61 protein-coding genes (2 of these 61 cut by a window edge) are annotated in these 56,413 nt (G+C 64.6%); 25 read left to right on the forward strand and 36 right to left on the reverse strand.

The features are described from left to right. From OIE68_RS42095 to OIE68_RS42135, 9 genes are all read right to left on the reverse strand, one after another. Window positions 1-11, reverse strand: partial view of a VgrG-related protein gene (locus OIE68_RS42095; protein WP_327096448.1) — the 5' end (the start) only. The gene continues 1,822 nt to the left of window position 1, outside the view; the window shows 11 of its 1,833 coding nt (coding positions 1-11); it begins with the start codon at window positions 9-11; its stop codon lies beyond the left edge, outside the window. 2 nt (window positions 12-13) lie between these two features. After that, complete coding sequence (locus OIE68_RS42100; protein ID WP_327096449.1) at window positions 14-763, reverse strand: LysM peptidoglycan-binding domain-containing protein; 750 nt, start codon at window positions 761-763, stop codon at window positions 14-16. Window position 764: 1 nt separating this feature from the next. After that, window positions 765-1,202, reverse strand: a complete 438-nt coding sequence (locus OIE68_RS42105) for a phage tail protein (RefSeq protein WP_327096450.1) — start codon at window positions 1,200-1,202, stop codon at window positions 765-767. Window positions 1,203-1,220: 18 nt separating this feature from the next. Next, window positions 1,221-1,901: a hypothetical protein gene (locus OIE68_RS42110; protein ID WP_327096451.1), complete on the reverse strand. Its 681-nt coding sequence runs from the start codon at window positions 1,899-1,901 to the stop codon at window positions 1,221-1,223. A 1,779-nt stretch (window positions 1,902-3,680) separates the two neighbouring features. Then, complete coding sequence (locus OIE68_RS42115; protein WP_327096452.1) at window positions 3,681-3,887, reverse strand: DUF6760 family protein; 207 nt, start codon at window positions 3,885-3,887, stop codon at window positions 3,681-3,683. Further along, entirely contained in the window at window positions 3,836-4,282 is a 447-nt protein-coding gene (locus OIE68_RS42120) for a hypothetical protein (RefSeq protein WP_040699503.1), read from the reverse strand. Before OIE68_RS42120 ends, OIE68_RS42115 begins: the two co-directional genes overlap by 52 nt. Continuing rightward, complete coding sequence (locus OIE68_RS42125; RefSeq protein ID WP_327096453.1) at window positions 4,282-4,725, reverse strand: phage tail protein; 444 nt, start codon at window positions 4,723-4,725, stop codon at window positions 4,282-4,284. Before OIE68_RS42125 ends, OIE68_RS42120 begins: the two co-directional genes overlap by 1 nt. A 23-nt stretch (window positions 4,726-4,748) precedes the next feature. Then, window positions 4,749-6,290, reverse strand: a complete 1,542-nt coding sequence (locus OIE68_RS42130; RefSeq protein WP_327096454.1) for a phage tail sheath family protein — start codon at window positions 6,288-6,290, stop codon at window positions 4,749-4,751. 244 nt (window positions 6,291-6,534) lie between these two features. Then, window positions 6,535-7,461: an MBL fold metallo-hydrolase gene (locus OIE68_RS42135; RefSeq protein WP_327096455.1), complete on the reverse strand. Its 927-nt coding sequence runs from the start codon at window positions 7,459-7,461 to the stop codon at window positions 6,535-6,537. A gap of 310 nt (window positions 7,462-7,771) precedes the next feature. Between OIE68_RS42135 and OIE68_RS42140 the strand changes: the two genes are divergently transcribed. Together OIE68_RS42140 and OIE68_RS42145 are read left to right on the forward strand one after the other, a co-directional pair. Beyond that, window positions 7,772-8,233 (forward strand): DUF6228 family protein, encoded by a 462-nt coding sequence (locus tag OIE68_RS42140; RefSeq protein ID WP_327096456.1) that lies wholly within the window; start codon window positions 7,772-7,774, stop codon window positions 8,231-8,233. Window positions 8,234-8,526: 293 nt separating this feature from the next. Further along, entirely contained in the window at window positions 8,527-8,835 is a 309-nt protein-coding gene (locus tag OIE68_RS42145; protein ID WP_327096457.1) for a putative quinol monooxygenase, read from the forward strand. Here OIE68_RS42145 and OIE68_RS42150 read toward each other — a convergent pair. From OIE68_RS42150 to OIE68_RS42190, 9 genes are all read right to left on the reverse strand, one after another. Further along, window positions 8,832-9,320 (reverse strand): hypothetical protein, encoded by a 489-nt coding sequence (locus OIE68_RS42150; protein WP_327096458.1) that lies wholly within the window; start codon window positions 9,318-9,320, stop codon window positions 8,832-8,834. The two genes, OIE68_RS42145 and OIE68_RS42150, sit on opposite strands and share 4 nt — an antisense overlap. A gap of 183 nt (window positions 9,321-9,503) precedes the next feature. Then, on the reverse strand, window positions 9,504-9,800 hold the full coding sequence (locus OIE68_RS42155) for a hypothetical protein (protein WP_327096459.1): 297 nt from the start codon (window positions 9,798-9,800) through the stop codon (window positions 9,504-9,506). 15 nt (window positions 9,801-9,815) lie between these two features. Then, the gene (locus OIE68_RS42160; RefSeq protein WP_327096460.1) at window positions 9,816-11,195 is read right to left on the reverse strand and encodes a hypothetical protein; all 1,380 of its coding nucleotides are present in this window, start codon (window positions 11,193-11,195) and stop codon (window positions 9,816-9,818) included. Between the two features lie 5 nt (window positions 11,196-11,200). Further along, the gene (locus OIE68_RS42165) at window positions 11,201-11,500 is read right to left on the reverse strand and encodes a WXG100 family type VII secretion target (RefSeq protein ID WP_327096461.1); all 300 of its coding nucleotides are present in this window, start codon (window positions 11,498-11,500) and stop codon (window positions 11,201-11,203) included. Beyond that, a complete protein-coding gene (locus OIE68_RS42170; protein WP_327096462.1) occupies window positions 11,497-11,835 on the reverse strand; it encodes an ESX-1 secretion-associated protein in 339 nt (112 codons plus the stop codon). The genes OIE68_RS42165 and OIE68_RS42170 overlap by 4 nt, the downstream gene beginning before the upstream one ends. 306 nt (window positions 11,836-12,141) lie before the next feature. Continuing rightward, on the reverse strand, window positions 12,142-12,714 hold the full coding sequence (locus OIE68_RS42175) for a hypothetical protein (protein WP_327096463.1): 573 nt from the start codon (window positions 12,712-12,714) through the stop codon (window positions 12,142-12,144). A gap of 4 nt (window positions 12,715-12,718) precedes the next feature. Next, window positions 12,719-13,246, reverse strand: coding sequence for a DUF3558 domain-containing protein (locus OIE68_RS42180; protein ID WP_327096464.1), 528 nt, complete (start codon window positions 13,244-13,246; stop codon window positions 12,719-12,721). 373 nt (window positions 13,247-13,619) lie between these two features. Next, on the reverse strand, window positions 13,620-13,826 hold the full coding sequence (locus OIE68_RS42185; RefSeq protein WP_327096465.1) for a DUF397 domain-containing protein: 207 nt from the start codon (window positions 13,824-13,826) through the stop codon (window positions 13,620-13,622). Further along, the gene (locus OIE68_RS42190) at window positions 13,823-14,713 is read right to left on the reverse strand and encodes a helix-turn-helix transcriptional regulator (RefSeq protein WP_327096466.1); all 891 of its coding nucleotides are present in this window, start codon (window positions 14,711-14,713) and stop codon (window positions 13,823-13,825) included. The genes OIE68_RS42185 and OIE68_RS42190 overlap by 4 nt, the downstream gene beginning before the upstream one ends. Before the next feature lie 288 nt (window positions 14,714-15,001). Between OIE68_RS42190 and OIE68_RS42195 the strand changes: the two genes are divergently transcribed. The 4 genes from OIE68_RS42195 to OIE68_RS42210 all read left to right on the forward strand — a co-directional run bounded on the left by OIE68_RS42195 (window position 15,002) and on the right by OIE68_RS42210 (window position 16,633). Next, a complete protein-coding gene (locus tag OIE68_RS42195; protein WP_327096467.1) occupies window positions 15,002-15,145 on the forward strand; it encodes a hypothetical protein in 144 nt (47 codons plus the stop codon). Window positions 15,146-15,882: 737 nt separating this feature from the next. Continuing rightward, entirely contained in the window at window positions 15,883-16,197 is a 315-nt protein-coding gene (locus tag OIE68_RS42200; RefSeq protein WP_327096468.1) for a hypothetical protein, read from the forward strand. Continuing rightward, complete coding sequence (locus tag OIE68_RS42205; protein WP_327096469.1) at window positions 16,194-16,508, forward strand: hypothetical protein; 315 nt, start codon at window positions 16,194-16,196, stop codon at window positions 16,506-16,508. Before OIE68_RS42200 ends, OIE68_RS42205 begins: the two co-directional genes overlap by 4 nt. After that, the gene (locus OIE68_RS42210; RefSeq protein ID WP_327096470.1) at window positions 16,502-16,633 is read left to right on the forward strand and encodes a hypothetical protein; all 132 of its coding nucleotides are present in this window, start codon (window positions 16,502-16,504) and stop codon (window positions 16,631-16,633) included. Before OIE68_RS42205 ends, OIE68_RS42210 begins: the two co-directional genes overlap by 7 nt. 83 nt (window positions 16,634-16,716) lie before the next feature. Here the strand turns inward: OIE68_RS42210 and OIE68_RS42215 are convergent, their stop codons facing one another. From OIE68_RS42215 to OIE68_RS42235, 5 genes are all read right to left on the reverse strand, one after another. Next, window positions 16,717-17,271 (reverse strand): TerD family protein, encoded by a 555-nt coding sequence (locus OIE68_RS42215; protein WP_327096471.1) that lies wholly within the window; start codon window positions 17,269-17,271, stop codon window positions 16,717-16,719. A 23-nt stretch (window positions 17,272-17,294) separates the two neighbouring features. Continuing rightward, the gene (locus tag OIE68_RS42220; RefSeq protein WP_327096472.1) at window positions 17,295-18,044 is read right to left on the reverse strand and encodes a TerD family protein; all 750 of its coding nucleotides are present in this window, start codon (window positions 18,042-18,044) and stop codon (window positions 17,295-17,297) included. A 162-nt stretch (window positions 18,045-18,206) separates the two neighbouring features. Beyond that, entirely contained in the window at window positions 18,207-18,719 is a 513-nt protein-coding gene (locus OIE68_RS42225; protein ID WP_327096473.1) for a hypothetical protein, read from the reverse strand. Window positions 18,720-18,776: 57 nt separating this feature from the next. Continuing rightward, entirely contained in the window at window positions 18,777-19,967 is a 1,191-nt protein-coding gene (locus OIE68_RS42230) for a DUF6973 domain-containing protein (protein ID WP_327096474.1), read from the reverse strand. Continuing rightward, entirely contained in the window at window positions 19,964-20,269 is a 306-nt protein-coding gene (locus OIE68_RS42235) for a hypothetical protein (protein WP_327096475.1), read from the reverse strand. Before OIE68_RS42235 ends, OIE68_RS42230 begins: the two co-directional genes overlap by 4 nt. Window positions 20,270-20,341: 72 nt before the next feature. Here OIE68_RS42235 and OIE68_RS42240 point away from each other — a divergent pair, with 72 nt between their 5' ends. Next, complete coding sequence (locus tag OIE68_RS42240) at window positions 20,342-20,770, forward strand: YbaB/EbfC family nucleoid-associated protein (RefSeq protein ID WP_327096476.1); 429 nt, start codon at window positions 20,342-20,344, stop codon at window positions 20,768-20,770. 50 nt (window positions 20,771-20,820) lie between these two features. Here the strand turns inward: OIE68_RS42240 and OIE68_RS42245 are convergent, their stop codons facing one another. The 7 genes from OIE68_RS42245 to OIE68_RS42275 form a co-directional block, all read right to left on the reverse strand. After that, on the reverse strand, window positions 20,821-24,483 hold the full coding sequence (locus OIE68_RS42245) for a hypothetical protein (RefSeq protein ID WP_327096477.1): 3,663 nt from the start codon (window positions 24,481-24,483) through the stop codon (window positions 20,821-20,823). Window positions 24,484-24,509: 26 nt separating this feature from the next. Next, window positions 24,510-25,229, reverse strand: a complete 720-nt coding sequence (locus tag OIE68_RS42250; protein WP_327096478.1) for a DUF4157 domain-containing protein — start codon at window positions 25,227-25,229, stop codon at window positions 24,510-24,512. Between the two features lie 6 nt (window positions 25,230-25,235). Beyond that, window positions 25,236-27,320 (reverse strand): PASTA domain-containing protein, encoded by a 2,085-nt coding sequence (locus OIE68_RS42255; protein ID WP_327096479.1) that lies wholly within the window; start codon window positions 27,318-27,320, stop codon window positions 25,236-25,238. Window positions 27,321-27,432: 112 nt separating this feature from the next. Then, window positions 27,433-29,475, reverse strand: coding sequence for an ATP-binding protein (locus OIE68_RS42260; protein WP_327096480.1), 2,043 nt, complete (start codon window positions 29,473-29,475; stop codon window positions 27,433-27,435). Further along, the gene (locus tag OIE68_RS42265) at window positions 29,472-30,086 is read right to left on the reverse strand and encodes a DUF4255 domain-containing protein (RefSeq protein WP_327096481.1); all 615 of its coding nucleotides are present in this window, start codon (window positions 30,084-30,086) and stop codon (window positions 29,472-29,474) included. The genes OIE68_RS42260 and OIE68_RS42265 overlap by 4 nt, the downstream gene beginning before the upstream one ends. A 13-nt stretch (window positions 30,087-30,099) precedes the next feature. Continuing rightward, entirely contained in the window at window positions 30,100-30,714 is a 615-nt protein-coding gene (locus OIE68_RS42270; RefSeq protein ID WP_327096483.1) for a helix-turn-helix transcriptional regulator, read from the reverse strand. 84 nt (window positions 30,715-30,798) lie between these two features. After that, window positions 30,799-31,575 carry a hypothetical protein gene (locus tag OIE68_RS42275; RefSeq protein WP_327096484.1) on the reverse strand — a complete coding sequence of 259 codons (777 nt, stop codon included), beginning with the start codon at window positions 31,573-31,575 and terminating at the stop codon, window positions 30,799-30,801. Here OIE68_RS42275 and OIE68_RS42280 point away from each other — a divergent pair. From OIE68_RS42280 to OIE68_RS42320, 9 genes are all read left to right on the forward strand, one after another. After that, entirely contained in the window at window positions 31,559-33,037 is a 1,479-nt protein-coding gene (locus tag OIE68_RS42280; RefSeq protein WP_327096485.1) for a peptidoglycan DD-metalloendopeptidase family protein, read from the forward strand. The genes OIE68_RS42275 and OIE68_RS42280 overlap by 17 nt on opposite strands. Next, a complete protein-coding gene (locus OIE68_RS42285; RefSeq protein WP_327096486.1) occupies window positions 33,034-33,543 on the forward strand; it encodes a hypothetical protein in 510 nt (169 codons plus the stop codon). The genes OIE68_RS42280 and OIE68_RS42285 overlap by 4 nt, the downstream gene beginning before the upstream one ends. A gap of 10 nt (window positions 33,544-33,553) precedes the next feature. After that, window positions 33,554-34,048 (forward strand): hypothetical protein, encoded by a 495-nt coding sequence (locus OIE68_RS42290; RefSeq protein WP_327096487.1) that lies wholly within the window; start codon window positions 33,554-33,556, stop codon window positions 34,046-34,048. A 158-nt stretch (window positions 34,049-34,206) separates the two neighbouring features. Further along, the gene (locus OIE68_RS42295; protein WP_327096488.1) at window positions 34,207-34,359 is read left to right on the forward strand and encodes a hypothetical protein; all 153 of its coding nucleotides are present in this window, start codon (window positions 34,207-34,209) and stop codon (window positions 34,357-34,359) included. Window positions 34,360-34,423: 64 nt separating this feature from the next. Continuing rightward, on the forward strand, window positions 34,424-36,817 hold the full coding sequence (locus OIE68_RS42300; protein ID WP_327096489.1) for an FxsB family cyclophane-forming radical SAM/SPASM peptide maturase: 2,394 nt from the start codon (window positions 34,424-34,426) through the stop codon (window positions 36,815-36,817). After that, entirely contained in the window at window positions 36,804-37,958 is a 1,155-nt protein-coding gene (locus OIE68_RS42305; RefSeq protein WP_327096490.1) for an aKG-HExxH-type peptide beta-hydroxylase, read from the forward strand. The genes OIE68_RS42300 and OIE68_RS42305 overlap by 14 nt, the downstream gene beginning before the upstream one ends. A 145-nt stretch (window positions 37,959-38,103) precedes the next feature. Further along, the gene (locus OIE68_RS42310; RefSeq protein WP_327096491.1) at window positions 38,104-39,345 is read left to right on the forward strand and encodes a cytochrome P450; all 1,242 of its coding nucleotides are present in this window, start codon (window positions 38,104-38,106) and stop codon (window positions 39,343-39,345) included. 48 nt (window positions 39,346-39,393) lie between these two features. Further along, complete coding sequence (locus tag OIE68_RS42315; RefSeq protein ID WP_327096492.1) at window positions 39,394-40,260, forward strand: LLM class F420-dependent oxidoreductase; 867 nt, start codon at window positions 39,394-39,396, stop codon at window positions 40,258-40,260. Window positions 40,261-40,366: 106 nt separating this feature from the next. After that, window positions 40,367-40,834: a PaaI family thioesterase gene (locus tag OIE68_RS42320; protein ID WP_327096493.1), complete on the forward strand. Its 468-nt coding sequence runs from the start codon at window positions 40,367-40,369 to the stop codon at window positions 40,832-40,834. A 45-nt stretch (window positions 40,835-40,879) separates the two neighbouring features. Here OIE68_RS42320 and OIE68_RS42325 read toward each other — a convergent pair whose 3' ends face one another. The 6 genes from OIE68_RS42325 to OIE68_RS42350 are packed head-to-tail and all read right to left on the reverse strand — an operon-like array spanning window position 40,880 to window position 45,816. After that, window positions 40,880-41,722: an acyl-ACP desaturase gene (locus OIE68_RS42325; RefSeq protein ID WP_327096494.1), complete on the reverse strand. Its 843-nt coding sequence runs from the start codon at window positions 41,720-41,722 to the stop codon at window positions 40,880-40,882. Window positions 41,723-41,731: 9 nt separating this feature from the next. Further along, window positions 41,732-42,565, reverse strand: a complete 834-nt coding sequence (locus tag OIE68_RS42330; RefSeq protein ID WP_327096495.1) for an SAM-dependent methyltransferase — start codon at window positions 42,563-42,565, stop codon at window positions 41,732-41,734. After that, window positions 42,562-42,822, reverse strand: coding sequence for an acyl carrier protein (locus OIE68_RS42335; protein WP_327096496.1), 261 nt, complete (start codon window positions 42,820-42,822; stop codon window positions 42,562-42,564). Before OIE68_RS42335 ends, OIE68_RS42330 begins: the two co-directional genes overlap by 4 nt. After that, the gene (locus OIE68_RS42340; protein WP_327096497.1) at window positions 42,819-43,346 is read right to left on the reverse strand and encodes a PaaI family thioesterase; all 528 of its coding nucleotides are present in this window, start codon (window positions 43,344-43,346) and stop codon (window positions 42,819-42,821) included. Before OIE68_RS42340 ends, OIE68_RS42335 begins: the two co-directional genes overlap by 4 nt. Before the next feature lie 3 nt (window positions 43,347-43,349). After that, window positions 43,350-44,138 carry a ferritin-like domain-containing protein gene (locus OIE68_RS42345; protein ID WP_327096498.1) on the reverse strand — a complete coding sequence of 263 codons (789 nt, stop codon included), beginning with the start codon at window positions 44,136-44,138 and terminating at the stop codon, window positions 43,350-43,352. Beyond that, window positions 44,125-45,816, reverse strand: coding sequence for a fatty acyl-AMP ligase (locus OIE68_RS42350; RefSeq protein ID WP_327096499.1), 1,692 nt, complete (start codon window positions 45,814-45,816; stop codon window positions 44,125-44,127). The genes OIE68_RS42345 and OIE68_RS42350 overlap by 14 nt, the downstream gene beginning before the upstream one ends. Window positions 45,817-46,041: 225 nt before the next feature. Between OIE68_RS42350 and OIE68_RS42355 the strand changes: the two genes are divergently transcribed. The 9 genes from OIE68_RS42355 to OIE68_RS42395 all read left to right on the forward strand — a co-directional run. After that, complete coding sequence (locus OIE68_RS42355; protein WP_327096500.1) at window positions 46,042-47,280, forward strand: cytochrome P450; 1,239 nt, start codon at window positions 46,042-46,044, stop codon at window positions 47,278-47,280. Further along, window positions 47,277-48,488 (forward strand): cytochrome P450, encoded by a 1,212-nt coding sequence (locus OIE68_RS42360; RefSeq protein ID WP_327096501.1) that lies wholly within the window; start codon window positions 47,277-47,279, stop codon window positions 48,486-48,488. The genes OIE68_RS42355 and OIE68_RS42360 overlap by 4 nt, the downstream gene beginning before the upstream one ends. 144 nt (window positions 48,489-48,632) lie before the next feature. After that, the gene (locus OIE68_RS42365) at window positions 48,633-49,985 is read left to right on the forward strand and encodes an NAD(P)/FAD-dependent oxidoreductase (protein ID WP_327096502.1); all 1,353 of its coding nucleotides are present in this window, start codon (window positions 48,633-48,635) and stop codon (window positions 49,983-49,985) included. 10 nt (window positions 49,986-49,995) lie between these two features. Then, window positions 49,996-51,339, forward strand: coding sequence for a cytochrome P450 (locus OIE68_RS42370; protein ID WP_327096503.1), 1,344 nt, complete (start codon window positions 49,996-49,998; stop codon window positions 51,337-51,339). Window positions 51,340-51,578: 239 nt separating this feature from the next. Beyond that, window positions 51,579-52,511, forward strand: coding sequence for a LysR family transcriptional regulator (locus OIE68_RS42375; protein ID WP_327096504.1), 933 nt, complete (start codon window positions 51,579-51,581; stop codon window positions 52,509-52,511). Between the two features lie 88 nt (window positions 52,512-52,599). Continuing rightward, window positions 52,600-54,276 (forward strand): AMP-dependent synthetase/ligase, encoded by a 1,677-nt coding sequence (locus OIE68_RS42380; RefSeq protein ID WP_327096505.1) that lies wholly within the window; start codon window positions 52,600-52,602, stop codon window positions 54,274-54,276. 49 nt (window positions 54,277-54,325) lie between these two features. Continuing rightward, a complete protein-coding gene (locus OIE68_RS42385; RefSeq protein ID WP_327096506.1) occupies window positions 54,326-55,576 on the forward strand; it encodes an NAD(P)/FAD-dependent oxidoreductase in 1,251 nt (416 codons plus the stop codon). Window positions 55,577-55,640: 64 nt separating this feature from the next. Further along, complete coding sequence (locus tag OIE68_RS42390) at window positions 55,641-56,246, forward strand: GDSL-type esterase/lipase family protein (protein WP_327096507.1); 606 nt, start codon at window positions 55,641-55,643, stop codon at window positions 56,244-56,246. 29 nt (window positions 56,247-56,275) lie between these two features. Then, on the forward strand, window positions 56,276-56,413 hold the start of the coding sequence (locus OIE68_RS42395) for an SDR family NAD(P)-dependent oxidoreductase (RefSeq protein ID WP_327096508.1). 6,333 nt of this gene lie beyond the right edge of the window; the window shows 138 of its 6,471 coding nt (coding positions 1-138); the start codon lies at window positions 56,276-56,278; the stop codon falls past the right edge of the window.

The raw sequence follows: 56,413 nt of genomic DNA on the forward strand, positions 1-56,413 counted from the left end.
TGGGCGGGCATGGCTACTCGAGCTCTTCGGCGGCCGGAATGAGCAGTTCCGTACCGGGCCGCAACCGCATCGGGTCATCGATATTGTTGGCGGTGGCGACGGCGCGCCAGCGGGTCGGATCGCCGTACTCGCGCCAAGCGATCGAGGCGAGGGTATCGCCCGCGATGACGGTGTGTATCGTGCGCGCCGTCAGGCTGCCCGAGGTCGGATTCTGTTTGGGCTGATCGGCGGCGATCTCCTCGATCGTGACCGTCGCGGTGCCGCGGATCGGCAGACCGCCCGCGGTGAACAGGGTGTACTTCACCGCCACCGAACTCACATATGCCGTGAATCCGGTCAGCCCGCCCCAGTGGAAGATCACCCACGGCGGGCTCGACTTCTTCTTGTCGTGGCTTTCGTCGGTGGGCACGCAGCAGGCGAACAGCCGCTCGACGGTGTCGACCACCTTGGTGTCCTGCTGTGGGCCCGCGTCGAGGAACATTTCGAGGGTGAGCTTGGCGGGGTCGGCGCCCTTGAACTCGGGCACGCCGCTCTTCTTACTGCCTTTCTGCGCATCGCGATTCCACTTGGCGGACTTGGTAACCGACAGCTCCTTGGGGTTGAACTGGAAGTCGATCTGCCCGCGGCGCGGGCCGGGTTGCAGCGAACCCTTCTCCACCGGCGGATCGCGCACCTCGAGAAACGCATGCTCCAATTTCGGTCGGCCGCTACCGGATCGGTCGGCGCCCGCACTGCTGGCGGCGAAGGCGATCGGCGCGGGCATCTCAGGCCTTCCCCGGCTCGACGAAACCGTGGTGGGTGATCTCGATGGTCTCCACAGCAACCTTCGGTGATTCGGCATTGAGCGAGGGTCCGGTCCAGCGCACCGGCATCACGCCGAGCAGACCCCACTGCGCGACCACGGTGCCGTCGGCGGTCATGGCCCGTATCTGGCCGGTTTTCGCGCGCACGCCCGTTGCGACGCTGCCGAACCACGCGGCCACCTTCGCCGTATCCGGGGTGACCGGACGGCTGAGTTTGATGGTGGAGAATTTGATTCGAGTGGGCAGCTGCCAGACGAAGCCGTTATTGCCGCCCTCCTCGCGCTGCTCCATCACCACTTCGCAGCCGAGGCCCTCGCAGCTGTTGAATGCGCCGAGGCTCATATTGTCGATCGTCACGACGAAGCAGACGCTGACCGCGGGGTCGAGATCGGTTGGCATGATGGTCTCCTCGGGTGATCAGAGAGTGAGGTCGAGGGCCGTGCCCGCGCGCTCGCGATCGAGGCGCAGTTCGGCCTTGAGTTTGCGGACGATCGGGTCGTACAGGCGGGCGACGAGTGCGTCGATGTCGGTGGGGGAGGTGCCGGAAGGTGTCGGAGTCCCGTGGGCGGCAGTCGCGTTGGCGGATATGGGCGCGGCGTCGGTCGATGCCCTGCCGGACGGATCAGTGGTGGTCGCCGTGTCGGGGAGGCGGGCCACAGTGGGTTCGGCATGTTCTGTGGTTTTCGGTGGTTCGGGAGTGGCGTTGTGCGCGAATGCGGCGGCGATGTCTGCGGCGCTCGGGGGTGTCGGCCCCGCGACTCGCTGCAGTTGCATCGGGGACCACACCGGCGCATCCGGGACGTGGTCGGCAGTACGTGCACTGAGGGGATCTGCCGCGGACGCGGTCGTGGTCGCGGCGCGGGAGAAACCGGTCGAACTGCCGATACCGATGATGCGCTGAAGGCTGGCCGGGATCGCGGTGCGTGACGGTTCCGGTGAAACGGGGCGCGGGCGGGACATGACGGTGCTCGGTCCCGATATGGGTGCGTTCGTCGCGGGCAGGCGCTGTGCCGTGGCCGATGCCCGGAGGGCGGTATTCGTCCGTCCCACCGGCTGCCATCCCGCTGAGCGCTGCACCATCGTGGGCGGTGCGAACATGCCGACTGTTCCAACAACGCCCGGTGCCGTACTCGAGGGTTCGGTGGGTGCGGGAGGCGGGGGCGCTGGGGTTGGCGAGTTCGTATCGAACTCCATAGAGCTGCTCCAGTATTCGGGCACGGCCGGATCGGTTGCCGTGCGCTGCACCGGCGTCTCGGCGCGAGGTGGAAGCGGACCTGACGGGATGTGCGTATCCGGCTGTCCAGTTCGGCGTTGCAGGGTGCGCGTCGCTAGTGATGGTGCGGTGAAGGATGGCGGCGCTGTGGCCGTAAACGTTTGGGCCGCAGACGATTCTGACGGAACGGCGGGGTTTACCGGCGAGTCCGGCACGATGTCGAGTTCACGCGGAAACGCAGGCCGGTTGGCGGAATCAGGTATGGTCCCAGGGCCTGCGGCGGAGGCGGGCCAGTGGGTGGACTCGGATGCGGTTCCCGGGCGCAGGGTGGTGTCGGGAGATATCGCAGGTACAGGCAGCGGGCCGTCGACGGAGATCGCTGTGTCGATTGCTCCGATCGTCGGCGCTGTTCGGTCGGAGATCGGCACCAATTCTTCTGAGATCGGCGTCGGCTGCTCAGGGGTAGGTATCGGCGACTCGGAGGTCGGCACGGGCTGTTCGACGGTGGGTATCGGCGGCCCGGAGGTCGGCACCGACCGCTCGAGGGTCGGCATCGCGTGCTCAGATGTCGACACTGATTCCCCAGAAGAATCTGGAGCCCAACCGATTTCGGAGTAGTCGTCGTACGATTCCGCGCGCTGAATCGGCAAAGGCGCGCTCGCGCTCATCGCCGGGGGCGTCGGCGGCAGGACCGGTTCCGTTCGTGCGTCGGCCGATAGTTCGGCCGCGCGATGGATCACGTCGTGTGTGCCGCCGACGTAGCTCCGCTGAATGCCGGGCAGCTCGGCAGGCGACGGGTATGCGAGCCCCGAATCGCCTTCGCCAAGGGATCGTTGAACGAAAGGCGGCGTCGAATGCGTTGGTTCGTTGGTCTCCGGCAGGGGAGCACCGAGCCCGTACCGTCGTGGACGCAGGGGCGAGATCGAGCGCTGCACCGGCATCGTTGAATCGAGATGCGGCGGTGCGGGATCGGACGGCGTGTCTTTTGTCGCGGCGGGGTCGTCGGCTCGGCTCTCCGGCGCGTCACCGCTCTCATTCGGTGGTAATGGCCCGGACGGTTCCGAATCATATTGTGCGACTGAAAGATCGCTCGCCGGTGAGGAGTCCTGCGAAAGTGATGCTACTGATGCCGGTGTCGACGATGCCGGGGTCGGCACGATCGGAACCGGACGAATCTCCGGTTCGAACACGTGCCCGGCCGACACGAACTCGCTGCCAGGCTGTCCGAGGCGGGCGAGGACCGCCGGACCTGCGGAGCCGACCGGACGTGCCGAGCCCACCGGACCAGTGGACCCCGCTGGACCAGCGGACCCCGCCGGTGCCGCGAACTCGCGCTGCATCACCGCTGGCCGGTGCTCAGTCGCGGAACCTGACGCGTCCGAGTGGCGTTGCACGGCAACCGGGTTGCTATCGAGCCCCGCCACGAACCCGGACGGCGCTTCGGCATCGACCTCATGCACCACCGGCCCCCGAAAGGACGGATCCCGATGCGAGACGAGCTCATCCGCGAACCGCGCCGGACCACTGATCAGCGATGGCGCTGCAACAACCCGTTGCACCGGCGGCATCGCGGGCCAATCACGCACCCGCACAGTAGGTTCCGACTCATGCGCTGACTCGATACGCCGCCACGGCAACAGTCGGTCCAACCACCCCATCGCTGATCACCTCCCTCGGGCCCTGGTATTGATGCGGTCGATCTCATCGGCGAAGCGCCGCCGATCCGGATGCTCCAGGTCGAGGATTTCGGCGAGCGGCCAATGGAAGTGGTAGGCGACGTACGAGATCTCCTGGAGCAACGAATCGACCCCGTACGTCGCTATTCCCCCACGCGGCTGCCCGCGAGGTCGATGGTGAATTCGTGCGCGCACTCCGGACAGGTGACCCCGGCCCTGCTGTGGCCCTCGGCATTGATCCGCTGGTACAGATCCTGCAGAAAGGCCAGGTCGGATGCGAACAGATCCTCGACGATGCCGGCGTGGATATCGGTGAGGGTGCCCAGTCGGGTGATCACCCGCGCGATCAGCACGACCGACAGATACGCCGGATTCTCCCGGACCCGATCGTCGCGCAGGGGCACCAATTCGTCACGCGCGGTGGCCAATCGCATAGTGCCGCTGCGGTGCACAGTCCCCGACGGGTCGAGGTAGCCGCGCGGCAGCACGAACGGAAACTCCGTCCGCATTACCGGCTCGGGCGCCGACTCGACCCGCGTATCCACCGCTACCGCGCCGAGTCGGTCGACCCCACTGTGCACACGGCGCATTACTCGACCTCGAGATTCTCGTAGGTGATGACCAATTTCTCGGTGAGCACGCTGGTATCGCCCGCCTTCAAGGAACCGATTTCCAGCGACTTCGGCCAGGCATTGGTCAGCTTGTAGCGCTTCATCGCTTGACCCTCGTAGTCGTAGACGATGATCGCCCCGCCCTTGCGCGCGGCACTCATCTTGCCGAATCGCGAATCCTTGACCCACTTTTCGAAGCTGTTGTCACCAGTGAGACCGCGCGTCAAGGTGACTTCGCCGGCCTTGTACCGTCCGGGCAGCTTCTTGATGACGTACTTGCCGTCGGCGGTGTTCTGCTTGAGTTCGATGACGTCCTGTTCGAGCTTGAGGCCCGACACTTCCGAAATCTGTTTGATCACAACACCGTCGATCTCCAATCCAAAGGAATGACCGACCGACGTGTCGAGGTCTGGGAGCGCCATGATGTCCTACTTTCTGTGGGTGGTCATTCGTTGACGAGGCTGGTGCCGCCGGAGATCTGGGCGAGGCGGAAGACCACGAATTCGGCGGGTTTGACCGGGGCGACACCGATTTCGCAGACGACCTGGCCGACATCGATGGCCTCGGCCGGATTGGTTTCGCGGTCGCATTTGACGTAGAACGCCTCGTCGGGGGTGAGGCCGAACAGGGCGCCCTTACGCCATTCGTTCACCAGGAAGGCGCTGATCGTGCGCCGGATGCGCGCCCACAGCGCGTCGTCATTGGGTTCGAACACCACCCACTGGGTGCCGTTCAGGATGGATTCCTCCATGTAGTTGAACAGCCGCCGGACATTCAGGTACCGCCAGGCCGGATCCGAGGACAGCGTGCGTGCACCCCATACGCGGATCCCGCGCCCCGGGAAAGTGCGAATACAGTTGATGCCCAAAGGATTCAGCAGATCGTGTTCGGGCTTGGTCAGCTGCACCCCGAGAGTGAGCGCACCGCGGACGACCTCGTTGGCCGGAGCTTTGTGCACACCACGAGACTCGTCGTTGCGGGCCCAGATCCCGGCGATATGACCGCTGGGCGGGACGAAGCGTCCGGTGCCCGCGGCAGGGTCGAATACCTTGATCCACGGGTAGTACAGAGCCGCGTATTTCGAGTCGTACCCCGCCTTTTCGACCCGCCACTCCTTGACCTGTTGCGGACCGAGCGCAGGCGGCGGATCCAGGATCGCCACCCGATCACCCATCAATTCGCAGTGCGTGATCATCGCGAGCTGCACGGCCTGCACCGATTCGAGATCGATCGCGCCCCGCTCGTAGGCGCTCATGAGGTCGGGCACCGCGACCATCGTCACCTCATCGATCGCCTCCAGCCCGGAGAAGCCGGTGCGATCGGCAACATCACCCACATAGTCCTCGGCACAGACGCGGTCCGGAGTCGGCTTCGGGGCCGGCGGCACCGCGAGGGTCACGTTGCCGAAGTCCGGACGGGCAAGTGCGCCACCGGAACTCAACTCCTCGATAGAGATGATCTTCGACTGTGCCCGCACGGCCGTCACCACATTGTCCTTACCGCGTTTGGTGGTGACCGGGCCGATCGTTTCCTCTACCTTCGGGCCCCGCTTGACGATGATCGTGAACTGGTCCTCCGGTGCACCGTCACCCGCCGCGGCAACCTCGACGGTGATATCGGGCTTCACATTGCCCGGATCCAGCGCCGCAACCCGATACCCGCCCACCACCGCCTGACGCGTACCGGCGGGAAGCTCCCTGTTCCCCTTGCCATTCCCGTTGCTGTCCACGCCGACCCGGATTACATAGCAGGCGCCACCACCATTGCCGAAAAACCCGTAGACCGCATGCGCCAGATAGCTCCCATCGATGAAATCGCCGAACTGCTGACTGAACTGGCTCCAATTGGTGATGAACGTCGGCTCGTTGAACGGCCCGCGCTCGGCGAATCCGACGAAGGCCGCCACCGCCGTACCGACACCCTCGATCGGTCGCGACCCGGCCTCCACCTCCTCGACATACACGCCAGGCGACAGATAGGTGGGCATTGGGCCTCCTCATTCCGAGGTGAACTGTTCCCACCTAGCGTCGTACGACTATCGCTCCCGCAGTACGCCCGCGCGGCGAGCCGATGGGGAACGGGAAGCTGCCCCATCGTGCAGTCGGATGCGGAAGCTTGAACCTGCGCGATATCGAATCGTTCTCGTGACCGTCTTGGTCGCCGGCATCGGTGTGAGCCCTGAAAGGGGCGAAGGCCCGGCTCGCGAGGTTCGGCTGGGCACTGAGCCGTGATCACCACCGCATGGCGCTGAAGTCGATCGGTTGGGGGCGAAGGGCTTTGACACGTTCGGCCAGGCCTCGCATACGGAGCGCCATCTCGTTTGCCGGAAGCTGTCGGCGACCCCCATGACCGGGCAATAGCCATTCGAAACTAAGCTGATCGGCCGATCGTGCCAGCGACTCGGCCAGTACTTCGACCGAATACCAGGTTACGCTCTCGGCAATTTCGATATCTCCGGTGGTGCGGGACCAGTACAGGCTGTCTCCGCTGAAACAGTATCGGTCGTCGACTATATAAAGCACGCTTCCCACGGTGTGGCCCGGAAACGGATGCGCGATTACGCCGTCGACGATCTCGATGGGATCGGCTCCCCGTATTATCTGATCGGCATCCGGAGATGAATCGAGATCACCCTCGTGAATCCACAGTCGAGCCCGGAATCGGTCTGCGTAGCGCCGGCCGTGCGCGGCGTGATCACGGTGGGTCAGCAGAACGTCCGTCACCACGCCGAGCGCCTCGTATCGCGTTGCCAGCGACTCGCTCCAGCGTGGCGTATCGACCATGAGGTTGCCGCCGCAGCGCCGCAGCAGATAGGAGTTGGCGCCTGCTGTGCGCGACGAATTGTGGCCACACAGGTAAACACCCTCGTCCAGGCGCATCGGGAACGGGTCGAACGCCGCGTTGAGTGACACGTTCCTGCGCCGAACCGACCGGGTTTGACAAGCGAATGCGGCCGCGGCCAGCGCCTGTTCTTCGGCTTCGTCGCGCGGTTGACGCAAAATTTCGGAGCGACCATCGACCTCGCCGATCAAGCCGGGCGCCAATTGCCGGGCCACATCGCAGTTCACGCAGCGATCGTCTACGAACCAGGACATTTGCAGAACTCCCTCCTCGGTGCGACGCAGCAACGGACGCACCTTTTCAGGAATACCAACCATGGCACGGAAATTTCAAGCCTTGACTTATTTTCAAAAGCCTATCTGCGAATACCGCCGACAATTTAATATTAATGCTGCGACGGCGCCTGGATAAGCTGGTGGTAGATGTGATCTGTGGTGTTGTATCGTTTTGTGGCCGAGTTGGATTCGTTGATATCGAGGATTGGTCAGTGATGCTCCGCGGTCCGGTCGGGGTGACCTCGGCCAGCTCGAAAGCCGCCACAGCTGGCACTGGCCCGCGCAGATCCCCATGATTCGACAGGTCAGCGGGATCCGGCAAAGAAGCGTGGACCACGGATAGCATGCGGTGATGGAGTGCGAGTGTGACCAGGATGCCGACCAGGGCATGGCAATATCCCTGGGCGCTCCGGGCGACGGGACATGGGCTCGGCTGTGCAACCGGGTCGATCAATGGGGCGATAACTCGATCCAGGTCTGCGTTCGGATCGGGGCTCCTGGGCTACTCGCCGCCGTGCACCAGGTGACACTTGCTGTCATGGGCGATAGCGATCTCGTCTGGTTCTTCGACGACCTGGCTCGCAACTTCACTGGCTGGGACGGCGCCCGTGTTTGGGAGAGCATGGACCGCGACCTACGGGTTGAGGCGGTCTTCGCTTCTCACGGCTACGTGAGCCTGACGTGGACAGTCAAGCCGTGGCGGCATATGGATGGCAACTGGACAGCCTCCACAACTGTCGTGCTCGAGGCAGGCGAACAGATGCTCCAGTTCGCCAGGGACGTCCACCAGTTCCTCGGGCCCGTGGAACCCTAGCGGGAGCCCAGCCTCCGGCGTGAGACGCTGAGCGCTGATCAGCGCCGGGAGATGTCGGCTGGGCTGTCGTCCTGCGTCTGCGCGACCTGGAGTACCTGGCGGATCCAGCGCGGGCACCGATCGACCACCGCCCGATGACAGACCGAGACAATCGTCGCGTGAGTTGCACTGGAGCCCTTGCTGTTTCGTCATTTTGGCCGACGAGGTATGCGACAAAGTTGCCTCAGTAGCCGAACATGCCGTAGCGCGCCTAACCGCCGAGCACTACCTACCGTCTGTTATACGGTGGGCCAATGTTTGCACTCGTGGTGAAGTTCGACTTGTTCGACGTCGACAAGGCGGCAGCCTTCGACCAGCTCGTCGCCGAGACTGTCAAGAACATCACCGAAAACGAACCCGGCACGCTGGTCTATGCAACCAACACCGTTGACGGTGAACCGCTCTCGCGGATCTTCTATGAGGTGTACCGCGACCGCGATGCGTTCGAGGAGCATGAGCGGCAGCCGCACACCCGGCGGTTCCTGGACAAGCGCAGCGAATACGTCGCGTCATTCCGCGTCGAGTTCCTGGCCCCGGCCGTCGCGAAGGGCCTGCCTACTTAGAGTCGCGGGGCAATCCCGCACCACACGGCGAACCCGTGCACGCTGTCGACGGCGCGGGCCTCAGCGCGAGCAAGCGCTCGGGCGGTCTCGTGAACCATTGGGTTGTAGCGGGTCTGCGCCGGTGCGATCGACTTCGCAGTGAGCAGCGCGTCGAACGCACGACGACGGTCACCGTGAAGTAGGTAGGCGCGCGACAGGTCGATGTAGTGATGGCCTGCACGCTCCTTCGGTGCGTCGGCGGGGAGCACCAGATCGCGGGCGCGGTTGAGCGCCTCGGTGCCGTCCATCGCTTCGACTGCCAGTGCGACCGACCATATGCCGACGTTTGTCGGGCCGAAGCTGAGGACCCGGTCGCGGTCGTCGCCGAGTCGCTCGGCAGTGGCTCGAGCCTCGCAGAGGTGCTCGTCCGCCAGGCGCTGGCGGCGGCCAGACCGTGACACGGCCAGGCCGGATTGCAGGTGCAGCCCACCCCTTCGCAAGACCACATTTCGGCTGTTCGCTATCAAACCGCGGCAGATGATCGCTATGGGGAACCCGCGCTGGCCGCGAAGGTACCCTTCGCAAGGGCAACCATGCCGGCCATTATGTCGGGCACCCGGATGCGCAAATTCGCCGCTGCGCGCTGCGCGCAGGACCGGCTGCAGCAATGGCGGAAAACGTTCACGATTTCAGTCCCCACTGAACCAAAGATACCCATTCTTGCGGATAGCGGTTTCGGCGGCATCGCGCAATACGACAAGCATCTCTGCTTCTTTGTCGTTGTTCGGCGACAGATTTGCTAGTTCGTCCAAAAGCATGGTCAGCTGGGTTGTGTTGAACATTGTGTCCGCGTGCGCGTGAAGACCCCGAAGAATTGAGCCTGCCGGAGCACTTCCTCGATACTTGACGAGCGTATCCTCCACGTCCCCATATACCAGGGCGATCCGTTCGTGGATTTGATTTTGAATAATTATATCGATTCCCAATTCAACTCCTAACATCTACGGGATCGGATACATGGTAATAATGCCACCGAATCGGTCGGTAATTATCTTGTATCGACTGGTGGCGTGACCACCCAACTGCTCTGACACGCTGCCGATGACTTTACCGGCGTCAACCTCGCGTTCAAAATTGCCGTCGTGGTTCGGTCCTCGTGCCGGTGAGTTTTCGGCTGCCTCGGCCAGCTCGTCGAGTGCCTCTCCGGAAATCGTGTCAGGCCATGTGCCCTTTGAAGGATTATAGTTGGGAGCGCCTTTGACATGCTTCCCAAGGATGTACTTTTCAACTTCATCAGTCATACCCGGAGCCGGGTTGCCCGGAGCCGGCGGCAAGTTCTCGAATTTGTCTGACTCATCGATGTAAACCTTCATGGCGATGATGGCACCGAGTTTGAGGGCGATATCGGTGAGGCTGGGGACCTTGTCGAATGCAGTGACGGTGAAGGCTGCGGCACCCGCCACTGCGGAGGCCGTGCCGATTATTTTGATGAGTTTGCTGGTGTCGTAGGTGCTTTTGAGCACTCTGGCGGTGTTGCCGGCGATCGCTACGACGCCGACGCCGGCGGCGATGTCGCTGAGGGCGGCGGTGATCCAGGTGGCGGCGACGCCGATGACGACTGTGGTTCCGGCTGCTATCAAGGCGTTGGTGACCGCGTCCCGGAATTTGTCGCGGGTTTCGGAGGTAGCGGCGCTGTATTCCCCGACGGGTGTGGCGAGGTTGAGGGACGCGGAGGCAAGTTGAGTGGCACCGCCATTGAGGGTGGTGAGGTGGCCGAGGAGTGGTTCGAGGCCCTTTTTATCCTGGATATCGCTGAACAGGTTGGTGATCTCGGTGATCCTGGATGCGGCATCGGTGATGGTTTTGTGTTCGGCGAACGTTCGCCATGTCGATGCGGCCTTGGCGAGCTTGTCTTTGTTGCCGTTGGGCAGCTTGCTTCCGAACTCTTCCTGGATCTTCCCGACCAGGGCGTCGTAGAAGCCGGGGATACTGCCCTGTCCCTCGGTGACGCCGTCGCCGTTGTTGCCGACCGAAGTCGGGATTGTCACCTTGTACTCCGACATCGCCGTCACGGTGGGCCGGTCGGGCATCGGGTTGGAGTTATTGGCCAGTGCCCAGTTGTACCCGGCGGCGTAGAGCATGTTGCCGAAGTTGGTGAGGGCGTCGGCCAGGTTCGTACAGGTCTGCATCGTTTCCTGGGCGACGCGGTCGTAGGTCTTGCCCCATTGTTCGCAGCCCGCGGTGTTACCGGCCATGCTCGCGCATTCACCTTTGACCGCATCGTGGACCGGTTTGTCGGCGGTACGGAGGTCGGTGGCCAAGGCGTGGCATTTCTTGCCGGCGTCGTAGTAGGTCTGCCAGTCGATAACCAGTACACCCATGTTTCTTATCCCTGGGAGAACATTTTGTAATTCGTGTCGTGGGCGGTGGTGTAGCGCGTGTGGGCCGCCTTGGCCGCGTCGCTCATATCCTTCACGCCTTCGACGAATTCCCTTGCACCAGTGACCCATTGAGTGTGGGCATCGGCATATGCCTGGGCGGCAACACCTTCCCACCCACTCCCGGTCAAGGTAGCGACCCGATCGTCGATTTCATCGAGATGCTCGCCAATGAAGCCAGCGAGTCCGGACAGACGGACCACGATCTCATCGAGATGGTCCAGGTCGACCGAAAACTGAGAGCTCATGGCAGATCCAAACTCGAAGTGTTCAATACAGCGGCGTTGCTCTCATCACGCGCCTGATAGGTATCTGCAGTGACGCCGAGCTTTTCCGCCATCCCAGTCAGGGCGGTCATGATCGTGGTGCCGCCATCGCGGACCTCGGTCCAGCCCTCTGAGAATTCATTGGCCGCGTCCCCGGTCCAGCTGCCATCGGTCAGCGAAGCGACGTCCTTAGCCGCGGAGTCCAGTGCCGATCGCAGTGCCTCGGCCAACTCGTAGACGTACTTGCCAACCTCCCGCACCTTCTCGGGCACCACCGAGAGGTTCTGGCCAGAGGCTGGTGTCCCCCCATCACTCATGACGCGAATCCTAACCGATGCCCGTTGGGGTAGCGATAGAGCGAAGTGGGAGACCTTGGGACGCTGGGTGTGTAGGTCAGCGTGTCGCCTTCGACAGCTGCCTTGTTGGGTCGTCCACTTCGAATTCCACAGTGTGGCTATGGATCTCGACATTCAGTGGGCCGAATTCCGTCATGTACAGATCGGTCTCCCGTGCGGGCTGCGAACTCCTGTGCCGCTCGTACATGGTCGGCTGCTGCGTGGTAGTTCAGCGTCCGGGCGTCCTTGATCGCACTGGCCAGCGCGCCCCTGGATGATTCGAAACACTCATTTCGAGGCACCGACGGCCGGCGGCGAAATCACGCCCAGTTGGGTCGGGGTACCGATCTGGCTGGGTTCTACATTCGCATTCAACTCGTTGTAGCGAGCGGCGAATTCTTGATCCTGCTCGACGTATTTCTGGGCGATTGCGCGGTGGAGGTTTTGGATCTCCTCGACGATCTGATAGTGCTGCTCGAGGATGTCGAAGACGTTATTGTCCGAGTCCGTGGCCGGATTGACAATTTTGGCCTTACCGCGGAAGCGAGCCACCAGCGTCGCGGCCGAACTCATGCCGTCCGTCGTCTCGCCGAGACCCCAGTACTTTCGGTCCGAGATCGATTCCGCGATCCGTTGAAGGTTCCGGATCTCGTCCATGAAAGCCTGGCAGTCACGTTCGATGTAGACGAACTCGTCGGCGTTAACCCGCACTTCATTGCTGAAACTGACAGTCAGCTTGCCATCCTGAGCGTCCTTGATCGCGCTGGCCAACGGACCCGCAGACTGTGGCGTCGTATCGCTGCTCATCGTTGATCTTCCTCCCCTGTGCTCTTCGGTTTTGAACCAACCGAAGGTCGGCACAAGTCTAGAGGGTGGCAGGTATCGCTGGAACGATCTGCTCCGCCAGACGCTTAGCGATGTCACAAGAGTGCTGGGAGGCAGTCAGTTTGGCCGAAGGCGGGTTGCTGATACTGAGCTCGAGGCTTCCGCCCTTCATCTCAACGAGAAGGATGCAGTGCTCATGCTGATCCGTCTGATCATCGCTTGGGCGATAGGTAAGTGCCGCCCGCCCAGCTACATTGAGATCATCGGTCACAGTGTACTGACTGTTTGCGTGCACCATCGCCAGGGTGATGTTGGTGGTATCGATCGAGCCGAAGTAACCGTTGGACTGAACCCAGCCGCATCCGCGCCACTTGATGCCACCAGGCCTATCCGTGTTGTCGGCCCCCCCGTTCTTCAGCTTCTCCGACTGAATAAGACTCTGCGGGAGGTCTTTACACGCATCAAACCCCGCTGGTACATCCGCCGCGATGGTCGGCGTCACCGAGGCACTGTTCGTACTGCCCTTCGACTCCCCACCGGAATTGCACGCCGAAATCAGCATGATCATCCCCGCACCGAGAACCACACCCCGGACCACCCCACTCCAGCTGGCCATCTCGTCCTCTCGCGCCGGTGCCATCCCCGACCTGGGGCCGGACCGGCTTCCCCGCCCCCACAAAGCTCGTCTTGACCGTACCGGCCAGGTCACCACCACGCAAAGGCGTTGGTGATCCTGCAGAGTGGGTTCTACAGAGCCGCGCACGACGACAACGATGACGCTGGATGCGACGCTGCGGTTGCTTCGGATGTCGCCATCGTCAGCCGAGTAGATGCACGTCCACTTACCGTCGCCGACGCGCGGGCGTCGAGCCCTGAGAAAGGAATAGCCCCAGGCGACGAAAGCACCTGGAGCTCATTCAGTTTCGTGTGTCGACCGCCGATCAGGCGCGATCGAACTCGCCTTCTTTGACTCCTGCCGCAAAGGCATCCCACTCCGCGGGACTGAAAACCAGCGCCGGACCGGTGCGATCCTTGGAGTCCCGCACGCCAACCATGCCCCCGTTGAGGTGTGCAACTTCCACGCAGGCCTGGGCGTCCTTGCTGCGGCTGGACTTGAACCACTTTGCCCCGGATAGGTCGATGCTCACCCTTCGTACTCCCTTGCTATCTGGGCCACCAGTTCCCTGGATTTCCCCTCATCCAACGCGACACGCCGGATGCCCGCAAGTCCGGAGCGATACTGGTGAATCTCCGGCTCACGTTCCAGGTAGAGGGCACCTGTGTACCCCTCCACGTATACCACCGGGGGCTCCGACAGGTAGGCGGTCGGATGTTCAGGGAACTCCAGCAAGACGAAGCTCCCTACCTGCAGGCCGATATGCATTCCCGCGCTGAGCGGTACGACGCGAATCGACACGTTAGACATTTGAGACGCCTCTTCGAGGTGGCGCAGCTGGCGTCCCATAACCGCCGGACCACCGATCGGGTACCGCAACGCCGACTCGCACAACAGAGCATGCACAGTAAAGTTCTGGCTATCCTTCCGAAGCCGCTCTTGCCGCCGAATCGTCAACTCTACGTTGCGCTCCACCTCGGTCGGACTGACCTGCGGCTGCAGTGCCCAGACACCGGCGCGTCGATAATCGGCGGTCTGGAGGAGACCCGGCATCAGTGTGAGCTGAAAGGTCGTAAGCTCGCTGGCAAACTCTTCCAGGCCGATGAACAGGGCGAAGACTTCTGGAATGACATCTTCGTACGGGTGCCACCAGTTCTTCTGCTCGGCCAGCTCCACGAGACCGACAAGGACCTTCGTCTCGTCCGATGCCGCTCCGTACAGCTGGCAGAGTGCTTGCACATAAATCTCTTTCAGCTTCGGTCCCTGCTGTCCGGTTTCGATCCGCCACAACGTCTGCGCCGATACCCGAATGGCCTGCGCCGCAACCTTGGGCGGTACGCCCGATCCTTCCCGCAACCGCTTGAGCGCTCGGCCGAGCATACGACGCGGCAGAGTGGAGCCCGTTGAACCGATGGACATTCCTTAGCCTCGCTATCGGGTGATGTCGGTTTGGAATAAGTTTGCTCCTCGCCGTGGAATTTTGGAACAAACTTGGTCAATTCACGCGCTGAAATCTTCCACAGCTCTGCTGAGAAGCGTACTACTGAAATCACCCCGGTAGCCGGGATGTACCCGCCGCCTCAGTGAATCACTTTGTCACACAGGTTGTTTCGGCCTCGGCTACCGGGGATTCCAGATACTCACACCCACGTTCGGAGTCTCCGTATGCATGGCCTGCCCGTAACGAGCCACAGCGAATTGCCTGTGATGACAATCGAATACGCCCACGCGGTGATGCAGGCCCATCTGGACTGCGCTGCGTCGATGTGCCCGGTCAAGGCGCAGGCGAAGAAACGGCTGATCGAGGCCGGGCGGTTGGTCCCGGCCGATGTTCCGCACCAGGGGTTCTGATATGGCCGCCGATCCCATCGAGCACCGGTATCCGAGCCAGGCGATGGCACCGGCGCAGATGCATCGGGAGATCTCCCGCGATCTACACGCCGACTGCACGGTAGGGACGTGTGAGATGTTGCGCGGCTGTTGGACACGCCTGATCGAGACGGGACATCCGCACCCCACCGATTCGCCCGCTGACTGCCCGACCTGCACCAGCCCCTCTGTCTGACAACAGATCTCCGAAACCGGACAACCGAGGGGTGCTGTCCAATGCCCGCTCTGATCGTCGTGCTCACTACCCTCCTTTACGGAGTGCGGCTGGTCTATGCCGTCGGGAACTTCACGCCGATCCGGGCGCGGAGAACACCGGTCAGGATGGCCGGTGACCACCCGAAACCTGAACCGCCGCCGATCGAGAGCGGTGCACGACGATTCGGAACGGAACTGCCGCAATGTGATCCGTTCATCGGTCCAGCGGCCGACTACAGCGGCGCACCAGCCGATGTAGTCGAACGGTTCGCGGACGCGGTCTGCGAATGCGCAGATCAGCCCGTGCCCACACCATCGTGCCGGAGCCGGGGTGCCGCATCCCCCGGCAGCGGGCGTGCCAACGGTTCGTCGTAGCCCCTCCGACGGGTCGATGCCATGTTCCCCATCGGCACATCGACCGACCAGCCGAACCACCCGGTCGGTGGCGACTGCTCCTCGGCGACGGGTGCTTACCAATACGCGATCAGGAGGAACAACACGGAATGAGCCCGGACATGGATATCTGCCAGCAGTACACGCCATGGCGATCTACAACCGCCGATGCCGACGAGAGAAGGCCGAAAGCCGTCCGCCTCGAACGGACCAATGGCCCGGAGCGCGTGATCGAGACTTGTTGTCACGCCGAGCGGCTGGACTGTCGCTATTTCGTTGATCCCAAGCTACCGGCGGCGCCCGGCCCCGACATGCAGACCTTGCTGGATGTACTGGATGGGCTGACCGACCCCGGTGCGGATGCCGCGGCGCTCGCCGCACGGCTCACACCGACAACCGCACCCCGCGATGCAAGGCAGCGATGAGGCCGCTTCCGACCGCGCTGGGTTGGATAGACCCGGTGGTCACCGGAATGTCGGAATGGGATGCGGCGCAGGTGCGGCGGCTGGCGCGGCGGCTCGGCTACGCGCTGGTGTGGCCGCCGGACATCACGCTGGTGCCACTGGTCGACCAAGTTCGGGGCGCGGATGTGGATGCGGTGATCATGCCGTCGCCGCTGCACATGGATGTGCTGATGTTGCATGCGGTGATGTGTGTCGCGGACGTCGAAACTGTTGCTCCGCGAATGTCTTTCGCTCGATGGACCGCGTTCTCGTGTGGGAGGCAGGGATGGTGAGTTGGAGCACGGCCGGGCTGGTGCTGGCGGCTGGCGTGCCGTTGGCGGTGTTGGTGTGGGCGCTGTGCTGGCCGGTGCGAGTGTCGCAGCGTACGCCCAAGCGCAAGTGGCGCGGAAGTGAATAGCGAAGACCCACGAGGATTTCGGCTGCTTCGAAAGCGGTGGCTTGGGCGCGGAAGGCGCATTTCAGGACGCGGCAGTCGTTGAATCAGAGGGTCGTCAGCACGAACCGTTTGCCCGGGTCCACCATCTTGCGCACGGTTATGCCCTTGGCATATTCGCCGAGGGCCGTCATATTCCAGCCGTGCGTGCCGCGCGTGAGCATGCACATGAACACACCCGTGGTCGGCTCGCCCTTGGACAGTTCGAATCGCACTAGCTCCGTACCGGATTGATCGTCCACCAGGCGGCAGTGTGCGCGGCCCACCTGGTCGAACTTGTGGCCCGCGAACGAGTTCACGGTGAAGACCAATGCGTAGACTTCGGGTGGCAGTGCGGTGAGGTCGACCGTGATGACCTCGTCGTCGCCTTCGCCGTGGCCGGTGAGGTTATCGCCGGAGTGCCGGATGGCGCCTTTGAACGCTTCCTGCTTCAGGAACCAGACATTGACCAGCTTCTTGGCTCGGTGGTCGTATGCGATGACCGACGCGTCCAAGTCGATATTCCGGCCGTGTACCGCCGGGTCCCAACCCAAACCCATTCGTACCCGGCTCAGCGGCGGCGCGCCGTGCTTGGTGAGAGAGACGGTTTCGTTCTTGCGCAACGAGACTCGGCCCTTGTCGAGGCTCAGCGTCGGCTGCCCGAACTGCGCGCTGCGCCCGGGTGCGGCGTGACGGCGGCTGCGGCGGGCCGCTGTTGGGCGATGGGTTGCAGGGCTGGGGCGGATGGTTGCTGGGCGTAAGGCTGTGGTGCGGCGGGCAACTGTTCGACGTACGGCTGTGGCGCGGAGTATGGCTGCGGTCCGGCGTGTGGCTGGCCTGCTGGTGCGGCAGGGGACTGGGGGACCGGCGCGACGGGCGGCGATGCCGGCTGGCTGATGCTCGGCGCGTCGTCGACAGTGATCCCGAAATCGGCTGCGATACCTGCCAATCCATTGGCATACCCTTGCCCAACCGCGCGCACCTTCCAGGCACCCTGACGCCGATAGAGCTCACAGGCGATCAGGGCGGTCTCCGGGCCCAAACCGGTCGGCACGAAGGTGGCCAGGACCGCCCCGGTGGCACCATCGGTCACCGAGATCCGCAGCGGGCCCGCCTGTCCCCAGTCGGCGGACCCGGAACCGTCGAGGCTGGCGGTGACGACAATCTTGTCGATATCGCCGGGCACCGCACCCGGGACAATGCGGATGGCGTCCGGAGGATGCACGTCCACGCCAGGCGCGGTCGGCTGGTTGTAGAAGACGAAATCACTGTCGGAGCGAACTTTCCCGGCGGGCGTGAGCAGCAGCGCCGCCACATCCACTGCCGCTGCAGCAGCTACCGCGACCCGCACCTCTCCCGCGGTAACCGGCGCGTTCGCACCCTTGACCAATTCCATGAGCCCTCCCTTGCTACCGCACCACCGTATCGGCTGTCGGCACCTCGGGCATGGGCTATTTCGACGCTCGCACGCCGACTTTCGATCTCGACGGGACCGATCCGGGTGAATCCGGAGGGCAATTCGTTTTCACAGTGTCTGAACGCCGTCAATACACGCGTGCTAGGAGAATTGCTGTATGTCCAGCACCCATACCGTGCCACGGGACAGCGGTCCCTTGTCTTGCTCCTCTCTCGCTTGCACAAGAGAATCGGGCGTCGCGTACTTGTGGGTACCCACACTGTGGCGCGGCAGTTTGTCATCGAAGGCGTAGACAACCTTGCCTCCGCGCACGAAGACCTGCATTGCGGAGTCCGAGCCTTGCGCCAGCCCCTTCCAATCGAGGTCCGGGGTGCCGAGGACGGCATTGACCTTGTCCTCGGTGTTCGGGGAGTAGAAGCTGTACATCCGATCCCATTCGCCAATACCTACTCCGGATTCGGCGACGATATCGCCGAGTCGTGCGCTGCCATGTGCATCCTGCACCCGATCGAATGCCGCTGCCAGAGAGGGATTCTCGGCTTGAACGGTCACGCTCTCACCGCTGAACGGGAGCTTGCATCCGGCGGTGGCTGTGACAACAGCCGCCAGTGCGCACAGCCCTGATACCGCTCGAGTTGTCGTGTTCATGCTCACTGATCGAATCTCCTTAGGAGGAAGTCCCAATTCACCAGGAAGTATCGATCCTGTGTGTCACTTGGGCGAAGGTCGGTCGTTCGGTAGTGGGGTACCGGGCAGGAACTTCGGATTCTTATCGAACAGGTCCGAATCCACGGCTTGACCTTCGGCGACCTGGTTGGTGCGGCTGAGCTGTTTGTCCTGGTTGATCAGCACGGTATCCCCGCGCTGGACAGCGTCTTTGGCGAGATCGCGCAACTCCTCCTGGCTTGCGCCGGGATTGTTCAACGCGATCGAACGTCCGATTTCGTTGTTGTACAGGTCCATTGCCTCGCGCACGGCGGCGTTATCGGGTCGGCCTTCGTGCTTGGAGGTGTATTCCTTGGTCCAGTCCTCGCCGAATTCCTGAGTCATCAGCGCGTTCCAGTAAGTGTGGCGGAAGGCGTCGGTGTGGTTGTCCTGGGTATTGTCGTTGGGGAAGACTTCCTTGGCAGTGTCCTCCGCCTCGGTCATAATGCGATAGAACCGAATTTTGTCGCCGAGGCTGAGCTGATCGAGCATGGCGGCCTCGCTCGCCGTGACATCCTTGGGCTCGAAGTCGCCCAAGCTCTTTGCTTCCATCAACGCCTTGAGCGCCCCATCCGGCCACTTCACCATTCCGTCCGGATCGGCCTCGACCTGATAGTCGGTCACGATCCGCTCCAGTTCGGCGTCGGGCGGGATCGGCACGTCGGCGAATGCGTTTTCGATGGATTTGCGGGCGGATTCCGCAGCATCGGCCGCGTCCTGGAGCGCTTTGACGATTTTCGTCCCATGGTCGTTGGCAAGTTTGCGCAACACGAAATCGGCTGTCAGCCAGGAGGTGTCCTCGGATTGGCTGTAAAGCCAGGCCAGAGTCGCGTCGTCGTAGCTGACCACACCATTCTCGGCGACGATGAACTTCTGGTTCTCGGCCTCGGTAATCGCGTTCACCGCAGTGGATTTCGCGAAACCTAGAATGTTGGCAATCTGCGAACTGGCCAGCTCGCCCTTTTCGAAGGCGGTGACCACCTTGGATAGAGACGATAGGGCCTCGGTGCCCTTATCGCGCATGGCATCGCTTGCGTCGCCACGCCAGAAGCCAGGGGAGTCCGCGAGTTGGCGGGAAATGGCTCCGTGCTCGTCGGTGATGGACTGGACCCCGCGGCCCCATTCCAGCCCTTGATCGGCCAGCGGGGCAACGTTCCAGGCGCGGATCTGCGACTTGGTCGGTGGGATCGCACTCATCGGGGGGCGTCCTCGAGCGCCTGGACCGCACCCGCGGTGTGCTGATCGCGGTTGTTGTACTCGACGATGCTGATTCCGGCTTTGTCGGTGATATCAGTGAGCTGAGCGTTGACGCCACGCACGCTTGCTCCCCCGCGCCACCCGGCTTTGAGGTAGGCGTGGCCGAGGCCCGAGCCTGGCAATGCAGATTCGATCGCGGCGATGAAGCTGCTGGTGGGGACGCCAGCCAACACGTCACGGGACTGGTTCAGCGCGCCGATCATGCCCTCCACCGCTGGCTGGTCGACATAGAGTTCGGTCATCAGATCCCTCCCCTGAAAGTGCCGCTACGCTAGCACGGCTGCAATGGGTCATCGGGAAGGGCGGAGTCGAGGATGTATCCGAACAGTGGGGACATCGACCCGATCACCGGTCGGATGGAGGCAGTGCGTCGGGCGTTGCTGACTGATACGGCCAGCGCCGGGCGATACGGGGTCACCGTCGAGGTGGGCGCGGACGGAACATTGGCTGCGGTGCGCATCGATGAGAGTGTTACGCCGTACGGGGCCGAGCTCGGCAAGCTGATCACCACTCTCGCTCGGGAAGCGCTCGACGAAGCGCGAATCAACGTGCGTGAACGATTGGCCGAGTTCAATGCGGATCCGCGGATCGAGGCGGCACTCGACAATCTCGAGCTCGCCGCGGGACGTCCGCATGTGGTGAAGCCGAAAGTTCAGTCGCAACCTATGACGTACGAAGACGAGCTCACCGAGGACGAGTTGATCGAGCTCAACGAGCGGCGCAATCAGTCATGGTTCCGCTAGCCGGGCCGTTGGGGAAGTGCGGTCGGCACGAATGGGCAGCGGACGGTATGTCATTTGCCCGCAGCTGCTTTGACCTCCGCCGCAAGTTTGGAGAGCGCATCGGCCGTTATCGCGACGTTCTCGAATTCCGCCTCCACGCCTTGATCGTCAAGCTTCTCCTTGACCGTGTCACCGGGCTTCACATCGCTGGGCAGGACGCCCACCGTGACTATCTGACGGGGCGAGAATGCGACGACGGCATAGGGTTTTTCGTCGATGGTCACGACGGCCGGGATATCAGCTGCGGTCTTCATGTCGACATCCGGGCTGAATCGCTCGCGATTTCGAACCGCCTGGCCGGTAGTAGCCTCGCGATACTTGGCAGCCATGAGTGATTCGATCCTCGACTTGAATCTGGTCGTGACCTTGGCCTGCGCTGCCGCGTACGGCTCACCGGGGCAGTGCTGCGCAATGAGGTCTTCGATGACTTCTTTTCGGAGGAAGTCCTTGTCGCTCATCTGGTATTCGCCCTGCGGCGTGGTGGATATGCGGCTGTAGCGATCGTGCTCCTCGGCGAGCTTGTACTTCTGGCGTTCGCTCGACTTCGCCTCGTAGATCTTGTGAATCTTGACCACACGCCTGTTGTTCTCCATGCCGAGGGTTGCGAGAACACCGTCGGTGAGAGATCTGCCGCCCATGCTGAGACGACGTCCCGCTATGAACTCCGGCTGCGGTCGTCCCTTGGCATCCTTCGCTGGTTTGCCAGGCTTCGAGGGATGCGCCTTGGCCTTAGTGCGGGCCAGTATCCCCTCCATGATCGCCGACTTGATCAGATTGATGTTGGGCGCTTGGTCGAAGACGTGGGTGATCTCGTCTCGGTCGAGTCCGCGTGCCTGCAGCTTTGTCGCCGGAGGTTTATCCCACTGAATGCCCTTGGCCGCTTTGGCGGCCGTCACCTTCGTCGCGCGTTGCACCTCCGCGTGCACCGCCCAGTGATCACCCTGCTGCACGGGCTCGACCACCTGCAATCCGTACCGCAGCCGTACGGCGCTCAGTAGTGGTCGCAGCACACTTTCGCCGACGGTCTTGCCGGAGAATCGGTTTGCGATCGACACACCGGTCGCGAGTCCACTCTCGAGCCGCTTCTGCTTGCCCTCCGGGCTGTCGTCCCCGCCGCGAAGTTTGGCTTTCACCTTGTCTGCGGCTCGTCCGGCCGCCTTCCCGAGTTTCGAATTCTTCAGCTTCCCCAGGAACTTCTTCCCGTACTTCACCGCGACGCCGATGAGCTTGTCGACCACCTGGCCGACCGGTTTTTGCACCGTCTCCAGGATCTTCTTGATCTTGTCGGCGATGCCGCCGAGACCGAGCAGGCTGGCCAGGCCGCTGATGAGCATGGGGACGGTCTTGGAGAGGGTGCCTTCGATCAGGGCGGCGACTTTGCCGACACCGCCGGAGGCGATCGATTCGACCGAATCCAGTACCGAGTCGACGAATTCCTTGAGGCGCTCGGCATTGTCCACGAACCACATGACCGCGTCGTAGATCATTTTGCAGGCCTTGACGAAGGCGGCCGCGGGGTTGAGTAGTGAGATCAGCCAGGTGATTCCGGCGGTGATCACCTTGCTGATCACGAATTCCCGGATCTGGCCCATCACTTGCTCTTTGAGGTCGGTGATCTTCTGCGCGATCCACTTCCACAGTCCCGGAATGCCTTCGGTGACGATCGCCTTCACGAAATCGACGGCTCCCTCGATCTTCTGCATAGCGGGTTCGCCGACGACCTTGACGATGCGCGCGCGGATCGAGTTCCAGGTGAGGCCGAGCAGTGAAAGCAGCAGCGTAATAATGCCTTTGAGGTCGAACTTCGCCGGAATCTCGATGCCTGCCTCGGCGAGGGCCCCGAACAGCCAGCCCTGTAGGCCCTTCTTCAGGTGCGTTCCGATATTCGACATGAAGTTGCTGATCCCGGCCTTGACCGCATTGACGAAATTGCCGAGGAAGGCGATCGGATCCTTGATGATCTTCTCGACCGCACCCGCCGCCCGCGCCAGTACGCCCAGGAGCATGTCCTTTAGTTTCTTGATCGTCTCGATCGCGCCGCCGACCGCATCGATGGTCTTGCCGACCAGCCCCTTGTTCTCGTCCTGAAGTTTCTTGATCTCCTCGTCGATTCCGTCGCGCGCCTCGCTGTAGCGGGTCGCCAGATCGTCGACCAGCGACTGCTGCTTCTCGTCGACGGTTTTCTCCAGATCCGCGAATTGCGAACCGATTTCATCGACGGCCTGCCCTGCGAGCTTCTGCAAATTCGCCGGTTGTTCGGCGACGAACTTCTGAACTTGGGTGCGCCCCTGCGCAATCCGCTCTTTGGCCCGGTTCAACTGGGTCCCGACGGTGTCGGCGATATCGCTGATGACCGCCGACATCTTGGACTCGTAGAGCTTCTTGGACTCCAGGAAGAGGTTATTCGCCTCGGCGGGCATATCGAGGAGCAGATCCTTCACCCACAGTGTGGGTCCGAGCGGACCGCCGTAGCGGCGCAGCTTGTACTGCCACATCCGCTCCTTGTGGTCGGCGGTGAACGCCTCCTTGGCCTTGCGTTCGCCCTCCTCGAACTTCTGGGCCACCAACCCGTCCAGACCGGTGAGGATCTGTTCCACCTCGGTCTTGGTGGCGTCGAAGATCTTGTTGATCTCCCCGGTGATGCGCGCGCGTTCGGCCTCGTCCTTGGCTTTGGTGGCATCCTTGCCCGCTCCGGTGGCCTGCAGCGAGGCGGACTTGGCCGAACCCATCGCGGCCAGACCGGTTTTTGCGCTCGCACCGGCCTGATCCTTGGCCGCGGCGAGGGTGGCGGCTTCCTGCTGGCGGAATTGCGCAGGCGCTGCGGCGTCGTGGGACTGCAGCTCCTTCTTGGTGTCCAGCGCGCCGGTGAACTCGGGCTCGTTGGATTTGGCGAGTTGTTCGTCGGTGACTCCGGCCTCGGCCATCTTCGCGTTGGCCTCGCAGCTGCCCGCACCGAGCTGGACCTGTTCGGCGGGTGCGGGTTTCGGCGCCGCCGCCGCGGGATCGGGCGTGACGGGTTGGCGGGCCGGTGGCGCGGCGGGCATCGCTGTGACCGGTTTGTCTTTGGCGACGGAAGTGTCCGGTGTCGCTTTGGTGGTATCGGCGACATTTTTCGCCGAGGACTCCTTGCCCGCGCTGACCTTGCCGAGCACCTCGTTCTTGACCTGATCGGCCTTGCCGGAGGTCGCGAATTTGTCGGCCTCGTCGAGATTCTTGGGCGCTTTGGCCGCGATCGCGGTATTGACCGCGGCGATGAATCCGGCCTTGTCGAAGCCCGCCGGTTTCGCTGCCGCCATGGTCGCGGTGTGTGCAGCTTTGGCCTGTGCGTCCTTATCGTCGGCCGGTGCGACGGCGGCGTCCTGGGCCGCCTTGACCTCCTTCGCCGGGGCCGGATGTGCTTTTGCCGCAGCCGATTCCGCCGCGACCTGATCGGTGGCCGCTGCGAACTTCGGATCCTGCTTCGGTGTCATCGAGGTCGGAGCCACGATGGGCGGTAGACATGCCGATGCATCCTCGCCCGCGCTGAGTCGCTGAGCGAACAGCGCGGCGACGGCGCCGTTGCCAGCGGTCGCCTGCAACCGCTGCATCGCATTCGCGGTGCCGACCGCGCGCACCGGAGTCGCCGGATTATGCGGCGGCCGAGGCGGTTTCGATTTGCGGGCGGGCTCGGGCATGCTCTGACTCCGATCGAATCACCGGCCTACGCCGACTCCTCGTCCTCTTCGCTCTCGGCGCGCTGGACATAGGTTTGCGCCGTCGGCTCCTCTTCCTCCTGCTCGGCGGGCGCTTCGGTCCGCTGGACCGCGGCCGGTTCGTCGGCGCAGCGCTGTACCGCGGGCTCGGCCGCCACTGATGGCGCGGACATCACGCGGTCGGCATTGGCGACGGCCTCCCGTTCGAATCGGTCCGACGGGTCGCTGACCTTCACGCCCCCACCGGCGTCGGTGCCATCGACCGGGCCGCCGCGCTGCTGCACCACATGGGTGAGTTCATGGGCGAGGGTGTGCCGTCCGGCATCCGATGACGGGTCGTAGGTGTCGCGCTGGAAGACGATATCGGAGCCAACCGTGTAGGCGTGGGCGTTCACGGATTTGGCCGACTGATGCGCGCGGTCGTCGGTGTGTACACGCACGTCGCCGAAATCCTGTCCGAAGCGGGATTCCATATCGGCGCGCACCTCGGGTTCGAGCGCGGCGCCGCCGCCGGATCCGATGACGCCGTGCACCGGCGACTGCTCCTCGAATAGCGTTGTCGTACCGGCATTTCCGGCGGTGCGCTGCAATCCGAGCAGGCCGCTCGGCGTTACCGCGTCCAGCCGTCCCGACAGTGCCGCGCGCAGTTGCGCAGCGGTCGGGTCCTCGACCCGGCTCGACTTGGGGCGAACCGTTTCCTCGGCGGTCTCGTGGTCATGTGCTCGCATGATTCCTCACTTGGCGTGTCGATCCTTGTCGGCTGCGTTGTCCGTCGCGGCGTCGGTGCGGGATTGCGGTACCACGCAGACGTGGTCGTCTTTCACCGCCTCCCGCCACACATAGCCTTGGATGCAGGTATCCGGTCCATAGGTGTGGTCGGTAGCACTGACCCGTGCAGCGGCTTGGCTGTTCTCCGTTTTGGTGCGATCCGCGATCGTTTGGGTGACACAGACGTGGTCGTCAGGTTTGGCGAGCCGGAAGACGGAACCTGACTTGCACGGCGGTCCCTGCGATACCGTCACGGTGACCACCGTGTCCTTGGCGACCGCGGTCTTCGCGACGGGGTCGGTCGATATCACAGCACCGTCGGCGATCTTGGTATCCGGCTGTTCGACCACCTTGGTCTTCAGCCCGGCCGCGGTCAGAGCCGAGAGTGCGTCGGCCCTCGATTTCTTGGTCACATCGGGGATCGGGATAGGCGCTGGACCGCTCGAAACGGTGACCTTGACCGCGGATCCCTTGTCCACCTCGGATTTCGCGGCGGGATCGGTGGCGATGACCTTGCCCGCGGCGACGGTGGCGTTCGACTGTTCCGCGATGTCGGCAGTCAGACCAACGGCCTGAATCTTCTCGGTTGCTTCGGCTTTCGACTTTCCGATCACATCGGGTACCTCGACCTGTTCCTTACCGTCGGTGCCACCCGTACCGCCGGTCGTGGTCGGTGGAGCCACCGTGGTGGTCGGCGTCGGACCGGTCGATACCTTGAGAACGATCTTGCTGCCTGGTTCCTTCTTTTCGCCCGCCGCGGGACTGCTCGAGATCACCAACCCTTTGGCGATGGCCGGATCCGGCACTTCGATGGACCGCTCGACCTCGAATTGCGCCGCTTTCAGCGCGGCCTCGGCATCGGCTCGCCTCAACCCCTCCACATTCGGGACCTCGATCAGGCATCCGCCGTCACACGGCCCGATCGACACGAACAGCTGGACCGGCTCACCGTGCTTCAACTCATATCCCGCAACCGGTTTGGACTCGATCACCTGGCCCAGCGGCACATTCGGGTCGGCCCGTTGCACGATGACCGGCTTATAGCCCGCGTTCTCCAGGATCTGCTCGGCAGCGAGCTGGATCATGCCGGTGGTTCCCGGCACCGTGTCCTTGTGCTTGGGCACCAGCGCGACAACGGCCAACGTCAGCGCGAGCAGTACCACCACCGCGGTAGGCACCCACCACGGGAAGACCGGAACCTGATTCCGTACACCGTTCAGCCCGATCGGGGGAGCGCCGTCGGCCGGACTCACCTGAGCGGTGAATGCATGAGATTCCGTGCGGCCGAACCACTTTCGTGATCCACCCACCAATACCGACGTTTCGGCACTCGCACCCGGCGGGAGGGTGGTGATGGCCTGCGGTGGTTCGAAGGTCAGCGCACCGGCCCGGTCGGCGAGCACCACCTGCACGCCCAACGGAACATTACCGAGATTCGTGGCCACCACGGTATGCCGCGCGGGTTTGCGCCCGCGACTGGATTCCGGTTGCAGCGCCGCCTTCAACTCGGTGAACGAGCCGATGGTCACCGTGCCGGAGACCTTGTCCTCGACCCTGGCGTTTACCCGCGATCGCGCGCCGACCACGAATGGCGCGCGCCCGGCCCGCACCCCGGCATCGCGTGGTGGTGCGAACCGAAGCACCGCGGTGACCTTCGCATCCGGATATACGCTGAGCACAGCGGGTTCCAGATATGCGAACGGTCGCAGCGGACCGGCGACGCCGAGCTCGAACTCCTCCACCCGGGTGCCGGTGTTGTGCACGGTCACCGTGCTGACCACGGCCGCGCCCGGATCGACGCTCAACTCGGTCGGGTCCATGGTCACCCGGACCCCGAAGCGCTGTGGGCTCGACGGTGTCGCCGGACCGTTCGGTTGCCGAGGCGGCCCGGGGAAGACCCCGACCGTCTCGGCGCGCGTCGGGGTCGGCGGCTTTGCCGCCGGATCCGAGAACGCCGTCGTCGCCCAACCCAGGTACGTGCGGCACTGCGGATTCACGCAGAATTCGGCATTCTCGGAGTTGGGCTGTCCGCAGTTCGAACATTCGCGCACGGCCGATCTCCTTCCGTCACGTGAGTCGAGTATGCGCGGCAGCGACGCCGCCGACAGTCGACCGGCGTGACGGCGAAAGGGCAGCCAATACTGCCCGATCGGGCAATCCGCACTAGCGCAGAGCTTCGTGGTATTCGCCGAATTCCGTTGCCAGGGTGAGTCTTCCGAGCTTGCGGTACTCCCGGTGCACACCGGTGACGAGGTCTGCGGTGCGTAGTTCCCTTCCGGCCTCCGCGGCCGAATAGGCGGCGGTGACGACGGCCGAGCGGATATTGCCGCCGGACAATTCGAAACCGCGGGCGCAGAAATCCAGGTCGAGATCTGCGGCCCGGGGAATCCTGGTGCCGATGCAGCGCTCCCACAGGCTGCGCCGCGCGCTCTCGTCGGGCAGCGTGTAATTCACCACGACATCGAGGCGCCGAGTGAAGGCGTCGTCCAGATTCGCCCGCAGATTCGTCGCGAGAATGGCCAGTCCGTCGAAGGATTCCAAGCGCTGCAGCAGATAGGCGCTTTCGATATTCGCGTATCGGTCGTGTGAGTCGCGGACCTCGGTGCGACGGCCGAACAGGGCATCCGCCTCGTCGAACAGCAGCACCGCGTTCACACCCGCCGCCGCGACGAAGATGCGCTCCAGATTCTTCTCGGTCTCGCCGATGTACTTGTCGACCACCGTCGCGAGATTCACGGTGTAGAGGTCGAGTCCGAGATCCGCGGCGATCACCTCCGCTGACATCGTCTTGCCGGTGCCGGAGTCGCCCGCGAACAGCGCCGTGACGCCGCGGCCACGTCCGCCGCCCGGCCGCATCCGCCACTCGTCGAGCACTAGCGCGCGCTGCCTGGCGCGCAACGCCACCTCGCGCAGTTGGTCGAGCACCGGCGCGGGCAGCACCAGATCCGACCAGCCGACGCCGGGTTCGATCCGGCGGGCCAGGTGCTCGAGGCCCGCGCCGTTCTGAGCGCGGGCACCGCGGCGCAGATCCGCCGCGGAGACCGGCCGCCCGGAAAGTTCGGCATACGCGGCGGCTGCGGCGGCGGCCCGCGCGACTTGTTCGGGGGTCAGCACGAATTGCATGGTCGCGCCCGCTGGGTCGAGTTCGTCGGGCAGTAGGTCATCGAGGGTGCTGCGCCACATGCGGGTGCGGTCCTCGGCATTCGGCGGCTCGATATCGAAGGTCAGCGGCTGCCGGGTCACCCATTCCGGATCCCAAACCGCCGTGCCGACCAGTACGACGCAGGTCGACGCCTCGGCGATCTGCCGGATGGTTTCGGGTCGTTCGGTGAAAACATCGATACCGGCCGCGATCAGCACCGCGCCGGTCAGTCGCGCCTCCAGCACCGCGGCGGACAACAGATCCGAATGTTCGGCGACCCGGCGCAGGTCGATGATCAGTACGGCGCGGTCGTGGTGTCGCGTGGCTGCGACGGCGGCGGCGACGCCACCCCCGCCGGGGCGTTCCCGCAAATAGAGCAGCGGCGCGCGGGTGCGCAGTGCCGCGACCAGTCGGGGATCCGCGGTGTCGGGGCACGGCGGTTCTGGCGAGATAGCTCGGCGCAGTTCGGGTTCAGGTGTGTTATCGCCCAGGAGGTATCCGACAACGCGGTCCGGTACGCGTAGCGTCCGTGATAGCAGTGGGCGGTCCGCGTCATCGACCGCGATCAGACCCCCACGCACCAACGCAGCGGTCGCGGCGAATCTGGCGCGACCCTCGGCCGCTGCGGCGGGCACACCGCACAGCGAAAGGGCAAGGCCCACAGTCGCTCTGCGACGGGTCACGTCGTCGTTGAGATAGCCGTACAACCATTCGAATCTGGCATCCACATCCGGTATCAGTGCGACGAGCAGGATTTCGACATCGAGGGCATCGAGTCCGAACGCGTCGACCACCCGCGCGAGCCGCACCTCCTTGCCATCGGCCTGCGCCGCAGCGGCCGCGGTATCGGCATCGATGACGCCGTGTGACTCTGGTTGATCCGGTCCGACCGGCTCGTGTTGGGTCCGCAGCAACCGGTCGACCGCGTCATCGGAGAGATACAGACCGCGAAACGGGTCGTCCGGCTGCGGGTCGCCGACGCGACGCTGCGCGACTGCCCGACGCACTCTCGCCTCGACAATTCCCAAGCGGGCCAACAGATATCGCAGACTCGACGCGCTCACCGCGACACCGCCTTACGTGGCGCGTCGACGGTCGCACCGTCGCGGTCCTGCATACCGACCGTGACACCGTCGGTCGCGGGCGGCGCGGCAGGCAGCCGTCGGCCTCCGTCCGCGGGTGCGGTGACAACGAGATCCAGCGACGGTTTCAACTCCCCGCCGAGTGCCGACCAGACGTCGGCGAAGGAGCGATCCTCCGGCGGTGGCAAGGCGATATTCAATGCCACCGGCAAGCCGATATCCGCCAGCGTCCCGTTCAGCGAGTCGGGCGGAATCTGGTCGTGGCGCAGGAAACACGACAGCAGCGCCGATAGCAGTCGATGCTCATCCTCGGGCCGCTGGGTCCACGCCGTGATCAAGTAGGAGAGTTTGAAATACCGGGGACCTTGGTGCCGATTCACCACCACGCCGCGGTCGTCGTACTCGTTGATCAGGCCGCGCTGGCGTCGCCGCAGATCCTCGCGGATGTCGTAGAGAAACATATTGACCGTCGGCGAATTGCGCCGCGCGGCCCAGTCTTTGGTCGGCGCGTCGAATACCACATCGACCTCGTTCCGATCGACCGCGTCGGCTCCGATCAGCGTCCGCAGTGCCTCGTCCACCTCGACGAACACCGTGTCACCAGCCTTAGATCAGGCCCTGGCGCAGCGCGTAGGCCACGGCATGGGACCGGTTGCGCAACTGCAGGCGGCTGGTGATGTCGTGCAGCGCATTCTTGATGGTGCGCTGCGAATAGCAGAGTTTGGCGGCGATCTCGGCCGTGTCATCGCCCTCGGCGACCAGGCGCAGGATCTCGGTCTCCCGCTGCGAAAGACCGGTCAGGCTGAGTCCGCGCGGATGCAGCACCTGGCGCTGTAACCGACCGACCTGATCGAGCAGCCGGCCGAGCAGATCGGGCGGCACCGTGCCTTCGCCGCGCGCCGCAGCACATGCCGCACGGGCCAGGCGTTCGGCCGATGCGTCCTGTCGGCGCACCAGTCCCGCGATCCCGGCCTCGACCGCCGCAGCCAATCCGTGTTCGTCGAAATCGGATGCGACGAGTACCGGGCGGCAGCTGCCGCGCTGCAGGCGCCGCAGCGTCTGCAGGGTGGACTCGTCGACGGTATCGGCGACGACCAGTGCGACAACGGCCCGCGTCGGATCGTCGGCGACCAGCACCTCCGTGCGTGATCGCAACTGGGCGATGAGACCGGCGCGCGAGATCGGGTCGCGCGCGTCGACATAGACCGCGGTTCTCTCCATCGGAGCACCTCTCGTGAGGACTGGGCTTCGAGTGCTCTCGATGCCTGGAACTCGAGCATCCGCGGACTTCTAACCGTGCACTCATCAAGAACTAAACGTGCAGGTCGTTGCCCGTTCGGGCACGGCATTCGAGGGCATCGGCGCAGGTAGGGGCCGATATTGTTCGCGGCGCTCACGACCGGGGCGGCCGCGTGGTGTCGGTTCGGGCAGGTGCGGTGCGGTTGGCGTGCGGCCACGCTGTTGTCCATTCCGCATTCGATCGCGTGGAGACATCTGGATGGGACCGATTCGTAATAACCGTGAACCGCATCGTCGGCTGGTGTCGGTGCTGCTCGTTGTGACGACCGCCGCCGTGGTCGTCGTGCTGGCGGTGAGCGGGCTGCTGTCCGGGAATCGAATCGGGTACGCCGGTGCCGCGCCGGTCACCACGTCACCCGATCCGGCTCCGGTCACGGTGGTAACCGGAACCACTGTGCCGCCGCCGGTGGCTTCGTCCGCTGCCGGGTCGACCACTCGGGTCGAGCCCACGACCACGACGACGACTACGACGGCGCCGTTGCGAACGACGGTTGCCGCCACCACGGTGACTTCGTCCGGAACCGCGACCAGCACTGGACAGACGACAACGACCACGACCTGCCCCAGCACGACCGGACCGACGGCCTCGACCACGACGACCGGTCGACCCTGCGAAACCAAAGTTTCGGCGTGCCCGACGGTCACGACAACGGCCACCACTTCCGCCGCCCCGTGCGTGGACGTCGAATCCGGTGTCTCCTCGACGATTTCAACCATCGTCACCACGACCACGTCGACCACGACGACCACAACCACCGACCGCCCGGTGGTGCTGACGACCACCGATCCGCAGATCCCGGCACCGCCGCGCAACCAGCCCGCGCCCGAACGCACGGTTCCCGACGATCTGTCCCAATCGTCGCCATGCGCGGTGATCACCGGCCCGATGGCCAAGGGGCAGTACACGGTTTCGTCGCCATTCGGTCAGCGCGGCGGTGAATTCCACCGCGGCATCGATCTCGCCGCGCGGGAGGGCACCCCGATCTATGCGGCACTGGACGGGAAAGTCTCGGCGGCCGGACCGGCGACCGGATTCGGGAACTGGATCGTCATCGACTCGACGACATCCAGCGGTCAGGTCTCGACCGTCTACGGGCATATGTACGACAACGGTCTACACGTCAGAACAGGTGACATCGTGAAGGCGGGGCAGCATATCGCCGATGTCGGCAGCAATGGCCAATCCTCCGGTGCCCATTTGCATTTCGAGCTGTGGCAGGGCCTGCGGCTGGGCAGCGGTAAAGCCGTCGATCCCGCGCCGATGCTCGAGCAGGCCGCGCCCGCGGCGTCGCAGTCGGCGTTGAAGATCGCACATGCGATCGCCGACTGTGCCGTGCGCCCCGGGACCGGCCTAGCTCCGGGCAAGGTGCCGCAGGAATTCGTGCCGTGGCTGGTCAAGGGTGCCGCCGAATGCCCGAACAGCGGTATCACCGCGCCGCTGCTGGCCGGACAACTCGAGGCGGAGAACAACTTCAACTACGGTGCGAATGCTCCGGTGTCGTCCACCGGTGCCAGGGGACCGGCGCAGTTCATGCCCGGTACCTGGGAGACCTGGAAGGTCGACGCCGACAGCAACGGTGTCGCCGATATCAACAGCATTGCCGATTCCGTTGTGGCACAGGCACATTTCATGTGCAAGAACTGGAAGGACACCTCGGCCGGGGTGAACAGCGGCTCGTTGCAGGGCGATGCGGTCGATCTCGCGTTGGCCGCGTACAACGCGGGCTTCGGGGCGGTCCAGGCCGCGGGCGGTATGCCGTCCGGCGGTGATTACACCACGCAGACCCGGCCTTATGTGCGCACCATCAGGGATCTCGAACGCCAATTCGCCGCGACCGACTTCGGTGCGACGCCGGATCAGCAGTCCGATCGCGAGGCCAAGGCGGCACAGGCGGCGAAGGAGTATCTCGGCACCGAATACACCTGGGGCGGCGGAAATACCAAGGGCCCCACGCTCGGTGGTTTCGACTCACCCGGTCTGACGAGCTACGTCACCTACGTCGCGACCAGTGGCAGCACCACGCTGCCACGTACCGTCCAGCAGCAATGGGCACAGGGCGACGAGATAGCCACCGATCAGGCGAAACCGGGTGATCTCGTATTCAGCGAATGGAATTCGAACGGAACACCGCGGCACGTCGGTGTCGCGATCGGTGGTGGCCGGATGGTGCACGCGTCGAGCACCGACGGCACGGTTGCCGAGGCAGACATCGCCGCCGATGCCAAGGTACGGAGCATGTCATGAGCATTCGCCGAATCCTGTTGGCCCTGCTGTTCGCGGCCTTCGGTATCGCGTCGATCAGCGGTTGCGGTTCGACGGTGCGCGGTCTCGCACTTCCGGCCCCGCTCGGTGCCGCTGACACCGCGGATCCGAATATCGTTCTGCGCGACGGCTTCTCGACGATGTTCGGTTGGCGGCCGCAGAGCGACAACTCACCCGACGACGCTTACGCCCGCGCCCGCCCGTACCTCACCGATCAACTCGGCGCCCGCGCTCGCGAGACCACCTCCGGCGGTGCGAAGACCCAGTGGAAGGCATGGGCGGACGCCAAGGCGAAGGTCGAGGTCACCGTGCAGGTCACGACCGACGAACATCCGGCGGATCAACCCGCGCGCATCGATCGTGTAGTGCTGATCGGGCAGGCCATCACCGATGCCGCGGCGAAACCGATCGAGAACATCGAAATCACGGTCTGGGCAACCGTTGTGCAGACCGAACAAGGCTGGCGCATCCACGCCATGCACTTCTGAAGAGGTTGCCATGTCCAAACTGCGGTACGCATTCATCCTGCTCGCGTCGCTCGCCGCGGCACTGTGCGTCGCGTGTTCCTCGACGCCGTCCGGCAGCGATGACAAACCCGCCGACAAGGCAGCGATCGAGACGATCACCTCCGGACTGCAGACCATGTTCACCTGGCGCCCGGGGGCCGATACCAGCAGGCTCGACGCATTCCGGCGGGCAACACCCTGGCTCACCGACCAGTTCGCGGCGACGTCGACCACGACCTCGGAACGCGGACCCGGTGTGCAGTGGGATCAGTGGGCGCGTGCGCGTTCCACCGTGGAGGCCACTGTGCTCATCCTGGGTACCGAGCACGGCGCCGATACCGATCAGCGGATCGATCGGCTGGCCATGATCACCCAGGATGTCAAGGCGCCCGACGGCACCGTTGTCGACCGCATCGACCTCACCGCCAAGGTGACCCTGCAGCGCTCCGGCAGGGACTGGCGCATCGATTCGGTCGAATTCGTCTGAACCGCAACGGTATTCATGCTGGCTGCGATTTCGCCGAATGCCACCGCTCGGCGGTGCCCCGTTCGGACAGACTCCCAAGTTTGGGAAATTGGTGTGCGGCGTTGTGCGTAGCATTCAGCAAGAGCGCCAAAGGGTTTCGCTCGTTAGGAGGACTAATCATGAAGTCGAACAATCGCGCGGTGGTGTCCGCTGTGGCCGATCTGCGGGGCACTCCGCTCGGGCAGCTTTCAGGTCAGAGCCTGACTGATCTGCTTGCGAATCTGGCCAACTCCTCGACCACCGGTATCTCGTTCAGCTCCGCTCTCATCTGATCCGAATACCGCTCGGCGTACCGGCTATCCCGTGAACCGTAAACCGCTTCCTTTTCGTCAGTTTGTGATCAAGGTGCATAGCCGGTGCGATTTGGCGTGCAATCACTGCTATATGTATGAGCACGTCGACCAATCCTGGCGTGGTCGCCCGATGGGGCTGGCCCCGGAGACGGCCACCCGGATTGCGTTCCGCATCGCCGAACATGCGGCGGCGCACGCGCTGCCCGAGGTCGCCATCGTGCTACACGGCGGCGAACCGCTGCTGCTCGGTGTGGACCGCACCAGGGAATTCCTGGCCGCTCTGCACGCGGCCGTCGCTCCGGTGGCCCGCCTGAATCTGCATATCCATACCAACGCGATCCTGCTCAGCGCGGCCTACCTCGACCTGTTCACCGAATACAATGTGCGGGTTGGTGTTTCGCTGGACGGCGATCGCGCCGCCAATGACCGGCATCGGCTGTACCGCAACGGACGCAGCAGTTACGACCAGGTGATTGCGAGCCTCGACCGGTTGCGCCAGCCGCAGTATCGCGCGCTGTATTCCGGCCTGCTGTGCACGGTGGATATTGCCAACGATCCGATCGCCGTCTATCGCGGGCTGCTGGAGCAGCAGCCGCCGCGCATGGATCTGCTGCTGCCGCACTCGAATTGGGAGCATCAGCCGCCGGGTTTGCGGATACCGCGCGATCCGGACACTCCGGCGCGGGGTGGTGGCGAGTACGCGCAATGGCTCATCGCCATGTTCGACGCCTGGAATGCCGACGGTCGACCGGTACCGCTGCGCACCTTCGAATCGGTGGTGGCGGCCATGTACGGTCGTCCGAGCACCGCCGAGGCCATCGGACTCGATCCGGTGGATCTGCTGGTGATCGAAACCGACGGCACGCTCGAGCAGGTCGATTCGCTCAAGACCGCCTTCGAAGGCGCTGCGGCGACTGGACTGAACGTGTGGGACAACAGCCTCGACGAGGCCGCCGTGCTCCCTGGCATCACGGTGCGTCGTGACGGCATCGACGGCGTCAGCGCCACGTGCCGATCCTGTGACGTGGTCCAGGTCTGCGGTGGTGGGTTCTATCCGCACCGGTACCGGCCGGGCACCGAATTCGACAACCCCTCTGTCTACTGCTCCGATCTGAAGGAGATGATCGATCACGTGGCCGAGTCCGAAGCCGCAGCAGGGAGAGGCGGCGCACAAACCTCCGCACATGACGCCGTCGTCGAGTCGCACAGATTGTCCGATGACGAATTCGACCAATTGGCAGCCGGTTTCGGTGATGCCGCCACAGTGAATTGGTTGGCGCAGGCCCAGGCTTCGCTGCAGCGCGAATTATTGTCTGCCGTCGGCCGATTCGGTCCACAGGATGACGAAAGATTCACCGCAGCTTGGGATGTGCTCGTCTCACTGGACACGTCGGCGCCTGACGCGGTGGCTACGGTGCTGGCGCATCCCTACACCCGGGTATGGGCCACCGCCCTGCTGGAGGGGGTAAGCAAGGGCGAGATGGTGGCCGAGGATGTCCATCACCTGCAAGCGGTCGCGGCGGGTGCGGCGCTGCACGCGGGTAAGGATTTGCGGCTGCCGGTGCCGGTGCGCGGCGGGGTCGCGCCACTGCCAACCTTCGGCGCACTGAAAGCCGGTGCGGACGAACAGGTTTGGATCGATACCGGCTCGATCGACAGGCTGGATCTGGTACATCCATTGCGCCGGCTGACCGCCACCGACCTGATCGTCCCGCTCGAGGACACCGACCCATATCGCATCGGCCACAGCTATGCGGCCGACCGGCTCAGCGATGCCGAGGCACACCGCTGGCAGCTCGCTTTCGCCGCGGGTATCGACTTCATCGACGCATATCTGCCCGTCTACGCGCCCGGTCTGCGCTCCGGTTTGCGTGCGGTCATGCCGATGGAGCCGGATGAGAACTACGACCGAAGCGCCTCCATGCGACTGGCTTTCGGCGCGGTCGGCATCGGGCTGCGACGGGCGCTGGTATCGGCCGCGCTTCCGCTTATCCACGAATTCCAACACGTGAAGATGGGCGCCATCCTCGACATGTTCGAATTGTTCGACCGCTCCGATACGGCGCAGCGGTATTACGCGCCGTGGCGACCGGATCCGCGTCCGATCGAGGGGTTGTTGCAAGGCACCTACGCCCATATCGGCGTGACCGATTTCTGGCGGGTGCATCGCACGCGGGCCGAGGGGGCGCAGCGCCAGGAATCGGAGCGGGAATTCGTGCGGTGGCGCATGATGACCGCGGAAGCTATTCGCCAACTCCAGGGATCCGGATCACTGACCCCGCTAGGGGAGCGGTTCGTTGCGGGCATGAGTGCGACGGTGCGGCCGTGGCTCGCCGAATCGGTCGATCCCACCGCGGAAAGTGCTGCGGTGCGTGCCGCCGAAACGCACCGCGCCGCCTTCGACGAGCGCATGAAGGTCAGCCGTGCCGTCGATTGAGTCCGCACACAGTCTGTCAGAGGATCAATTCGCCCAGCTGGCATCGGGGTTCGGCGATGCGGAGACGGTGCGTTGGCTGGTGCAGGCCCAGGCCTCGGTGCAGCGTGAATTGTTGGCGGCGGTAGGCAGATTCGGCCCGCACGACGATGCGCGCTTCGCCGCCGCCTGGGATGTGCTGGTGGGCTTGGACACATCGGCACCGGACGCGGTCGCGGCAGTGCTCACTCATCCCTACACCCGGGTGTGGGCGACCGCATTGCTCGAAAACATCAGTCGCGCAGAGTTCGTCGCCGCGGACGTTTACCACTTGGAGGCGGTGGCGGCGAGCGCCGCGCTGCTGGCAGGCGCGAAGCTGCGAATGCCGGTGCCCGTGCGCGACGGTGTGGCACCTTTGCCGATGTTCGGTGCGTTGCGGGCCTCGGAGCTGGTATGGATCGATACCGGCGACGGGGACGTCGTACTGGCCGAGCCGGTGCGCAAGCTGAGCTATGGCGATTTGACGGTCACGCTGGAGGATACCGATCCCTATCGAGCGCTGCCTTATCTCGGGAGCGAAATTCATCCGACCGGGCGGTTGAGTGATGTCGAGGCCGAGCGGTGGCAGCAGGCTTTCGTGGGCGCTCTCGGATTCATAGAAGAGCATCTGCCCGCGTATCTGCCCGGCCTGCGTGCCGGTCTGCGGACGATATTGCCGCTGCGACCGGATGGCTCGACGAACCGGAGCGCCTCGGCCAGACTGGCATTCGGCGCGGTGGGCATCGCTGCCCGGCACCTGGATCCGCAAGCACTCGCCGAACTGCTGGTGCACGAATTCCAGCACGTCAAGCTCGGCGCGATGATGGATGCCTTCGAACTCTACGACCGCGCCGATATCGAACCGCGCTACCACCCACCATGCTTTTCGCATCCACGCCCGATCGAAGGCCTACTGCACAGCACCTACGCCCACCTCGCCATCACCGATTTCTGGCGCGTCCAGCGCACCGTGACGACTGGAGCGGCAGCCGAGGCCGCCGCGCGGCGCTTCACCGAAGTTCGCCTGCTCACCGCCGAAGGTATCGCGCTACTGGAGGCCGCCGGATCGCTCACCGCCCTCGGTGACACCATCGTCGAGGCAATGCGAAGCAGGATTACCGACTAGCGTCGGGTGCCGCCACGCGCATAGTGCTCGTCTGACCAGCCTGTCGGCGGTCAGGGTGGGTGTAATTCGCGTTCGGGGTGCGGCGGGGTGGATGGGGTGCTTAGGCTCACGGGGCTTGTACGTTCGAACGCCTGGAGTTTTCTCGATGACGATTCCGTCTTCGGCACACAGCCGTGCACCGTTCACTTCGCCGATCGACACGGATGGGCCGCGGGTGGCGTTGTATACGCCGGAGTTCGCGGCGGACCCGCATCGGGCGTATCGGGAGATGCGTGAGCGGTACGGGGCGTTGGTGCCGGTGGATCTGGCGCCGGGGGTGCCTGCCACGTTGGTGGTCGGCTATTACACGGCCTTGCGGATCATGAATGATCCGGATCATTTTCCGGCCGATCCGCGCACCTGGCAGCAGAGCGTGGCCGCCGACTGCCCGGTGCTGCCGATGATGCAGTGGCGACCGAATGCCTTGCGCAATGCCGGTGAAGCGCATGCCAGGTATCGGCAGACCAATGTCGCGGGCCTGGAGAAGGTCGATCAGTACGACTTGCACGATACGGTGGCGAAACTCGCTGTTCCGCTGATCAATTCGTTCTGCGGCGACGGGTCGGCCGATCTGGTGCGCCAGTACGCGTTTCCGCTCGCCTTCACGGTGCTCAACGCCATGCTCGGGTGCCCGGACGATATCGCGCAGCAGGCCGCGACCGGTATGGCCGCGATCTTCGAGGGCATCGATGCCGAGCACGGCAACCAGTTGCTCGTCGGGGCGATGCTGGAATTGACCCAGCTCAAACGCATCGAGCCCGGCGACGACATCACCACCCGGATGCTGCGGCATCCGGCGGCGCTGAGCGATATCGAGATGGTGCACCAGTTGGGCACGCTGTACGGCGCGGGAATCGAACCGCAGCAGAATCTGATCGTCAATGCTCTGATGCTGATCCTCACCGACGAGCGGTTCGGCGGCAGCGTACTCGGCGGGAGCCTGTCGACCAGGGACGCGCTCGACGAGGTGTTGTTCAACAATCCGCCGATGGCGAACTTCTGCATCACCTTTCCGCGCCAGCCGATCCTGATCGACGATGTCTGGCTACCCGCCCACCAGCCGGTCGTCATCAGCATCGCCGCCAGCAATACCGATCCGGCGATCGTCGCGAATAAGTACGCGGGCAATCGCTCCCATCTGGCCTGGGGCGCCGGACCACACGTGTGCCCGGCGAATTCGATGGCCTACCTGATCGCCCAGGACGCCATCGACCAACTACTCGACGCGCTGCCCGAGATCCGCCTCGCGGTGCCGCCCGATCAGCTGACCTGGCGGCCGGGACCGTTCCACCGGGCACTCACTGCACTCCCCATCGAGTTCCCACCCTCCCCGCCGCTGCGGTCCTAGGACCGGCCGTGCCTCCCCGGCGCGCGCCGGCCGTGCCAGGCTCGGCTCATGCGACTGAGTATCTCCCTTGCCGACTTCACCTGGCCGGATTCACCGGGTGCGATCGGCCCGCGAGTCGACCGGATCGTGCGCGCCGCCGATCAGTCCGGGCTCGACTCGGTATTCGTCATGGATCACCTGTTCCAGATCGGTTCGAACGGCCCGGCGGCACACGACATGCTCGAGGCCTACGCCGCGCTCGGGTATATCGCGGCTCGGACCGAGCGAATTCGGTTCGGCGCTTTGGTCACCGCCGTCAGCTATCGGGATCCCGGTCTGCTGGTCAAGAGTGTCACGACCCTCGATGTGCTCTCCGGTGGCCGCGCTTGGCTCGGCATCGGCGCGGCCTGGAATGCCGATGAAGCCGCGGGGCTCGGCCTGTTCTTCCCACCGACCTCCGAGCGATACGAGCGCCTGGAGGAAACCCTGCGGATCGCGAAGCAGATGTGGGCGGGCTCCGAAAAGCCTTTCCACGGACAGCATTACACCCTCGAACGCCCGCTCAACGTCCCCAACGCGCTGACCCGCCCGCATCCGCCCATCATGATCGGCGGACAAGGCGAGCGGAAGACCTTGCGCCTGGTCGCGCAATACGCCGACGCCTGCAATCTCTTCGGTGAATCCGTCGACGCCGTCGCAGTCAAACTCGGCGTCCTGCAAGGACATTGCGAAGCCGTCGGACGACCGTACGAGAACATCGAAAAGACCATGGTCGCGTACTGGTATCCGGACAAATCGGTTGCGGAGCAGGCGGATTCATTCGCCCGCTTCGCCGAGGTCGGCATCGAGCACGTCGTACTCGGCCGCCCCGGCCCGTTCGTGGACGAGGACTTCGAGCAGATCGCCGAATTGGTGCGCGCGGTCGCCGACCTCTGATTTCGATCAGCCGATCGAAGGTGGATATGCAGTGGGTTGTGGCCAGGTGGAATTCACCGGGCGCTGGTCGAATGGGCTGGCATTGTTCGCCAGGGAGGAAGAGGCCATGACCAGCATCGATACTCACAGCAATGGGACCGTCGGCACTCGCGTCGAGGAATTGACGGCGGTATTCGAGCGGGGGCTGCAGGAGAATCTGGGGGTCGGCGCGTCGCTTGGGATTCGGCTGGAGACGGCTGGGGACGGCTTCACCCGGTACTATCTGGATCCCAATCCGGCCACCATCAACGCCATGTTCACGGTGCACGGCGGGGTGATCGCGACGCTCATGGATACCGCGATGGGGAGTGCGGTATTCACGAAACTCGGTGACGGCGTGGCCTATACGACGCTGGAGCTGAAGGTGAATTTCATCCGGTCGGTGACATTGGACGGATCGCGACTCACCTGTGAGGCCAATGCGATTCACGTCGGGCGACGCACCGCGACGGCGGAGGGGCGGATCGTGGACGCGAACGGCAAGTTGATCGCACATGGTTCGACCACGATTCTGGTGCTGAATCCGGAGCAGTGAAATAAATAGCCCTGCCGCCGAGGATTTGGCGGCAGGGCTATTTATTCAGGCCAGCGCGTTGCACTCTCCGATGAAGCGAACCAGTTCGTCGAGCCGGTCGGATCTGGCATCCACCGTCCGGTCGATTACCTTCACCAGATGCTCGTAGGCCTCGGTGTGGTCATAGGAGGCCACATCGGCGATCTTCAGCGCCCACCGCCAATAGCCGCGCATGGTATCGGCCAGTGGCATACGGAAATTGGCGATCACATCGCGGATCGGTTCCACTGTCGCATCGCCCTGCACCCGCAGATACCGCCCGACCACATCGGCCATGAAGCTGAAATGCCTTGCCTCATCGCGAGATAACCGGGCCAGCACCGACGCGAGAATCGGTTCGTCGACCACATCCCGCAGGTGCTGGTAGTACATCTGGGTCGCCTTCTCCTGCACGAGCGCGTAGGCGAAAAACTGCACCGGATGGTCGTAGGGCAGATCGAAGGGCTGCTGGCCCTCGACCGCCAATTCCGCACGGAGAGAACCGCGGTCGGCGATTCCGGCGGCCTCCTGGTAGCGAGCGAGAGCGCGGGCGTGGGTGTCCTCCTCCAGCGCCCACCGCACGGTGAAGTGATAGAGCTCGCGGTTGTGGATGAAGGTGGTCCGATCCACGGTGTCGTCCACCGGGAAATGGCGGTGGTACACATCGAAATAGCCGGGCAGATGGTCCTCGATGAGGGTGACGAACTGCACCGCCGAACGCTGCCCCTCGGTGAGCCGGCCCGCATCGGCGAGCGACCAGTCGAAGGCGGTCTCCACATCCCAGGCGCGCGTGGCCGGGGATGCGGCGAGGAAGCCGTCCACCGCGGCCGCTACCTCGTCGACCGGAAGCAGAGCCGATTCCATATTCATCTGTGTCTCCTACCGGGCATTGCGACAGGTCAGCGCGTAATGCTTGGTCGTATAACCCCATCCGGCATTGGCGATCTCCAGATAGTGCCGCAGCTTTGCGGCCAGGCCCGGACCGTGCGCGTCGATGCGCTCGGCGGCCGCGTCGACATTGGCGATCCAGTCATCGATGGTGCGGCGGTAGTGCTCGGTGAGGTCGTCCACCGCGATGATGGATAACCCGGTGTCCTCGGCGGCGGTCACCAGCTCCGACAGCGGGCGCAGATCACCCCAGCCGAAAATGTCCTCGCGAACGAATTCGGTGCCGACACGGGTATCGAAAGCATTGCGGGCGGAGGCATTTCGGAAACAGCTCTCCGAAACATAGAGCACGCCGCCACGCCGCAGCACCGACCGTGCGCGCCGGAACACCGCGCCGAGATCGGGCATGTGCACGATCGAGCCGAGCAGGGACACCGCGTCGAAGCTGCGAACCGGCAGGTCGAGCTCTTCGAAGTGTCCGACCCTGGTGTGCACGCGTTCGGTGACACCACGCGCGACGGCTTGTTCGGCGATGTACTCGTGCTGGCGCGGTGCCGGGCTGACTCCCATTGTGTCGCAACCGAATTCCTCGGCCATGAACAGGATCAGCGAACCCCAGCCGCAGCCGACATCGAGCAGTCGCTCCCCACCGCGCACTCCGAGCCGGTCGGCGACGAAGCGCAGCTTCTGCCGCTGCGCCTGTTCAAGGGTGTCGGTCGACGAATTGTACAGCGCCGAACTGTATTTGCGCAGCGGGTCGAGGAACTGGCCGAAGATATCCGGATCCAGGTCATAGTGCTGGTTGGTATCGGCGGTGATTGTCACGCCGCCGCCTCGTGCAGGGCCCGATCGACGACTTTGACGACATCCGCGAGCGTGGCGAGACCGAAGACGTCCTGGTCCTCCAGCTCGATGTCGTAGGTGCGTTCGATCTTGGCGACCATGCGCAGCACGCGCACCGAATCGACGCCCGCCATGCCTCGCAGGTCGACGTCGGGCCGTAGTTCGGCCTCGGCGATGCCGGTCTCGGTGACGGCGATATCGGTGACGGTGCGCAGGATGTCGTCGGCGGTGTGGGTCATTGCTGAACTCCATTCGAAGAGAGGGCATTCGCGGTGGTCAGTGCGTGGGAGAGCAGGGCGACCTCGTCGTCGCGGAGGGTTAGTTGATGGCGGACCGCATCGAGTTCGAACGGCTGATAGGCCGCGCTGGAGGTGGCGCAGACGGTGCCGTCGGCGTCCCGGATCTCGGCCGATGCCTGAATCGGGAGCTGTGTCTCGGATAGCGTTGCCACACAGTGGTATTCGGAGTCGATCAGCAGCGGGGAAATGAATCGGGTGCGCTGCGAGACCGTGAATGCGGGATGGTGGCGGGCCAGCACGATGAGATTGCCCATCACCTCATCGCAGATCACACCGATGAGCCCGCCGTGTACCACCCCCGGATAGGACTCGAAGCTGCGTCCGAGTCGGAAGTGGGCCTGCAGGCCGTCCGGATGCGGTTCGAACTCGAGTCGCAGCCCGGACGCGTTGTGCGGGGAGCAGCCGAAGCAGTGGTAGTCCGGAATCACCGACCACGGCACCTGAACCGAGCTGTGTCGTTCCATGAGCTAGGCGATCGCGTCAGCGAGGGCGCGGCGGACCTTCGCATTGGAGGACAGGTCGAGGCCGGTCATATTGGCAAAGGTGCGACGCACCTTGTCGTGCAGCACATCCAGCTCGCCCTCGGCGGCGACCTGCTCGAGAAACAGATCGAATCCGGTGTCGATGGTCTCGTGGTCGCCGAGTTCGCTGATACCCGCCTTGAAGGTGCTCACCGGATGCTTGATCTTGGCCTCGGAGCTGTAGACATACAGGGTCTCCAGCACCGAGGGCAACTCCTCGGGCCGCTGCTCCAGCCGCTTCGTCGCGTAGTGGATGAATTCGCGGGCATGTCCGGCCTCATCGCGACTCGCATTGAGCAGCAGGCCCTTCAGCACCGGCTCCTGCACCCAGCTCGCGACGGCGCGGTAGATGTGGTTCACCGTGAGTTCGGAGATGATATTGGTGGCCAGGGTGGCCGAGGGAGTGGTGCCGGGCGCATACGGCTCGCGCATGGAGTCGACGGCCTTCTCGTCCACGCTCTCGCCGACCGCGCCGAGCCAGGAGCGAAATGCGTAGTGGTGCTGCACTTCCTGGTAGCCCCACACCACGGCGAAGGTGGAGAAGTCGTAGTCGTCGACGAATTCGTTCATGAAGCCGTGTACCGCGGCGATGACATTGGATTCGCCCATCGTCGCGCTCTTGGCCAGCGTCACGTATTCGGGGCGGACAAGTGCGCGGTCGACGGCGTCGAGGTCCAGATCGGTCAGCCGCCAATGCAGGCGCTCGTAGTGACGGAAGACTTCATAGCTGTGCACAGGAGACTCCAGTTCGGTCGATGCGAATGTCATTGCCGTGGGAGATGAGGTCGCGGGCGGCGAGGCGCTGCAGTTTGCCGCTGCTGGTGCGTGGAATGCTGCGTGGCGCGACGAGATACACCTCGACTGCGGCCAGCCCGAGTTCGGTGGAGATGCGGCCGCGGATCTGATCGGCGAGCGCATCTGCCGCCGCGCCGGTGCATTCGGATTCGGCGATCAGCGCGATGACATCCGCGCCGTCGGGATCGGTTGCGGCGGTGCAGCGGCCCTTGTAGATGCCGTCGAGGTCGCGTACGGCGGCCTCGACATCCTGGGCGTAGTAGTTGACGCCGCGCACGGTGATCATGTCCTTGCACCGGCCGGTGACGAAAAGTTCGCCATCACGCTGGTAGCCGAGATCACCGGTGCACAGCCAACCTTCGGTATGCAGTCCGGCCACGCTCGACGGGTCGGCGGTCAGGTAGCCGTCGGTCACCGAGGGGCCTTGGATGTGGATTTCACCGACCGCGCCGTCCGGAAGTTCCACGCCGGTACCGAGGTCCACGATCCGCAGTCGCAGATCGGCCACGGCGGAGCCGACACCCGCGACGGCACGCGCACCGGGTGTGTCAGGTGAAACAAGCTGCGCCCGAGCGTTATCGGCTAGCGCGGTGCGGTCGACCCACTCGAACAGCGGCTCCCGGCCGAGCGGTGGGAAGGCTACAGCGAGGGTGGCCTCGGCCATGCCGTAGACCCCGAACATCGTCGACGGCGCGAAACCGGCGGGCGCGAAACGCTCGCGGAACGCCTCGACCACATCGCGGGCGATCGGTTCGGAACCGTTGAAGGCAATGCGCCAGTGCCGCAGGTCGTAGTCGGTGACCTCGTCCGCCGGGATGGCATTGAGCAACGCCTCGTAGCCGAAATTCGGCATCGCGGTGATCGTGATGCCGCTGGCCGCGAATTCGGCGAGCCAGCGGGCCGGATCCTTGACGAATGCCAGCGGCGACCAGACATGTGCCGGGATGCCGCGCAGGATCGCGGACAATGTGCCGAACAGGCCCATATCGTGGAACAGCGGCAGCCAGAACCCGCCCTGATCGGTGAGATCGAGCGCGATGCCGGTGCGGATCGCGGCAAGGCCACTGAGTGCGTTGTGGTGGGTCAGCCGAACGCCTTTGGGGGCGGCGGTGCTGCCGGAGGTGAACTGCACGATGGCCAGGTCGTCGGCGTTGATGGTGGGCAGCGGTGTGCTGTCCTCGGTGAATAGCGTTGCGGTGTCGACTAATTCGACGTTCACCGCAGTGACGAGCAGCGCGGCGAGCTCGGCGAACCGGTGCGACACCAGCACCGTGCGCATCCCGGCCGCCGCCACAATGGCCGCGAGCTTCTGTGGATATCCGCTCAGCTGCGCGGAACCGGCGGGCAGGGGCAGGGGAGTGGCGGCACCGCCCGCTGCGGCGACACCGAACAGACCGATCAGGAATTCGGGCGCGTTCGGGCACAGAATGCCCACCGGCTCGCCGCGCCGTATCCCACGGCGGACCAGCGCCGCGGCGGTTCCGCGGGACTGCCGGTCGAGTTCGGCGTAGGTCAGCGTTTCCGACACCGACCAAAAGGTGGCGGCCACCTCGGGATGCTCGGCCGCGACCCGCGCCAGCCGGCCCGGCAGCGTTTCGACCGATTCCGCAGAATTCATGTCTGCCACCACAACAGCGAATTGTGACAGCGCATTGAACACATTGTGAATTACGGTCTGCGATAAACAAGCGCGATCATTCAATCGCGTTGCCCGATACGGTATTCGGGCTATGGCGCGATAGGAACGGACAATCGTCGCCGTACCGCCGGGTGCGACGGCACCACGATGGACCGGAATTGTTTTCGCCCGGTTTCCATTTCGCATTCCATTCAGGAGTTGCCGGTGAGTTCCGACCATTCCGCGGTCGAGGAGTTGACCCCGGTTCAGCTGGCCGTCGTCGAGAGCGTCGCACCGCATATGCGACACAATCCGTATGACAGTTATGCGGTGCTGCGTGACGCGGGCCCCTTCGTGCCCGGGCCGCACGACATGCACTTGGTGACCCGTCACCACGAGGCACAGACGATCATGCAGGACCCGCGCTGGAGCCACGCCGAGGAACCGCAACTGCTGCACGGCGACAGCGATGTCGAACTGCCCGGCTCGTTCCTCTGGATGGAGCCGCCGGAGCACACTCGGCTGCGCGGACTGGTCAGCAAGGCATTCACCGCGCGCACCGTCAGCGGCATGCGGGACAGGGCCGAAAAGTTGGTCGACGATCTGCTGGCGAAGATGCTCGCCGCGGGCGAGGTCGATCTGCTGGATGCGCTGGCCTATCCGCTGCCGCTCACCATGGTGTGTGAGCTGCTCGGCGTCCCGGCCGAGGCGCATGAGCACGTGCGTCAGATCTCGACCGGAATCGCTCGCGGCCTCGATCCGGATCTGCTGCTCTCGCCCGCGGAATTGGCCGCACGCACCGCGGCGGTGCACGCCTTCCTGGAGTTCTTCGGCGAGCTGGTGGAGCAGCGCCGCAAATCCCCACGCGACGACCTGATCACGGCGCTGGTGCAGGCCGATGATGCGGGCGCCCGGCTGACCCGCACTGAATTGCTCGGCACGCTGCTGATTCTCGTGGTCGCCGGGCACGAGACGACCGTCAACCTGATCGGCAACGGTGTGCTCGCGCTGATCCGCAATCCGGAGCAGTTCGAGCGGCTGCGCGAATTCCCGGAGCTGTGCGAATCCGCCGTCGACGAGGTGCTGCGCTACGACGCGCCGGTGCACCTCACCACTCGCACGGCGCACGACGTGATCACCGTTTCCGGGCGGACTTTCGCACCCGGTGATGCGGTGATCGTCCTGCTGGCCTCGGCCAACCGCGACCCGCTCGCCTTCCCGGATGCCGACAAGTTCGATATCGCGCGATACGCCGGGGGTCGAAAGGCCGAGCGGCACTTATCTTTCGGCCTCGGCCTGCACTACTGCCTCGGTGCGCCGCTGGCCCGGCTGGAGATGCAGGTGGTGCTGCGCGCCATCGCCGATCGTGTCGGTGCCATGACCCTGCTCGAGGAACCGCCGTATCGGCCGAATGTGGTCGTGCGCGGCATGTCCGAACTTCATGTGCGGCTGGAGGGCCGATGAACACAGCAATTCCGATTACGTTCGATGCCTTCGATCCCAGCGAGCGGGCGGACCCGTATCCGGCATACCGTCGGGTGCGCGATGCCGCCGCACTGTTCCCGTACGAATTCGGCGATGTGCCGGTCACTTTGATCACCCGATACGAGGAATGCGCCGCCATCCTGACCGGCTCGGACTGGGGTCACGGCTATGCCGCCGGAATCAGCCCGTTCCGCGACACCACCGCCGCGATTCCGGGCTCCTTCGTCCGAATGGACCCGCCGGAACACGGCCGCTACCGCAAGCTGGTCGCGAAGGCGTTCACGCCGCGGCTGATGGCGGAGATGGTTCCGGTGGCCGGTCAGGTTGTCAGCGACCTGGTCGACGCGGCGGTGCGTCGTGGTGAGCTGGATGTGCTCAACGATCTCGCCGTTCCCCTCGCGGTGGCGATGGTGCCGGTCCGGCTGCTCGGCGCCGATCCGGCCGATGGCGCACTGTTCCGCGAGTGGCAGCTGGCGATCGCGCGGGGCAGTGATCCGGATTCGCTGCTCGGCCCGGACGAGGTGGCCGCACGCGGCACCGCGGCGATGGAGTGCATGGGCTACTTCGCCCGGCTGATCCAGCAGAAGAAGGCGAATCCGACACCGGATCTGCTGAGCGCGCTGGTGGCCGCGAGCGGTGCGCAGCTGACCGAGCCCGAGGTGATCGGGATCGCGCTGCTGACGCTGGTCGCAGGCATGGAGACCTCGATCAACCTGATCGGCAACGGCATGCTCGCACTGCTGCGCAATCCGGCTCAGCTGCAGCTGCTTCGGGACAATCCGGAGTTGATCGGTCCGTCGCTGGACGAGATGCTGCGCTACGACGCCCCGACCCAGTTCACCATCCGAGTCGCCTTGGCCGACACCACCGTCGGTGAGCACGAATTCCGTCGCGGCGACGGCGTGGTCGTACTCACTGCCTCGGCCAGCCGGGACGATCGGGTATACCCGGACGCGGACACCTTCGATGTCACTCGCTACGCCGGAAACCGACCGGCGCGCAAGCATCTCGGCTTCAGCCTCGGCATCCACTATTGCGTCGGTGCACCGCTCGCGCGCATCGAGGCGCAGGCGACCCTCGGCACCCTGCTCGACCGGGCCCCGAAACTCGAACTCGCTACCGACACCGTCGAACACCGGCCCAGCCTGATCCACCGCGGCATCGTGTCGCTGCCGGTGTCCTTGTGAGCGCGCGAGCAACCAACGCGGCCGACCTCGGTCGGGACGAGCCGAGCGTTGGCGAGGCGGAGGTATGAGCGAGCGCGGCGAGCGAACCACGAACACAGCCGAGCTCTCGCTCGTGCCGGAGCTGAGCGCCGGCGAGGCGGAGTCATGAACGAGCGGCGGCACGCGGTAGTGCTCGGCGCAGGCATTGCGGGGCTGCTCGCCGCCCGGGTGCTTTCCGAGCACTACGCCCGGGTCACCATTTTCGAGCGCGACATGGTGGCCGGTACCGCCATGCGACGCGGCGTACCACAGGCACGGCACCTGCACGGACTGCTGGATCGTGGCCGGACCATTATCGAGCAGCTGTATCCGGGTTTCACCTCCGAAATGGCCGATCGGGGCGCGACCACTGCGGAGGCATTGGTCGGAACCCGTTGGTACGTAGGCGGATTGCGTGTCGCGCCCACCTCGACCGGACTCACCTCGGTAATGGCGACCAGGCCGCTATTGGAAGAGGTACTGCGACAACGAACACTCGCCGTGCCCGGCGTGCGCCTGTATGAGGGCATGGCGCGCGGCCTCATCGGCGATGCCGCACGGGTGCGTGCGGTGTCGGTCTCCGGCGGATACGGCGCAGAGGCGCACGCCACGGACCTCATCGTCGACGCGACCGGACGCGGCTCCCGCGCGAGCGTATGGCTAGCTGCCCTCGGCGCGCGGATACCCCTGGAGGAGCGTCTCGAGGTCGACCTCGGCTATGCCTCCCGACTCTTCCGCTGGCGGCCCGGACAATTGGGCGACCACTCCTCGGTGATCATCTCCACCGGCCCGAATGGCCGTGGTGGCGGCGCGATTCGGGTCGAGGGCGACCGGTGGCACATCACGCTGGCCGGAATGCTCGGCGACCATCCACCGACCGATCCGGACGGCTTCGCCGAATTCGCCGCCACCATTGCGGCACCCGATATCCACGAACTCATCACCAGCTCCGAACCGCTCGAGGATGCCGTGCCGCATCGATTCCGCTCTCCGGTGCGGCGCCGATTCGAGCGGCTTTCCGCTGTGCCGCGGGGGTTTCTGGTACTCGGTGACGCGCTGTGCGGCTTCAATCCGCTGTACGCGCAGGGCATGGCGGTGGCCGCGCAACAGGCCCTGGTGCTGCGCGACTGTCTGCGCGCCGGATCCGAGGCCGAGCTACCTGCCCGGTTCTACTCCGCCGCGGGCAAAGTGGTCGATGTCGCGTGGCAGCTCGCGGCCGGTGCCGATCTCAGCCATCCGGGCGTCATCGGCTCGCGCACGACGCGCACGCGCCTCACCAATGCCTATGTCGCTCGAGCACACCGCGCCGCACATGTCGATCCGCAGGTCGCGCGGACATTTCTACGCGTCGCAAATCTCGTCGAACCACCCGCTGCACTTCTGCATCCACTGATCGCTGGCCGAATCCTGTTGCGCGGCAACATCAAACCAGCCGAAATAGCCGAACGCACACCGATCCTCATCGAACCGACGAGGTGACGGGTCCGCAATGTCGCGCCCCGCACCGCAACAGTCCGACCGGCCGCACCGCCCGTTCGGCGGTGCACCGCAAAGAAGGGACCACCCCGACATGTCGCATGCGAATACGGCGGTGGCGGAACAGGATTCCGCCATCCAGACCGCCATCGCTCACTTATTCGGCCCGGAAGGCAGATCCGACCCCTACACCCCCGCACGGGTCCTGCGCGAAGCGGGTCCGCTGCATCAGACCCCGCTCGGCCACCACCTGCTGACCCGCTACGAGGACTGCACGGCCGTGCTGTCGACCACCGCGTGGAGTCATGCGGAAGAGGCCGCGATGATGCACCCCACCGTGTCACCCGAGGACGCGGCCGAGGAACTGCCCACTTCGTTCCTCTGGATGGAGCCGCCGGACCACACCCGGCTGCGCAATCTGGTGACCAAGGGCTTCACCCCGCGCATGGTGACCCGGCTGCGCCCGCGCATCGAGGAGCTCACCGCGGAACTCGTCGACAATGCGCTGGCCGCGGGCGAATTCGATCTCGTCGAGATGATCGCCTACCCGCTCCCGCTGATCATCGCCTGCGAGTTGATCGGCGTGCCGCCGGAGGCCTATGAGCGGGTGCACCAGTGGTCCCAGGACCTGGCGCGCGGCTTCGATCACGACTACACGCTGCCCGAAGCGGCGCTGAAGGCCCGCAGCGCAGGTTCGCGCGGCTTCATGGGTTACTTCCGTGAGTTGCTGAACGAGCGGCGCCACGATCCGAAGGACGACCTGCTGAGCGTGTTGTCGCAGGTCGAGGACCGCGGCGATGTGCTCACCGAACAGGAACTGCTGGCCACCTGCATCACCACCTTCGTCGCCGGGCACGAGACCACCGCCAATCTGATCGGCACCGGCATGCTGCAGCTGATGCGCAATCCGGGCGAAGTCGCGGCCCTGCGCGCACGTCCCGAGCTGACCGCATCCGCACCCGACGAACTGCTGCGGCTGGAGCCGTCGGTGCAGATCACCACCCGTGCCGCCACTCGGCCGATCACCATCGCGGGCCACGAGTTCGAAACCGGCGAAGGGGTTGTGGTGCTGATCAATTCGGCCAACCGCGACGACGCCGTCTTCGCCGATCCGGACCGGGTCGACGTCGCCAGGTATTCCGATCCGATGCGTCCGGCCAAGAAGCACCTCGGCTTCAGTCTCGGCATCCACTACTGCCTCGGCGCACCCCTGGCACTGCTGGAAATGGAGGTGCTGCTCGACGTGCTGTTGCGGAAAGTGCGTGATATCGAACTGCTTTCGGACGAACCGCCCTATAAGCCGAATGTGGTCATTCGCGGGCTGGAATCCCTGCCGACGAGGTTCACCGCCAAGTGAGTTGCGCTCGGACTCGGTGTGATAGCGCACCGGGTCCGCAGGTGAGTTATTCGCTATTGCCTCGGCCCGTCGTTTCGGGGATGCTGAATGGTCACGGCTCCGCGATAGCACACCTGCGCAACGCCCGGGGTCAGTTCACCCGGCCGCAATGCTCTCGGCGATATCCGTCCGATCGCGGTTCATCCTCGGTTACCTGGCTCCGCTAACGTTTCGGGTACGCGGAATAAGGAGCCGGCGGCATGGAGTTCCGACATCTGGTTTCATTCATCACTATTGCCGAAGAGCTGCATTTCGGACGCGCAGCGCAGCGCTTGCATCTCACGCAGCCCAGTCTCAGTGCCCAGCTGCAGAAGCTGGAGAAATCACTCGGCGTGCAACTGGTCGCACGTAACTCCCACGAGGTCAAGTTGACCCCGGCGGGCCGAGAATTCGAGAGTCAAGCCCGCATAATCGTGGCCCAGATGGACCGGGCCGCCCAGGTCGCCAAGGCGACCGCCGAGGGGCGCGCGGGCACCCTCAATATCGGTTACAACCTTCCGGCCAGCAGACATGTGCTGCCGGAGGCGCTCACCGGAATGACCGAACGACATCCCGATATCGTGGTGTCGCTGTGGGAGAAGCGCACCGGCCCGCAGCTGGCGGCGCTGGCCGACGGCTCGCTCGACGTGGCGCTGGTCTACGGCCACCCGAGCACCTCGGACTTCTCGTATCGCCGATTGCTGCACCGGGTTCCGCTGGTCGCGGTGGTCGGGCGCAGGCACCGCTGGGCCGACCGGCCCGGCGTGCCCTTCGCCGAATTGGCGGGGCAGGAGTGTGTGCTGTTCGCCCGCGAACAGTGTCCGGCCATGTACGACTCCATCTTCCGCGCGGCCGCGGACACCAGGATCAGCCTGGCGGTCGCGCATACCGCGGATGATCCCGGCGCGACCGCGCATATGGTCTCGGTGCGTCCGTTCGTCGGATTCGCCTCGCTACCGCGCGCGATCTCGATGGGTATGGGTGCGCCGGGCAGTAACTCGGTGGCGGTCAAACTGTTCGATCCGGTGCCGACATTGGATTTGTACGCGGTGTGGCGTACGGACGAGTCGAATCCGGCGGTTTCGTTTTTCCTGGAGTGCATCGATTCCCCCGAACCGGCACGTATAGATATTGCCCGTGCACTATCGGCCTGAGTCCTTCGATAGGCCATGACATTCGCGCGGTAGGAACCTCTGTATCGGCGGGGACGTAATTCGTTGCCGCCGACCAGAATTCGACATTGTGAATACAGTGTCAGTGACCGAGAACGGGATCGACCTCCCGGACGACGCGAGTTTGTACTCGGTGATTTCCGGTGCGGCCGCGGCACATCCGCAACGGCATTCGCTGTGCGGCGCGGACGGTACGCAACTCACCTGCGCCGAAGTGGACCGGCGGGCACGGGCGCTGGCCTCGGCGCTGGCCGGGCGTGGCGTGCAAGCGGGGGATCGGGTCGCGATCCTCGGCCGCACGAGCCTGGAGTGGGCGCTGCTGGATTGCGCACTGCTCGCCCTCGGCGCCGTGGTCGTTCCGGTGTATCCGACGTCGTCGGCGGCGCAGATCGAGCACATCCTGCGCGATAGTGGCAGTGCGTATTTCGTCGCCGAGGACGAATCCGATGGAGCGCGCCTGCGTGCCGCGGGTGCGGGCGAGGTCTGGACCTTCGCACTGATCGCGGAGTGGACGGCGACCGAGATCGACGCGGATCTCGGTGCCCGCATCGCCGCGGTGCACGCCGATGACCTGGCCATGATCGTCTACACCAGCGGCACCACCGGCGTCTCCAAGGGATGCCTGATCACGCACCGCAATATGTTCGTATCCTCGGCCAATACCGTGCGGCAGACCGGTGACCTGTTCGACGGCACGACCGTGCTCGCGCTGCCGCTGTCGCACGTCTTCGGCCAGACCATCCTGTTCGCCTGCCTGTTCGGCGGCAGCCGTACCCATCTGCTGCCCGCCATTCCGGACATGGTGCCGGTGCTGCCGGCGCTGCGGCCCACCTTCCTGGCGCTGATTCCCTACGGACTGGAGAAGATTCGCAAGTACTGCCGAACGCTGCTGTCCGGCACCGAGGAGCAGGAGGCGGTGGCGCGCGGCCTGGGACTGCTGCGTGACCAGGCGACGCCGCAGCCGTCCGACCATCCGGTGGCGGCCGCGCTCGGTGGCGAGCTGCGCTACGTCATCTCCGGCGGCGCCTCGCTCGACGAATCGACCATCGGGTTCTACGCCGGATTCGGTGTGGTGCTGCTGAACTGCTACGGGCTCACCGAGGCGGCGACGGCCGTGACGGTCAGCGCGCCGGAAAACAATCGGCTCGGCACCGTGGGCCGACCGATTCCGGGCACTTCGGTCGTCATCGCGGAGGTCGACGGCGAGGTGCTGGTCGGTGGCCCGCACGTCTCACCGGGCTACTGGGGTGCGGCGGCGGACCAGGCCGTCGTCGACCGCGAAGGTTGGCTGCACACAGGCGATCTCGGTGAACTCGATTCCGACGGCTATCTGCGCATCACCGGCCGCAAAAAGGAGATCCTGGTGACCTCCGGCGGCAAGAATGTCGCGCCCGCGCCGCTGGAAGATCGGGTGCGGCTGCATCCGCTGGTGAGCAACTGCATGGTGGTCGGTGACGGCCGCGACTACGTCACCGCGCTGGTGACGCTGGACCCGGTGCAGGTGCAGCGCTGGCGCGGCGACCATTCCGACGGTGATCTCGAAGCCGCCGTGCAGATCGCGGTCGACGATGCGAATTCCCTTGTCTCCCGCGCGGAATCGATCCGCGCATTCCGAATTGTGGACGGCGACTTCACCGTTGACGATGGCTTGCTCACCTCGTCTCGGAAACTGCGCAGAGCCGCGATCACCACGGCCTATTCCGCCGATATCGATTACCTCTACCCGGCACGCCAACCCGCGCAATAAGCGCGGCCGATCTCGAAATCGAATTCGACTACCGGAAAGTGATGCGAACATGTACGACGTCATCGTTGTCGGAACTCGGGTTGCGGGTTCCCCGCTGGCCATGCTGCTGGCCAGGAAGGGTTACCGGGTCCTCGCCGTGGACCGCGCCACCTTCCCGAGCGATACCCCCTCGACCCACTACATCCACCAGGCCGGACTCGGCATGCTGAAGTCGTGGGGTCTGCTGGACCAGGTGGTGGCCTCCGGCTGCCCGCCCATCCGGCACCTGAACTTCTCCTACACCGACATCGTCATCAAGGGCTTCGCCGATATTGCGGCCGACGGCATCGACGCCGTGTACTGCCCGCGCCGCACCGTGCTGGACAAGATCCTGGTCGACGCGGCCGGTAATGCGGGCGTGGAGGTGATCCACGGGTTCTCCGTCACCGAGTTGGTGTTCGACGAGGATCGGGTGGTCGGCATTCGCGGGCGCATCCGCGATGGTGTGGAACAGGAGTTCCGCGCCGGACTGGTGATCGGTGCCGACGGGTCGAATTCGACCGTGGCGAAGGCGGTCGGCACCGAGGTCTACGAGGGTTCCCCGGCGGCGTGCTTCGTCTACTACTCCTACTACGACGGCGTCGACTGGGGCATGCAGCACCGCACCGGATTCGGTGAGCAGCAGTTCGCGGCGTGGCCGACCAATGACGGACTCTCGCTGGTCGCGGTGATGCGCAAGCGTGACCGTTTCCGCGACTTCCGCACCGATCCGGATGCCGGTGTGCAGGAGATCGTCGACCAGATCGACCCGGAACTCGGTGCGCGCCTGCGGGATACCGGCAAGCGGGTCGAGCAGTTCCGGCCCATGCTCTACCCGGACAACTACCGTCGCCGCTCCTACGGACCCGGTTGGGCGCTGGTTGGAGACGCCGGTTACCACAAGGATCCGTTCACCGGCTGGGGCATTACCGATGCCTTCAAGTACGCCCAGCTGCTGGCCGATCTGGTCGACGCGGGGCTGTCCGGCGCCCGGCCGCTCGATGAGGCGCTGGCCGAGTACCAGGTCGAGCGCGACGCGCAGAGCGCGAGCACTTACGAACTGACGCAGAGCATTTCGGAGCTGTCGCTGACGCCGTACTACGACTCGGTATTCCGCGCGACCAGCTATGACGAGGACTACTCGAAGAAATTCTTCGGGCTTATCGCCGGAATCTACTCGCCGGACAAGTACTTCGGCGAGCAGGAGCTCACCGAGCTGTACGAGAAGGTCGACTTCCCGGTCGACGCGCGGCATGTCACCAACGATGGGGTGACGGCGTGAGCGAGCGAACCATGTCACAGCGCACATCGCGCACGACGGAACCGAGCGTCAGCGAGGTGCGGTCGTGAGCGGCCCCGGACTGACCGCGTTGGGGGACAGCTTCGTCGAGGGCCGCGGTGATGCCGCGGCTGGTGGCGGCTACCGCGGCTGGGTGCCCCGATTAGGCGGCCAGCTAGGCCTGCGACCCGCTGCTGTGCGCAACTTCGGTGCGCATGGGGCTACCACCAGTATTGTGCTCGAACAGCAACTGCGCCTCGCTATTTCGGCGCGATCGGGTCTGTTCGGTGTCGTCGTCGGCGTGAACGATCTGGTCAGTGACTTCGACCCGAATCGGTTCGAGCGCAATCTCGGGATCCTGTTCGGCACGTTACGTAGCGCTGGCGCAACGGTTTTCACGGCAAGCTACCCGGATATTCCGGCCCGGCTGCCGGTGCCGGACGGGTTTCGTGCGCTGCTGCGGGAGCGGTTCGTCTTCGCCAATACGGTGCTGGCCGCCGTCACCGCCGAAACCGGCACACTGCTGCTGGATATCGCCGCCCAGTCCGAGTGGGAGCGGCCCGAGGTGTGGACCGCCGATGGTCTGCACCCGAGCTCGCTCGGTCATCACATGTTCGCCGCGGGTGCGGCCGAACTCATCGCGTCGCGTACCGCGACCACCGTCGCCGCCTGATCTTTCCACCCGGTTCGAGAGGAACTTTCGTGACAGACGACAGACGCCTGGCGCGCAACCCGATCGCTATTGTCGGGATGTCCGGGCTGCTGCCCAACGCGCACAACCATCGAGAGTATTGGCAGAACATCGTCGACGGCGTGGACTGCACCACCGAGGTGCCCACA

The sequence above is a fragment of the Nocardia vinacea genome (assembly GCF_035920345.1).
In the GTDB taxonomy this organism is placed as follows: Bacteria; Actinomycetota; Actinomycetes; order Mycobacteriales; family Mycobacteriaceae; genus Nocardia; species Nocardia vinacea_A.

Excerpts from the sequence above, each read along its gene's own strand:
- OIE68_RS42100 (WP_327096449.1), bottom strand. The coding sequence starts at position 763 with ATGCCCGCGCCGATCGCCTTCGCCGCCAGCAGTGCGGGCGCCGACCGA.
- OIE68_RS42105 (WP_327096450.1), bottom strand. The coding sequence starts at position 1,202 with ATGCCAACCGATCTCGACCCCGCGGTCAGCGTCTGCTTCGTCGTGACG.
- OIE68_RS42110 (WP_327096451.1), bottom strand. The coding sequence starts at position 1,901 with ATGTTCGCACCGCCCACGATGGTGCAGCGCTCAGCGGGATGGCAGCCG.
- OIE68_RS42120 (WP_040699503.1), bottom strand. The coding sequence starts at position 4,282 with ATGCGCCGTGTGCACAGTGGGGTCGACCGACTCGGCGCGGTAGCGGTG.
- OIE68_RS42125 (WP_327096453.1), bottom strand. The coding sequence starts at position 4,725 with ATGGCGCTCCCAGACCTCGACACGTCGGTCGGTCATTCCTTTGGATTG.
- OIE68_RS42130 (WP_327096454.1), bottom strand. The coding sequence starts at position 6,290 with ATGCCCACCTATCTGTCGCCTGGCGTGTATGTCGAGGAGGTGGAGGCC.
- OIE68_RS42135 (WP_327096455.1), bottom strand. The coding sequence starts at position 7,461 with ATGGTTGGTATTCCTGAAAAGGTGCGTCCGTTGCTGCGTCGCACCGAG.
- OIE68_RS42140 (WP_327096456.1), top strand. The coding sequence starts at position 7,772 with ATGGAGTGCGAGTGTGACCAGGATGCCGACCAGGGCATGGCAATATCC.
- OIE68_RS42145 (WP_327096457.1), top strand. The coding sequence starts at position 8,527 with ATGTTTGCACTCGTGGTGAAGTTCGACTTGTTCGACGTCGACAAGGCG.
- OIE68_RS42160 (WP_327096460.1), bottom strand. The coding sequence starts at position 11,195 with ATGGGTGTACTGGTTATCGACTGGCAGACCTACTACGACGCCGGCAAG.
- OIE68_RS42165 (WP_327096461.1), bottom strand. The coding sequence starts at position 11,500 with ATGAGCTCTCAGTTTTCGGTCGACCTGGACCATCTCGATGAGATCGTG.
- OIE68_RS42170 (WP_327096462.1), bottom strand. The coding sequence starts at position 11,835 with ATGAGTGATGGGGGGACACCAGCCTCTGGCCAGAACCTCTCGGTGGTG.
- OIE68_RS42180 (WP_327096464.1), bottom strand. The coding sequence starts at position 13,246 with ATGATCATGCTGATTTCGGCGTGCAATTCCGGTGGGGAGTCGAAGGGC.
- OIE68_RS42190 (WP_327096466.1), bottom strand. The coding sequence starts at position 14,713 with ATGTCCATCGGTTCAACGGGCTCCACTCTGCCGCGTCGTATGCTCGGC.
- OIE68_RS42195 (WP_327096467.1), top strand. The coding sequence starts at position 15,002 with ATGACAATCGAATACGCCCACGCGGTGATGCAGGCCCATCTGGACTGC.
- OIE68_RS42200 (WP_327096468.1), top strand. The coding sequence starts at position 15,883 with ATGAGCCCGGACATGGATATCTGCCAGCAGTACACGCCATGGCGATCT.
- OIE68_RS42205 (WP_327096469.1), top strand. The coding sequence starts at position 16,194 with ATGAGGCCGCTTCCGACCGCGCTGGGTTGGATAGACCCGGTGGTCACC.
- OIE68_RS42210 (WP_327096470.1), top strand. The coding sequence starts at position 16,502 with ATGGTGAGTTGGAGCACGGCCGGGCTGGTGCTGGCGGCTGGCGTGCCG.
- OIE68_RS42220 (WP_327096472.1), bottom strand. The coding sequence starts at position 18,044 with ATGGAATTGGTCAAGGGTGCGAACGCGCCGGTTACCGCGGGAGAGGTG.
- OIE68_RS42230 (WP_327096474.1), bottom strand. The coding sequence starts at position 19,967 with ATGAGTGCGATCCCACCGACCAAGTCGCAGATCCGCGCCTGGAACGTT.
- OIE68_RS42235 (WP_327096475.1), bottom strand. The coding sequence starts at position 20,269 with ATGACCGAACTCTATGTCGACCAGCCAGCGGTGGAGGGCATGATCGGC.
- OIE68_RS42240 (WP_327096476.1), top strand. The coding sequence starts at position 20,342 with ATGTATCCGAACAGTGGGGACATCGACCCGATCACCGGTCGGATGGAG.
- OIE68_RS42245 (WP_327096477.1), bottom strand. The coding sequence starts at position 24,483 with ATGCCCGAGCCCGCCCGCAAATCGAAACCGCCTCGGCCGCCGCATAAT.
- OIE68_RS42250 (WP_327096478.1), bottom strand. The coding sequence starts at position 25,229 with ATGCGAGCACATGACCACGAGACCGCCGAGGAAACGGTTCGCCCCAAG.
- OIE68_RS42270 (WP_327096483.1), bottom strand. The coding sequence starts at position 30,714 with ATGGAGAGAACCGCGGTCTATGTCGACGCGCGCGACCCGATCTCGCGC.
- OIE68_RS42285 (WP_327096486.1), top strand. The coding sequence starts at position 33,034 with ATGAGCATTCGCCGAATCCTGTTGGCCCTGCTGTTCGCGGCCTTCGGT.
- OIE68_RS42290 (WP_327096487.1), top strand. The coding sequence starts at position 33,554 with ATGTCCAAACTGCGGTACGCATTCATCCTGCTCGCGTCGCTCGCCGCG.
- OIE68_RS42295 (WP_327096488.1), top strand. The coding sequence starts at position 34,207 with ATGAAGTCGAACAATCGCGCGGTGGTGTCCGCTGTGGCCGATCTGCGG.
- OIE68_RS42310 (WP_327096491.1), top strand. The coding sequence starts at position 38,104 with ATGACGATTCCGTCTTCGGCACACAGCCGTGCACCGTTCACTTCGCCG.
- OIE68_RS42315 (WP_327096492.1), top strand. The coding sequence starts at position 39,394 with ATGCGACTGAGTATCTCCCTTGCCGACTTCACCTGGCCGGATTCACCG.
- OIE68_RS42320 (WP_327096493.1), top strand. The coding sequence starts at position 40,367 with ATGACCAGCATCGATACTCACAGCAATGGGACCGTCGGCACTCGCGTC.
- OIE68_RS42325 (WP_327096494.1), bottom strand. The coding sequence starts at position 41,722 with ATGAATATGGAATCGGCTCTGCTTCCGGTCGACGAGGTAGCGGCCGCG.
- OIE68_RS42335 (WP_327096496.1), bottom strand. The coding sequence starts at position 42,822 with ATGACCCACACCGCCGACGACATCCTGCGCACCGTCACCGATATCGCC.
- OIE68_RS42340 (WP_327096497.1), bottom strand. The coding sequence starts at position 43,346 with ATGGAACGACACAGCTCGGTTCAGGTGCCGTGGTCGGTGATTCCGGAC.
- OIE68_RS42350 (WP_327096499.1), bottom strand. The coding sequence starts at position 45,816 with ATGAATTCTGCGGAATCGGTCGAAACGCTGCCGGGCCGGCTGGCGCGG.
- OIE68_RS42360 (WP_327096501.1), top strand. The coding sequence starts at position 47,277 with ATGAACACAGCAATTCCGATTACGTTCGATGCCTTCGATCCCAGCGAG.
- OIE68_RS42365 (WP_327096502.1), top strand. The coding sequence starts at position 48,633 with ATGAACGAGCGGCGGCACGCGGTAGTGCTCGGCGCAGGCATTGCGGGG.
- OIE68_RS42370 (WP_327096503.1), top strand. The coding sequence starts at position 49,996 with ATGTCGCGCCCCGCACCGCAACAGTCCGACCGGCCGCACCGCCCGTTC.
- OIE68_RS42375 (WP_327096504.1), top strand. The coding sequence starts at position 51,579 with ATGGAGTTCCGACATCTGGTTTCATTCATCACTATTGCCGAAGAGCTG.
- OIE68_RS42385 (WP_327096506.1), top strand. The coding sequence starts at position 54,326 with ATGTACGACGTCATCGTTGTCGGAACTCGGGTTGCGGGTTCCCCGCTG.